Source organism: Acidithiobacillus ferriphilus (assembly GCF_018854775.1).
GTDB classification, from domain to species: domain Bacteria; phylum Pseudomonadota; class Gammaproteobacteria; order Acidithiobacillales; family Acidithiobacillaceae; genus Acidithiobacillus; species Acidithiobacillus ferriphilus.
The window spans coordinates 1-46,300 of the sequence record NZ_JAAZTY010000004.1 but is presented as its reverse complement, the minus strand read 5'-3'; the positions used below and the strand labels follow the sequence as shown (position 1 = coordinate 46,300).

Below are 46,300 nucleotides of genomic sequence, written 5' to 3'. Positions count from 1 at the left end.
CAGTCAGGTGATCCTCACCACTACGGCCAATGGCTACGGTAAATTGACGGAAGTGGATGAATACCGCCGCACCAATCGGGGCGGGAAGGGCGTTATTGCCATCCAGACCAACGCGCGTAATGGCGATGTGGTCGGCGCGCTGGCGGTAACGGAGCGGGACGAATTGATGCTGGTCTCTGATCATGGCACCCTGATTCGTATAGCGATTAACAGTATTCGTCGTACCGGCCGGAATGCGCAGGGGGTGCGCCTGATTAACCTGGGCGAGGGCGAGCAATTGGCGGGACTGGCATTGATTGCCGATACGGAAGAAGAGGAGGGGGAGCAGACCGATCTGCCCCAGTAACACACCATGAACTATCCCGTTTATAATTTTGGTGCGGGCCCGGCGATGCTTCCCCGTGTGGTGCTGGAGCAGGTGCAGGCGGAGTTGCTCGACTGGCATGGCCGCGGTATTTCGGTCATGGAAATGAGCCATCGCGGTGCAGATTATATGCAGATTATCGCCGAGGCCGAGCAGAACCTCCGCGACCTCCTGCAGGTTCCCGCTCATTATAAGGTGCTATTTTTGCAGGGCGGTGCGACCCTGCAGTTTGCCATGGTTCCTCTCAACCTGCTGCGCGGTCATGCGCGGGCGAGCTATGTGCAGACCGGTATCTGGTCTGCGAAAGCCATAGCAGAGGCCAAGCGTTTTGCGACCGTGGAAGTGGCGGCCAGCAATGCGGATCGTCAGGCCCGTGTGGTGCCTCTACAATCGGAGTGGCGGGTTAGCGCTGATACGGCCTATGTGCATATTGCCGGAAATGAAACCATCGGTGGTCTGGAGTTCGATTTTGTCCCGGAACTGGGCGATATTCCGCTGGTGAGTGATGCCTCTTCCCACATCCTCTCGAAGCCGATGGATGTCAGCCGGTTTGGCCTTATTTATGCCGGTGCCCAAAAAAACATCGGGCCGGCCGGTCTGACCCTGGCCATCATCCGCGACGACCTCATCGGTCATGCGCCGGCCGGTACTGCAACCATGCTGGACTATGCCGTGCATGCTAAAGAGGGTTCCATGCACAATACGCCCCCGACCTTTGCCATTTACGTGGCCGGTCTGGTGTTCAAATGGTTGCAACAATTGGGTGGCTTGGACGCCATGGCGGAGATCAATGCGCGTAAGGCGGCTTTGCTTTACGCGGGTATCGATAATTCCGGCGGTTTCTATACCAATGCCATAGAGCACCGCAACCGCTCGCGGATGAATGTGCCGTTCACCTTGCATGACGCAGCGCTGGACAAGGTATTCCTGAAAGAAGCGGATGCGCAGGGACTCCTTCAACTCAAGGGGCACCGCCTGCTGGGTGGTATGCGTGCGTCTATCTACAATGCAATGCCGGAGGCTGGGGTACTGGCACTGGTTGACTTCATGCGGGATTTCGCCCGCCGCCAGGGTTAGGGAGGCACCTTATCCGTGAGTGTACGAACGCTTCCCGAATTGCGCGGGGTCATTGATCAGGTGGATGCACAAATCCTCCAGTTGCTGGCGGAGCGGGGCCGCCTGGCCGCTGAGGTCGGTGCAGTGAAGCGTGCCGCTGACGAGACGAATTTTTATTATCCCGACCGGGAGTCGGAGATTCTTCGCCGGGTGATGGCGGAGAATCCGGGACCCTTTTCTGCGGAGCAAATTGCCACTATCTTCCGCGAAATCATTTCTGCTGGTCTGGCCCTGGAAGAGCCGTTACAGGTGGCTTACCTCGGCCCGGCAGGTACCTTCTCGCAAATGGCGGCGCAAAAGCATTTCGGGCGGGCTGCGGTATTTCAGCCGACGGCAGGCATTGCCGAGATTTTCCGTCTGGTAGACAGTGATCAGGTCCGCTTCGGCGTGGTGCCGGTGGAAAACAGCACTGAGGGCTCCGTCAACCTCAGCCTCGATCTGCTGTTGGATTATCCGCTGCATATTTGCGGTGAGGTGCAGTTACGTATCGTCCATAATCTGGTGGCTAAATGCTCTATGGATACGATCCAGCGCGTCTATGTGCACTACCAGACCCGTGCCCAGTGTCGCCAGTGGCTTGCGGCACATCTGCCGCGGGTGCAATTGGTGGATGTCTCCAGCAATGCTGTGGCGGCTGAACGAGCAGCGGCGGATGCCGAAGGTGGTGCTATTTCCACTACGGTGGCTGCGGAAGCTTACGGCCTTGATATTCTGGCTGCGGGTATTGAAGACAATCCCGAGAACACCACGCGCTTTTGGGTGATCGGTAAGATCAGTACCCGTTCCACCGGGAACGACAAGACCAGTCTGGTGGTCGCCGCGGCCAATCGTCCGGGGAGCCTGCATGCGCTGCTGTCACCATTGGCCAGTGCGGGGATCAGCCTCACGCGCATTGAGTCGCGACCGGCGCGCTCGGCCATCTGGGAATACATCTTTTATCTCGATCTGCTCGGTCATTGTCAGGATGCCGCCATTGCACCGGTGCTGGATGCCCTCGCGCAACAGGCGTCTTTCTATCGCTGCCTCGGCAGTTATCCCAGGGCGGTATTTTAATGTGCAATAAATATCTGGAATATGCGGCAGCGGGGGTGTCCGATTTGCGTCCTTATCAGCCGGGTAAGCCCTTGGCGGAACTGGAACGGGAACAGGGCATCCGTGATGCCATCAAGCTGGCTTCCAATGAAAATCCGTTGGGGCCGGGTCCCATGGCGCTGGCGGCTATTCGTGCGGCGCTGCCTACCCTGGCCTTGTATCCCGAGGGATCAGCGCCGGAGTTACGCGCGTTGCTGGCGCGTCAGTTGGATCTGGACCCCAGGCAATTTATCTTCGGCAACGGTTCCGATCAGGTGGTGGAGTTTGCCGTGCGCGCCTTTGCCGGGCCGGGTACCGAGGTAATTGTTTCACAGTACGCCTTTGCTGCTTATGCCATTGCTGCGCAAGCGAGTGGAGCGACCGTGCGGATTGCCCCGGCGCGGAACTACGGTCATGACCTGGAGGCCATGGCCGGTCTGCTCAACGCACAAACCCGGCTGGTTTTTATCGCCAATCCCAATAATCCCACGGGTACGTACCTTACCGCGGCGGCGCTGGAGACCTTCATCGACAGTGTACCCTCGCATGCCCTGGTGGTGCTGGATGAGGCTTATCTGGAACTGATGGATGCCGCGGATTATCCCGACGGTAAGCACTGGCTGCGACGCTTCGGTAATTTGATGCTTACCCGGACCTTTTCTAAGGCCTATGGGCTGGCAGGCCTGCGTTGCGGTTACGGCATTGGCCACCCCGACCTGATAGCAGTGCTGGAGCGGGTTCGTCAGCCATTCAATGTCAATACCTTGGCGCAGGTGGCAGCGCACGCTGCGCTCACGGACCTCGCTCATCTGCGGGCTACCTTGGCCAACAATCACCAGGGGATGGTGACCCTCCGCGACGGATTACATAATCTTGGATTGACAATCTTGCCGCCTGCAGGCAACTTTACGGCCTTTGCCGTACCAGGGGGTGGACAGCGCGTCTATGACGCGCTGTTGCAGCGGGGTGTGATCATCCGGCCGTTGACCCCTTACGGCATGCCGGATCATCTGCGAGTCAGTGTTGGCCTGCCGGTGGAAAATCAACGCTTTCTAAAAATGCTGGGCGAGGTCCTGTAATCCCATGATCGTCATTGTTAAACCACAAGCTACCGCAGAGCAGATGGAGCACTTGCTGGAGCGTATCCGCCAGTTTGGCCTGCAGCCCATGGTCAGTACCGGTTCCGAGCGCACCGTGGTCGGTTTGTTAGGAGATGAGCGGTTGTTGCCTGAGGGAGCGCTGGAATCCTTGCCCGCCGTGGAACAGGTCATGCCTATTCTAAAGCCCTACAAGCTCGTGAGCCGCGAGTTCAAATCCACCGATACGGTGATCGAGGTGCGTGGTATCCCCATCGGTGGCAAGCAGATTCAAGTGATCGCTGGCCCCTGTTCGGTCGAAACACCGGAGCAGATGCGTAGCTCTGCGGAGGCCGTCAAGGCGGCAGGCTGCCGTCTGATGCGCGGCGGAGCTTTCAAACCCCGCACCAGTCCCTACACCTTCCAAGGCGTGGGCGATGAAGGTCTGGATTATTTTCGGTCCGCCGCCGATGCGGTCGGTCTGCCCATCGTCACCGAACTGATGGATGTCCGCAAGATTGATCTTTTCCTAGAAAAAGGAGTGGACATCATTCAGATCGGCACGCGCAACATGCAGAACTTCGATCTCCTCAAAGAGGTCGGGCGTCTGGATGTGCCGATCATACTCAAGCGCGGCCTGAGCGCCACCATTAAGGAATGGCTCATGGCGGCTGAATATATCGCTGCTCACGGTAATCACCGGATTATCTTCGCCGAGCGCGGTATTCGCACCTTTGAGACGGCCTATCGTAATGTCCTTGACGTCACCGCTATTCCGGTTCTTAAGCGGGAGACGCACTTGCCGGTTATCGTCGATCCCAGTCACGCTGGCGGCAAGGCCTGGCTCGTACCGCAATTGTCCAAGGCCGCCATCGCCGCCGGTGCGGATGGCTTGCTGGTGGAGTCGCATCCCTGTCCCGAAGAAGCCTGGTGCGATGCCGATCAGGCCTTGAGTCCGCAGCAACTCATGACGTTGATGGGTGATTTGCGTAGAATCGCCGAGGCCATCGGTCGCGAACTCTAGCATGTCAGACACGCCTTTCCAGCGCATCATTATTGTCGGCCTTGGCCTCATGGGCGGGAGCGTCGCTAAAGCTCTGCGCAGCAGGGGGTTCGCTGGATCGCTGGTGGGGGTGGTCGCAGATGCGGCGGCGGTTCAGCGCATGGAACCTGCGGCGAAGCAATGGCGGATCAGTCTGACCCATCAGTTGAAATCGGCGCTGCGAGATACCGACCTGGTCCTGCTGGCTACCCCTCCGCAAATCATCTTGCAGCAGTTGCCGGAATTGGCGCGTCATATATCTGCAGAGGTGTTGGTCAGCGACGTCGCCAGCATCAAAGCTCCGATAGCGCAATTGGGTCATCAGTTGCTGGGAGATCGCTTCATCGCCGGGCATCCCGTGGTTGGCGGAGAAAAAGCCGGATTTGCAGCGGCGCGGGAGAGCCTTTATCAAGGGACGCGTGTCATCCTGACGCCGTTGCCGGGACAGGCGCCTAATGCGGTAGACGCTTTAAGCGGCTTTTGGCAGGGCCTCGGTGCGACTGTTTCGCAAATGACGCCGGAGGCCCATGATCAAGCGCTGGCTGCGACCAGTCATTTGCCCCACTTACTCGCCTTTGCCTACATGGCTGGCCTGGATGATCAGGCCCCTGCGCTGCGTGATCTTGCTGGCGGAGGGCTCCGCGACTTTACCCGAATAGCGGCCTCTGACCCCGATCTCTGGGCAGCCATCCTTTGGGAGAATCGCGCAATCATCGGACAGCATCTGCAAGCTTTGCAAAAAACCCTCGGCAATGTCGAGCAGATACTCGCAGGGGGTGACAGGAGCGCCCTGCGAGCCCTGCTGGAGCGCGGTCGCGATTGTCGTCAACAATTTCAATTTCCTCCGGTGCATCCCTGAATCATGACCCGATATCTCGTCCATCCCGGCAGTCAACTCAAAGGTCGTTTCCCGGTCCCCGGCGACAAATCCATTTCCCATCGCGCTGTTATTCTTGGTGCGCTTGCTGAAGGGGTGACGGAAGTAGAGGGACTGCTGGAAGGTGCCGATGTGCTCGCTACTATCGCCGCCTTTCGCACCATGGGTGTAGAGATGCAAGGACCGGATCGCGGGCACTTGCGTATACAAGGTGTCGGTCTATATGGATTACGGGCACCCGGTGTACCATTGGATTGCGGGAACTCCGGTACGGCAATGCGTCTCCTGGCAGGTGTGTTGGCCGGTCAAAATTTCCCGAGTACTCTGATAGGTGATGCCAGTCTGCAGCAGCGGCCTATGGGTCGGGTGTTAAGGCCATTGGCCACCATGGGCGCGGAAATTGCCGCCCAGGACGGTAAGGCGCCCTTGCAGATTCACGGGCGACCCCTGCACGGCATCGACTATGCCCTGCCGATGGCCAGTGCCCAAGTCAAATCCGCCATCCTGCTGGCGGGGTTGTATGCCGAAGGTCAGACCTGCGTGACGGAACCCGCGCCCACCCGTGATCACAGCGAGCGGATGCTGCAAGGTTTCGGCTACCCGGTGGAGCGTCAGGGTCCACGCGCCTGTCTGCGCAGCGGTGGCCAGTTGCACGGGCAGTCGCTGCAGGTGCCGGGCGATATTTCTTCGGCAGCGTTCTTCCTGCTCGGCGCCACCATCGCGCCGGGTTCCGATCTCACCCTGGAAGGTGTAGGTATCAATCCGACGCGCACCGGCATCATTGAAATCCTCACCCGTATGGGCGCCCGGATTGATCTCACCGCGCTGCGCGTAGTGGGCGGTGAGCCGGTTGCCGATATCCGCGTTCGCTATGCGCAGTTGCAGGGCATTGCCATTCCTGCCCATTTGGTACCGCTGGCTATTGATGAATTTCCTGCGCTGTTCATCGCCGCGGCGTGTGCTAAGGGGCAGACCGTGATTACCGGCGCTGAAGAGCTCCGTGTGAAGGAAAGCGATCGTATTGCGGTGATGGCTAGTGGCCTGCGTGCAATGGGTGTTATTGTAGAGGAGCGCGCGGATGGGGCCATTATCAACGGATCGCTTCTACAGGGTGGTCGTATAAACAGTCAGGGGGATCATCGTATCGCGATGGCCTTTGCCATGGCGGCACTGGTGGCGCAAGGTGATATCGAAATCCTCGACTGTGCCAATGTGGCTACGTCTTTTCCAAACTTTCCCGCTCTGGCGCATCAAGCCGGGCTGTTGCTGGAGGTGGTGGGCGCATGAGTGGCATTCCCGTCATCACATTGGATGGTCCCGGCGGGGTTGGTAAGGGCACGCTGAGCCGTCTTTTGGCCCGTGATCTGGGTTGGCATCTTTTGGACAGTGGTGCTATTTATCGGACGTTGGCGCTGGCGGCACAGCGTGCCGGGCTGTCTGCGGACAAGGCCGTGGCTTTATCCGAACTGGCGCGCACGTTGCCCCTGAGCTTTCGGGGGGGCGCCGACGAAACACATGTTCTGCTCGCGGGAGAACTGGTCGATGCGGAAATCCGCAGCCCAGAAATCAGTGCCCTGACTTCTCAGATTGCCGCCATTCCTGCGGTGCGAGCGGCCTTATTGCAGCGTCAGCGGGATTTTCGCCAGGCGCCGGGATTGGTAGCCGATGGTCGAGATATGGGGACCGTGGTTTTCCCGAACGCACCGCTCAAGGTGTTTCTGACCGCCAGGGCCGAAGAACGGGGCAAACGGCGTCTGAATCAGTTGATGGAACAGGGTATTAGTGCTAGTCTCGCCACAGTTGTGGCGGAAATTGCGGAACGCGATGCCCGGGATCAGCAGCGTAGCGTGGCACCGCTCCGGCCCGCGCCCGATGCGCGCCTCCTGGATACCAGTGAACAAAGTGTTTCCGACACATACAGGGTCCTGCAAAGCTGGGTTCAATCGGCTTTGCAGGAAAATTGAAACCGCCATTTATGGCATCGAGCAGTGATTCAAGGGGCGCCCATGGCGTACCCGGTATAATGAGGCCTACTGAAATTTATGACCACCCCTAACGCTGAAATGCTTGTTGAACCCAGTTTTGCCGAGATGTTTGAAGAAAGCCAGAGCACCCAGGGCCTCAAACCTGGCGAGTTGCTTACCGGCATCGTGACGCGCGTCGATAACGACTTTGTCATCGTCGATGTGGGTCTCAAGTCTGAAGGACCGATCCCCGCCGAACAGTTCCGCAATGCGGAAGGGGAGATAGAGGTGAAGGTCGGCGACTCGGTAGAGGTTTGTCTGGAGTTGGTGGAAGACGGCATGGGCGAGACCCGCCTTTCCCGTGAAAAGGCTCGCCGCGCCAAGACTTGGGTCGATCTGGAAAAATCCTTCAACGACAACGCGGTGGTGCATGGCTTCCTTACCGGCAAGGTAAAGGGTGGTTTTACGGTCAGCGTCGACGGTGTGCGTGCCTTCCTGCCTGGCTCCCTGGTTGATGTGCGTCCGGTACGGGATGTCGCCTATCTCGAAGGCAAAGACCTGGAGATGAAGATCATCAAGCTGGACCGTAAGCGCAACAATGTGGTGGTTTCCCGCCGCGCGGTGGTCGAGCAGGAACAAAGTGTGGAACGTGGCGCACTGTTGGAAAGCATTCAGGAAGGCGCCATCCTGGAGGGCGTGGTCAAAAATCTTACCGATTACGGTGCGTTCATCGACCTCGGTGGTATCGACGGCCTGCTGCATATCACCGATATGGGCTGGCGCCGGGTCAAACATCCCAGCGAGGTGGTTACCGTGGGCGGCGAGGTGCGTGTCCTGGTCCTCAAGTTCGATCGCGAGCGCGGTCGTATCTCTCTTGGTATGAAGCAGTTGGGCGAAGATCCTTGGCGCGATATCGCCCGCCGTTATCCGGAGGCCACCCGTATTTTCGGTAAGGTCACCAACGTTACGGATTATGGCGCGTTCGTCGAAATCGAAGAAGGTGTCGAAGGCCTGGTGCATGTTTCCGAAATCGATTGGACCAACAAAAACATAAATCCGGCCAAAGCGTTGCACGTAGGTCAGGAAGTTGAAGTGATGATCCTCGATATCGACGAAGAGCGTCGCCGTATTTCGCTGGGCATCAAGCAGTGTCTGCCCAACCCCTGGGACGACTTCGCGCAGAACTTCCAGAAGGGCGATCGTGTTTCCGGTCAGATCAAGAGCATTACCGATTTCGGTGTGTTTGTCGGTCTGGATGGCGGTATCGACGGACTGATCCACTTGTCCGATCTGGCCTGGGACCGTACCGGCGAGGAAGCCGTGCGGGATTTCAAAAAGGGGGATACGTTGGATGCGGTTGTCCTGAGTATCGACCCGGAGCGGGAGCGTATCAGCCTTGGTATCAAGCAGATGGAAACCGATCCGTTCATCCAGTTTGTGGTGGCCAATGAAAAGGGCGCCCTGGTCGAAGGTGAAGTCATCTCGGTGGATGGCCGCGGCGCCGAAATCCGTCTTGGTGAAGGCGTCGAAGGATTCCTCCCCCAGCGCGAGTTGGGTCGTGGTCAGACCTTGGCCGCCGGGGATAAAATCGAGGTCGCCATTGCGATGGTCGATCGCAAGAACCGCACCTTGACCCTCAGCACCAAGGCGCATGATACGGCTGTTTCTCAGGAAGACCAGGCGGCCGCGGTGCAGCAATATGCGCGTAGTGCAGCGACGGGCACCACCAGTCTGGGCGATCTGATTAAAGAACAGCTCAAGCGTAAGCAGGAAGAAGATAGTTAAGAGCGACCCTCTCCCCCTCCCGGTCTTGATGTTGGTCGGGAGGGGAGGGTGAATGAGGTGGCGTCAGGTGAGGGCGTTTTCTGGAGCGTCAACCTGCCGCTTGCTTGTTTAATCTTGCAATACCCTGTCAGTTCACCATTTCTTTGTTAAGAAGCTAATAAACTATGACTAAATCAGAATTGATCAAAAACATCAGTGCACAATATCCGCATCTGAGTGTGCGTGATATTGAAATGGCTACCCGCCAGATGCTCGATTATCTGAGCGATGCGTTGGCTGAGGGTGAACGCATTGAAATTCGTGGTTTTGGAAGTTTTTCCATGCATGTGCGTCCTACCAAGCAGGGGCGTAATCCGAAAACGGGAGAGCCTGTGCTGGTGCCCGAAAAACGGGTTCCGCATTTCAAACCGGGTAAGGAACTTCGTGAGCAGGTTGATTATCCTGAAGTGGTCGTGGGTGGCAAGGTCTAATTGACGGCCTCTGGCGTGTATATGCTTGTCGCCCTCGTTTTGCTTGTGGCGATTGCTCTGGGTGTATGGGTTGGTCGGATTACCTCTTACAGAAAATCTGCGTTGGGTACCTCTGACACGATTCCCGAAATTTATATTCAGGGACTCAACCATCTTCTCAGTGAGCGCAATGATGAAGCGGTAGAAGTTTTTTTGGATGCGTTACGGCAACACCCGGAGAGTGTTGATATTTTGCTCGCCCTAGGGCGCCTCTTTCGGCGGCGCGGAGAACTGGAACGTGCCTTGCGGGTACATCAGCACCTTCTTGAGCAGCCAGCACTGGCGCCCGATTTGCGGCAAAGCGTGCTTTTCGAGATCGCCCAGGATTACCTCAAGGCGGGGATCCTTGATCGAGCGGAATCCATCCTTAAAGAGTTACTGGATCGTCAACCTGATCATCTAGAGGGCCTTGCCACGCTTGCCGAACTGTACGAACTGGGCAGTGAATGGATGCAGTCTATCGCGGTTCGTCAGCGCTTATCTAAAGCAGGGGCGCGTGGCCAGCGTCCCGTGATCGCCATGCTCTATGGTGAACTGGCCGAGCAATCGCTGCTCGCAGGAGAGGCAAAGCAGGCAAAGGTTTTTTTGGAATCGGCCCGCAAGGAAGACCCAGAAAATCCGCGGGCCTTGGTGATTGGCGGACGCATCGCCTTCGATCGGCAGGACTGGGGTGCTGCGCTAAGCCTTTGGGAAAAACTCCTTGATTCCCCGGTAGAGTCTGTGGTTCTGCTTATTTTGCAACCCTTTCTGAGCGTTTTACGATATGCTGCGAACGACACGGATGTGCAGGTAACGCGAGAGCGCCTGTTGAAGATGTGCAATTCGCCGCTGGCCGTAAAGCTTCTGGCGCATGCCTTGCAGGTGGTTGAAGGAACCCCTGCGGCGACGGCATATTTAAGACATGTTCTGTTGCGGCAGCCAGATATGCGAGTGATGCAGGTTTTGCTGGAATTGGATCCCGATGCGCCAGAGCCTGCGTTGTACCCAGTTATGGCAGTAGCGGTGAGAAGACTGGCGGTGGAGCCGGCAGTTTTTTATTGCCAGTCCTGTGGTTATCAAAGTCCTCAGTACTATTGGCGCTGCCCTAGCTGCCGTCAGTGGGGAACCTTTTCTGGAGGGTATGCTTTGTGATTTCACCGCTCATTGTCGCGCTGGATTACGCGAACGAACGCGACGCCTTGATTTTGGTGGATCGGCTTGATCCTGCCGCATGTCGGGTCAAGGTTGGTAAGGAACTCTTTACCGCCTGCGGCCCCGCCATTGTGGGGCGTCTGCAGGAGCGAGGATTTGACGTATTTCTTGACCTCAAATTTCACGATATTCCGCAAACCGTCGCCAAGGCTTGCAGGACGGCGGCGAGTCTCGGTGTGTGGATGCTCAACGTACATGCGAGTGGTGGTAGTAGCATGCTGCGCGCTGCACGGGAAGCAGTGAACGCCGCCGCTGGTGGGACACAGCGGACTCTCTTGGTTGCGGTGACGGTGCTCACGAGCATGAACGACGCCACTTTACGCGAAGTTGGCGTCAACAGCTCGGTGGAGGATCAAGTTGAGCGTTTGGCAACACTTGCGGCAGAATGTGCCTTGGATGGCATCGTCTGCTCCGCGTTGGAGGCAGGTCGTCTACGGGTGGCCGTGCCTGAGCTTCTGCGTGTGACTCCTGGGATTCGTCCCGCACAGGATGCGGGGGATGACCAGAGACGTATTATGGCGCCCGCGGCGGCAGTGGCGGCGGGAGCGGACTTCCTCGTGGTGGGCAGACCTATCACCGCTGCCGAAGATCCGGCCCGGGCCCTTAGCCGGATATTGAGTGAGTTGGCAGGGGATCCCGTCGACCCGCGGAAATCAGAGTAACATGCTGAATGAAAAAGGTGGTAAAGGCTGTGCCCGCATAACATCGATCATGGAGAAGAAATCACTGTGACTGCAGACGAAGTGGTGGCGTTGTACAAAGAAGACGGGGCGCTGCTCCAGGGACACTTCCTGCTATCCTCCGGGCTGCATAGTGATACCTATCTGCAGTCGGCCAAGGTGCTGCAACATTCTGGGCACGCGGCGCGACTGTGCGCGGCGATGGTGGCGGGTATTCCTGATGATCTGCGGCAGCGCATTTCCTGTGTCGTAGGGCCGGCCATGGGAGCGGTTCTGGTGTCCTACGAATGTGCTCGTGCGCTGGGGGTCCGCAGCCTGTTTACCGAGCGGGAAGCCGGACAGATGGTGCTGCGTCGGGGCTTTGCGCTGGCGCCGGGTGAAGGCGTGTTGGTGGTTGAAGATATTACGACGACTGGTGGCTCGACGCGGGAATGTTTGGCGGCCATTAGCGCAGCAGGTGGGCAAGTGTTGGCGGCATCGGCAATTATTGACCGCAGTCCAGGATTCAGTGATTTTTCCGGGGTACCATTTTTTCCGCTATTACGGCTCCCGGTACGTACCTGGGAAGCCGCTGATTGTCCCATCTGCGCCGCTGGCGGGACGCCCGTTAAACCGGGGAGCCGCGGTCTGCGCTGACCTTGAGGGGTAGGTGGCTTGTGTTTATCATTAACGTTTAGGCTTAGACAAAATGCAAAAGAAGGATCAGTTCATGAAAATCTTGACGCCAGAGGCCGCGCCTTTGGAAAGACACATCCGTGTGACTATTCCAGCCAGTGAGGTGGAGAGTGGGGTATCCCAGCGTCTGCGTAATAAGGCGCGTTCTGCGCGTCTCCCCGGATTCCGGCCTGGTAAGGCGCCCATGGCCCTCATCGAACGTCATTATGGTTCGGATGCCCTCATGGAGACCTTCGATCATCTTATCAATGACCGCTATTCTCAGGCAGTGCGCGACGAGTCCTTACGTCCGGTTGGAAGACCGGAAGTGCAGGTCGAGAAAGGCGGGCGCGGTGAGGACCTCGTGTTTACGGCCGTGGTGGAGGTGTATCCCGAATTTGATCCGCAGGTGCCGGACGCCACCGTTATCCGCAAGACGGCTGAAGTGACGGATGCGGACGTGGATGCCACCATAGATATTATGCGTCAGCAGCGGCGTTTTTATGTGCCTGCCGAGCGTGCCGCCCAGAACGAAGACCGGGTCACCGTGGATTTTCAGGGGACCATCGATGGTGTCCCCATGGCGGGCGGCGATGTGACCGACTACCCCGTGGTGCTGGGCTCCGGTCGCCTGCTGCGGGACATTGAGCAGGGATTGTTGGGCATGTCTGCGGGAGAAGATCGGATCGTCGCGGTACAGTTTCCAGCAGAATATCATGTTCCGGAATTCGCCGGTCAGGCTGCCCAGTTCCATCTTCAGGTCAAGGAAGTTGCGGCGCCTCAATTGCCCGAAGTGGATGCGGCTTTTGCCTTGGCACTAGGTATCGAGGACGGGGATGTCGCCGTATTACGGCAGGAAGTACGGGAAAATCTGGAACGTGAAGCGCAACGGATAAGCCGGAGTCAGGTGAAGTCGCAGATTCTGGAGCTGATTGTGGAGAGCAATCATCCCGATTTGCCCAAGCAAATGGTCGAACAGGAATTGGAGCGTTTGCAAAAAGACGCCAATGCGGTGGCTGGCGGCGATGATCTGGACGCGTTGGCTAAGCGGCGTGTAGTACTCGGCCTGGTTTTGTCGGAAATTGTCCGGCGCGAAAAGCTGAGGGCATCCACGACCGAAATCACCCAGCTTATTCGGGAGATGTCTGAGCAATATGAGGATGCTGAGCAGTTCATGAGTTGGTATCGCAGCAAGCCCGAGCAGATGGAGCAGGCCGAGGCTATAATTCTGGAAGACAAAGTTGTGGCATGGCTTCTGGAGCGTGTTAAAGTGGCTGACGAGTCTGTCAGCTTTAACCAGCTTATCGGTCGGGCGCCGGCAGCCGAAGTACACACAGAATAACCGATGTCCGTCGCGGGACAATAGACAGGAGCATGGATTATGTGGAAACAGACAGGAGACCGGTTGGCTCCCGCTGTACAGGGCCTGGGGTATGTGCCCATCGTGGTCGAGCAGAGCGGACGCGGCGAGCGATCCTATGATATCTACTCCCGTCTGCTCAAAGAGCGGGTGATTTTCATGGTGGGGCAGGTGGAAGATATGATGGCCAACCTGGTCGTCGCACAGCTGCTTTTTCTGGAAGCGGAAAATCCGGACAAAGATATCGCGCTGTATATCAACAGTCCAGGTGGTTCTGTCACTGCCGGCATGGCGATTTATGACACGATGCAGTTTGTTCGCCCGCAGGTCAGCACCGTCTGTATCGGTCAGGCGGCGAGTATGGGCGCGGTATTGCTGGCCGCTGGTGCCGAAGGCAAGCGTTATGCGCTGCCTAACGCGCGAATCATGTTGCATCAGCCCTCTGGTGGTTTTCAGGGGCAGGCGCACGATATCGAAATCCATACCAAGGAGATTCTGCGTATCCGTGAACGGCTCAATGATATTCTGGTCCATCATACCGGGCAGGGCCGTGAACGTATTGAGCAGGATCTCGACAGAGACTTTTTCATGTCGGCCGAAGAGGCCAAAATCTACCATCTTGTGGACGCTGTGATTAGCCATCGCGGCGAAAACGAGACCGCCTGAACAGGCAGGAGAGCAGCTATGGCTGGGAAGCATGAGGGAAGCGGTGAAAAGACGCTCTATTGTTCATTCTGTGGCAAAAGCCAGCATGAAGTCCGCAAGCTGATTGCCGGTCCTTCGGTATTTATCTGTGATGAATGCATCGAGTTGTGCAACGACATCGTCAAGGACGAGATACTGGATGACCACAGCGAGAGTCAGGACAAATTGCCCAAACCCATGGAAATCCGCAAGACGCTGGATGATTACGTCATTGGGCAGGACGTTGCCAAAAAGGTCTTGTCCGTGGCCGTTTACAATCATTACAAACGTCTTGAACACGGTGGCAAGGACAATGAGGTGGAATTGGACAAGAGTAATATTTTGCTCATCGGCCCCACCGGTTCGGGCAAGACCCTGCTGGCGCAGACCCTGGCGCGTCTCCTGAACGTGCCCTTTGCCATGGCCGATGCCACGACGCTCACGGAAGCGGGTTATGTGGGTGAGGATGTCGAAAACATCATCCAGAAGCTGTTGCAGAAATGCGATTACGATGTAGAAAAGGCGCAGACCGGCATCGTCTACATTGATGAGATCGACAAAATCACGCGCAAGTCAGAGAATCCCTCCATCACCCGCGATGTTTCCGGTGAAGGTGTGCAGCAGGCATTGCTCAAACTGATTGAAGGGACCGTGGCCTCTGTTCCGCCGCAAGGCGGTCGCAAGCACCCTCAGCAGGAGTTCCTGCAAGTGGATACGCGGCATATCCTCTTCATCTGTGGTGGGGCCTTTGCGGGGCTGGAAAAATCGGTTTCCGCGCGTCTGGAAAAGGGAGGTATGGGCTTCAATGCGCCACTTAAGCTGCGCGATAAAGGAGCGACCGCCGCATTACTGATGCAGAATCTGGAGCCTGAGGATCTGGTGCGCTACGGGTTGATTCCCGAGTTTGTCGGGCGTTTACCTATTCTGGCGCTGCTGGAGGAACTGGATGAAGAAGCACTGATTTCCATCCTCACCGATCCGAAGAATGCTTTGGTGAAGCAGTACCAGAAGCTCTTCGCCCTGGAAGGCGTGACCCTGGAGTTCCGCACTGAGGCTGTGCGGGCTATTGCCAAAAAGGCACTGACCCGCAAGACCGGGGCACGTGGTTTGCGCTCCATTCTTGAACAGATTCTGTTGGATACAATGTACGAGTTACCATCTATGAGTGGTGTGAAGAAGGTGGTAGTGGATGCCGCCGTTGTGGAAAGCGGCACCAAGCCGCTTCTGGTTTACGATGATGCTGCCAAGGTGGATATATCTCATCCGGCCTGAAGTAGAGCAGGGTTGTCATTGAAAAGCGCTATTGACGACCCCATCTGCATCGTTATTGGTAGTAATCACCTACTGTTGGAGTAGACTGTGACCCAAATCGATAAAAGTCTCCTCGTGGAAGATGAAGCCCAGATGGTACCGGTGTTGCCTCTGCGCGATGTTGTGGTATTTCCGTTTATGGTTATCCCTCTTTTTGTGGGGCGGATGAAGTCGATTCGCGCCCTGGAAGAGGCGATGTCCGGTGAAAAACAGATTCTGCTGGTATCACAAAAAAATGCCGCGGATGATGATCCCCAGCCGGAAAACATTTATCGGATCGGCACGCTGGCTACGATCCTACAGTTGCTCAAACTTCCCGATGGTACGGTTAAGGTGCTGGTCGAAGGTACGGACCGGGCTAAAATTGTTTCTTTTCTGCCGGCTGAAGAATTCTTGCGCGCTCAGGTGCAGATCGTTGCCAGTGGTGCGGCAAACGATCGTGAGTTGGAAGCGCTTATGCGTTCGGTCAGCGCTCAGTTTGAGTCCTACGTCAAGCTGAACAAAAAAATTCCCCCGGAGATTTTGTCTACCTTGGCGAGCATGGATGATCCGGCACGGCTGGCCGACACTGTGGCGGCACATCTCGGCCTCAAACTCGAAGAAAAGCAAGAAATTCTGGAGAAGGCAGATACTCGTGCCCGGCTGGAGCATTTGCTGGGCATGATGGAGTCTGAAATTGATCTGCTGCAGGTGGAAAAACGCATCCGCGGCCGCGTCAAACGGCAGATGGAGAAGAGTCAGCGCGAGTATTATCTGAATGAGCAGATGAAGGCTATTCAGAAAGAGTTGGGTGATCTGTCGGAAGAGGGCGGTGGCGAGCTGGATGAGCTGACGCGTAAAATCGACAAGGCCGGAATGCCTAAAGATGTGCGAGCCAAGGCCGATGCCGAGCTGAAAAAGCTGCGGATGATGAGTCCTATGTCCGCAGAGGCGACGGTGGTACGTAACTATATCGACTGGTTGGTGGGGGTGCCGTGGCGCAAACGCAGCAAAATCACCAAGGACCTTAAGCGCGCTAAGGCCATTCTCGACGCCGATCATTACGGCTTGGAAGACGTCAAGGAACGTATTCTCGAATATCTTGCCGTACAGGAACGGGTCGGCAATAGCCGCGGTCCGATCTTGTGCTTGGTAGGCCCACCCGGCGTGGGTAAGACCAGTTTGGGGCGCTCTATCGCGGCAGCGACCGGACGTAAATTCGTGCGGATGTCCTTGGGTGGCGTGCGCGACGAAGCGGAAATTCGTGGGCATCGGCGTACCTATATTGGTGCTCTGCCAGGTAAGATTGTCCAGAGCCTAGCCAAGGTTGGTACGCGCAATCCGCTGATGCTGCTGGATGAAGTGGATAAGATGGCGATGGATTTCCGGGGTGATCCGGCGTCCGCTCTGCTGGAAGTGCTTGATCCCGAGCAGAATGCAACCTTCAACGACCATTACCTGGAAGTGGATTTCAATCTTTCTGAGGTGATGTTCGTCACGACGGCGAACACGCTCAATATCCCGGCAGCGTTGATGGATCGTATGGAGGTGATCCGGATCTCCGGATATACCGAAGACGAAAAGACTCACATCGCCACCAAGTATCTCCTGCCAAAACAGATAGAAAAAGCCGGGCTGCTAGATGGGGAGATGCAGCTTTCACAGGCAGTCATCCGGGATATCATTCGCTATTATACCCGGGAAGCCGGTGTACGTAATCTGGAGCGGGAACTCGCTCGTATCTGTCGTAAGGTGGTGAAAGAACTTCTGCTCGACAAAAAACGTACGCGGGTACAGGTCTCGGACCGCAATTTGGAGAAATATCTCGGGGTGCGTCGTTTCGATTTCGGCAAGGCGGAGAAGGAAAACCGTATTGGTGAGGTCACCGGTTTGGCTTGGACAGAGGTCGGTGGTGAGTTACTCAGTATCGAGGCGGTAGTCGTGCCTGGCCGCGGCAAGCTGCTCATTACCGGAAAACTGGGTGATGTGATGCAGGAGTCTATCCAGGCCGCCATGAGCGTGGTGCGTGCCCGGTCGCGGGCTCTGGGCATTCCTGCAGACTTTTACCAAAACCGTGACGTGCATATTCATGTGCCGGAAGGTGCCACGCCTAAAGACGGGCCAAGTGCCGGTATTGGCATGGCCACCGCCCTGGTGTCGGCGCTGACTAATATCCCGGTGCATGCCACGGTCGCTATGACCGGGGAAATTACCTTGCGTGGTGAGGTGTTGCCCATCGGTGGATTAAAGGAAAAGTTGCTGGCAGCGCATCGCGGTGGTATCAGCACGGTCCTGATCCCGGCAGAGAATGAAAAAGATTTGCAGGAAATCCCCAAAAATGTGCGTGATGCGTTGACTATTAAACCGGTTCGGTGGATTGACGAGGTTTTAGCCATTGCGCTGGAGTCTTCGCCGACACCGTTGCCACCACCTGACAATGGGGAACCGTTGGTTGGCGTAGTGGCTGTTCAAGAGTCTCCTGAGGACAAGGCAATGGCACATTAAGGATGCGGCGTGAAAGCCGCCTCAAAAAAGTTTGGTTACTTTGGAGAGGCATAGAATAGAGCGGTATTTATGTCGTGCATTCTCGACAAGGATGATTCATTGGCGAAGGTCGGTCTTGGGTTGCGGTTCCGGCTGTTTTATGTACTTTCTTGACAAGTCTTTTTTTACCCTGCTATAACGTTTTCTGGATAGAGTTGATGCGCAGTTATACCTAAGTAACCGAGTCCATAACAGGAGAAAGAAATATGAATAAGTCGGAGTTGATCGAGAAGATTGCAGAAGAAGCCGGCGTGACTCGTGCTGCCGCTGGCCATACGCTGGATGCGGCAGTCAAGGTAATTACAGAGGCGTTGAAGGCTGGTAATCAGGTGACTCTGGTCGGTTTCGGTTCCTTCCTTGTTTCCAGCCGTGAGGCACGCAAAGGTCGTAATCCCGCCACTGGTGCAGAAATCATGATCGCCGCAAGTCGCACGCCTAAATTTAAGGCTGGTAAAGCACTGCGTGATGCAGTAAACTAGCGCGTCTGGTTTGGGCGGTTAGCTCAGTTGGTAGAGCGTCGGCTTTACACGCCGAATGTCGGGGGTTCGAGCCCCTCACCGCCCACCACAATTTTATTGGGGTGGTAGTTCAGTTGGTTAGAATGCCGGCCTGTCACGCCGGAGGTCGCGGGTTCGAGCCCCGTCCGCCCCGCCAATGCGAGTAAGGCGACCCTTGTGGGGCGCCTTTTTTTGTGTCTGTTTTTTGTATTGACGTGCGACACTGGGGTGGCCATTTATGGGTTTTAGAGAAGTTTCTTGATGGTGGAGCGCTAAATACAGGCAGCTTTACCTTGGTACTATAGCTTTGTGGAGATGTGCTTATGATGGATACATTTCGGAATTTCGGTCAGTCTTGGGTAGCCAAAATACTCATGATCTTAATCGCATTATCTTTTGTGCTCTGGGGCGTAAGCGGTTATTTATTCTCGGGGAACTCAAGTTCATCGACCGTAGCGACGGTGGACGGCCAGAAGATCAGCGATACCGTATTTCAGAAACGTATGAAGGATGTTCAGGCACGTTATAATCATGTTTTTGGTGCAGCAACCGCAGCGAAGATGATGGAGGATAAAAGCTTTGGGTTGGATGTGCTTGATGGTTTGATCAACAATATGCTTTTAGGTGCGGAGGCGCGGCGCCTGGGGTTGCGGGTGCCCGATACCGCGTTGGCGAAAAAAATTGAATCCATTCCGGCCTTTCAAGAAAAGGGTGTCTTTTCTAAAAGTCATTATCAGAAATTACTGGCGGCTAACGGAATGACACCAGCACAGTTTGAAGGCATGCTGCGCGCGAGTATGCGTATGGAGCAGTTGCAAGTTATCCCCCAGGCCATTGCTACGGCCTCGAATGCTGAGGCAACCAGGGTTTGGGCCTGGTCTCAGGAGTACCGCGATGTTAGTGCGGTAGATATCCGGGACGCTGACTTCGCGGCGGCAGCCAAGCCAACCAGTGCCGAGGTGGCCGCTTACTATCATGCCAACGTCGATCAGTTCCAGTTACCCGCGCAGTTGCAAGTACAATATGTCGTGCTGGGGCCTAAAGATTTTGTCGGCAAGCGATTGTCGCCGACGAACCCCGCCAGCAATGTTTCCGCGGTGGCGGCCGAGCAGAGTGCGGCATCTTTTAATAGCCAGGCGGAAAACGCCTTCCAGGCTCAAGTGGAAAATTTTAAGGATCTCCTGTTTAGTAGCCCTGACGGTTTGGCTGCGGTTGCCAAGGCCTATAATCTGAAGATTCAAGAGAGTGGTATGCTCACGGCTGGAAGGGTGCTCGCTCAGGGGCCTTTTGCGGACGCCAGAGCACTCGACCTTGCCTTCAGTAAGGCTGTGCTTGCCGGTAAAAATAGCACAGCGCTCAGATTGGCGAATGGTGATTTACTGGCTGTGCATTTGCTCCATTATACGCCGGGTAGCACGCAACCCTTGAGCGCTGTTGTGAGAAGCATTACTGCGAAGCTAAGCTCTGCGAAGGCGAAAAAGCTTGCTAAAAACAAGGCGCAAGCGCTATTGGCGGCAGCGCGGCAAGCAAAAGACATGAATGTGCTGACAGATGGCGGTGCCCATCCGCTGCACACTTATCTCGATATAACTCGGCGTAATGGACAGGGGCTGGATAATGCAGCGCTAGCGGCTGCTTTCACAACACCCGCACCAGTGGACGGAATCCCTTCTATGGATATGGTGAAGACGCCGTCAGGCTACCAGATTCTTGCGATCACCCATGTGACTGCCCCCTCGGCAGCGGCGATAAACCCCAAAGTGGCGGCGCAAATTCGCACGTCTCTGGAGGAACAAAGAAGTCGTTTACTGTCGATAGCTTATCTGAAGGACTTGCGGGAGCATGCTAAAGTGGAAATCAATGACGCGCAGTTGGCCCAGATCGCTCACTGATCAATGACCGCCTGGAAATTTGCTATAAGTGCGAATCTCCATGTTGATGATTCAACTTGGTCGAAACCCGGGTCCAGATAGTGTTACCACCGAGCCATGAAAAACCGATATAGCCGTATACCTTAAGTTCATGGGGATCTAGGGCCGTCAGCGTGCCATGAAAATAAGTGTTGCTGTTCGGATCGTAAATGCGACCATGTGACCATTCCCCCGGACGCTTTGGTACGAAGTCGGCCAGAATTTGCGGCTGGCCCTTGGCGCGGGCCTGCTGCACAGTGTCTTGCAAGTGCCCGACGCTTTGTCCGAATAGCGCACCATTTTTCTCATAAATACGGATATAAGCGTTGCCACCCGCGGTTCGCCACAGGCCAACAATACCCCGACCGTGCGTGCTTGCGAAAGCGATGCTGGTGCTCCCCAGAAATAGTCCGATGATGTAGTAAGCAGTTAAAAGAGATTTCATTTTGTCAATCTTTCAGCCTTATATATTCCGCTGCACATGGTTGTTGCAAAATTTTAACAAAGTGGGGGCTGTCAAGCAAACGGATTGGATGGAGAGATATAACTTATTCATTATACTCTGTGCTATTTATAAGTTCTGTCCGATTCATAAAACGTGGACAGTCCACTTTTTGCGGATGGCTATGAACGCGCTTAACGGCCAAGCCGCAGACAAAACTGAGGGGGGGCACGGTCCTGAATCACCCTACTTGCATTCCGTAGCGAAACTGTATAAAAATATAGCCGTTATATGGTTTACTATTCGCCGGTCCTCAGGAGATGCTGCATGGACGAACTCACCCTCCGACAGGCCGAGATTCTCGCCTGGATTCGTGCCCGCATGGCAGAAGACAATCTGCCGCCCACCCGTGCTGAGTTGATGCGCGCTTTTGCCTTCCGTTCGCCCAATGCCGCCGAGAGTCATCTGCGGGTGCTGGCGCGCAAGGGCTATATTTTGCTGCAGGGTGGTACCGCCAGGGGTATCCGCCTCTGTGCGAGCGCGGAAGAGGAGATCGGCTTACCATTGATCGGGCGAGTGGCGGCCGGACAACCCATGCTGGCTGAAGAGTTCCGGGAGGGGGCGTTGCCCGTCGACCCCCGGCTTTTTTCGCCAGGGGCTGATTATCTGTTGCGGGTGCAGGGGATGAGTATGCGTGACGCGGGTGTTCTCGATGGCGATATTCTCGCCGTTCGTCACGAGGCGGCACTTACGCTTCAGGATGGCCAGATGGTGGTCGCGCGGGTCAATGGTGAGGTGACGGTCAAACGCTGGAAGCGGGATGGTGATCAGGTCTGGCTGCTGCCGGAAAACCCCGAATTTTTGCCCATTTCGGTAGATTTGCAGCGTGACAACCTGAGGATCGAGGGTATTGTGGTCGGACTCTTGCGCATCGGAGGTAAGCTATGAATTCATCTGCGCATGGTAGTCGGCAAGCATGCTCTGGTGGCATGTTTTCTGATGGGAACCAATGTCTGGGTATGGGGCCCCTAGTGATTCAGGGCGACTTTAATGGATGGTGGTCGTCTGGCTTTTACTATGGGCACAGGTTTAGAATCTCAGCATATCGTCATTCGTCATTACACCTCACCAAAATATAAGGACGTATCCATTCATGGAGAAAAAATCCATTGCGTTGGCCGTGGCCCTTTTTATCATCGGCGGCCTTACCGGCGCTGTCGTGGACCGTTTTGCAATGCCCCACATGGGAACGGAAGTCAGCCTTGGCGCCGCGGAAAGCTTGCTGGAATCCGTGACCCATGGGCAGGCCAAGGCTGAGAAGGTGTTCCCCGGCCCCGGGGGATTAACCGGGATCGAAGTGACTCTGGAAGGACGTCCGACTATTGCCTTTGCCACTGCGGATGGCAAATATCTGGTTGCCGGCCCAGTCCTGAATACGCAAGGTACGGACGAAGCGCATGCGGCGATGCTGAAGCTTGGTCTGATTCCCAAGCCGACAAGCCCTGCGACCATGGCCGCGAAGGCTGCTCATACCGACAGCTTTGTGCTGGGCACCAGTGGACCTGAGGTGATCGCTTTTGTTGATCCTGATTGCATTTTCTGCCACAAGTTTTATGAAGAGGCTAAGCCACTGATTGACGCCGGCAAGCTCAGAGTGCGTTATGTGGTGGTGGCGTTCCTCAAAAAGAGCAGTGGCCCTAAAGCCGCTGCTATTCTCGGTGCCAAGGACCCCGCTATCGCTATGGCGGAAAACGAAAATAGCTTTAATGAGGGAACGGAAGAGGGAGGTATCGAGCCTGCTCGAAATCCCGGCATAGCCACCGTTAGCGCCGTAAAAAATAATACCAGGCTGCTCGGTGAGAGCGGTGAAATGGCTACCCCCACCCTGATCTACTGCGATCAAAAAGGTGCGGCCACCCTGATACATGGCTTGAACAAAGAAAGTCTCAAAGATTTTGTTGCACACCTTGGTAACCTGCAAAATGGAGCATGCCAGAAGTGACCATATCCGGGACAAACGCAGTCGTGGTTCAGCGCGGCGATTACAAAGTACCTAGTTATCAGATCTCTGAAATCGCCCTTGATCTGCGTTTGGACCCGGAAAATACGGAGGTGTCTGCCTGTCTTCATTTTCAATGCACCGCTACGGCGCCGGTTACCGAATTGCATCTGGACGGCGAGTCCCTGGAACTGTTGAGTCTCCAGCGGGATGGCCGGACTCTGGCAGAGCATGAATATCGACTGACCGACGCGGGATTGGTGCTGTTGAACCCCCCGGAATCTTTCGTTCTGGAAAGCAGGGTACGCATACATCCTGCGGCCAACTCCACGCTTTCCGGCCTCTATCATGCGGGCGGGCAATTCTTGACCCAATGTGAAGCGGAGGGTTTCCGGCGCATTACCTACACCCTGGATCGTCCTGATTGCCTCGCCCGCTTCACGGTCACCCTGCACGCCCCACAAAAAAATTGCCCGGTGCTGCTCGCCAACGGCAACTGTATGGCCACGGGTGATGAGGAAGACGGCTGGCACTGGGCCCGCTGGGAAGATCCTTATCCCAAACCGGCATACCTCTTCGCCATGGTGGCTGGTGATCTGGCGGTGGTTCGCGATCAGTACCGTACCGCTTCCGGACGGGACGTGGTGCTGGAAATCTATGTGGCTGAACGTGACACCGGCGCCTGCGTCCAGGCCATGGACAGCCTCAAGCGCGCCATGCACTGGGATGAGGAGGTCTATGGTCGGGAATACGACCTGGACCGCTACATGATTGTTGCTACCGACAGCTTCAATATGGGCGCGATGGAGAATAAAGGCCTCAACATTTTTAATGCTAAATATGTGCTTGCCAGCCCGGAGACCGCTACGGACAACGACTATCAGGGCATTGAGTCAGTTATTGCCCACGAATATTTCCACAACTGGACCGGCAATCGAGTGACTTTGCGTGACTGGTTTCAGTTGAGTCTCAAGGAGGGCCTGACCGTGTTTCGCGATCAGGAGTTCAGTGCCGATCAGAATTCCCGTGGTGTTCAGCGCATCGATGATGTGCGCCGTTTGCGCGCTGCCCAGTTCCCGGAGGATGCCGGCCCCCTTGCGCACCCGGTGCGGCCCGATGCCTATTCCGAAATCAATAATTTCTACACGGCGACGGTCTACGAAAAAGGCGCCGAACTGGTGCGGATGATCCACACCCTGTTGGGTAACGCACAGTTTCGCCAGGGCATGGATCTCTATTTTCAGCGACACGATGGTCAGGCGGTTACCATTGAAGACTTTGTCGCCGCCATGGAAGATGCCAACCAGCGCGATCTCTCCGGTTTTCGTCGCTGGTATGGCCAGGCGGGAACACCGATCCTGCGCGCGACCGGTAGCTATGATCCGGCCCGGCATAGCTATACCCTCACCCTGCGTCAGGAAACCCCGGCAACGCCTGGGCAGTCCGTTAAAGAGCCGGTACCGATCCCCGTGCGTATGGCGCTGCTCAACACCCAGGGGCAACGGGTCCCGCTGAATGGAACTGACCGTGAAAGCATACTTTTACTGGAGCAGACTGAACAGTCATGGACTTTTGACAACCTGCCTGATCCAGTGATTCCCTCCCTTCTGCGCGGCTTCTCTGCACCGGTGCGCCTCGAAAGTCCGTTGGATGACGATGCCCGTAGTTTTTTGGCCAGCCACGATGATGACCCCTTCAATCGCTGGGAGAGTATCCAGGATCTTGCGGTAAAAGCCTTACTCGCCACCGTGGCTGATGCATCGCTTGCTTCACTGCCAAGCGCCCTGCGGCATGCTGTCGCGGCGACCTTAGGTGATGCACAGATAGACCCGGCCTTCCGTGCCGAACTGCTTTCACTCCCCAGCGAGGATTATATCGGCGAGCAGATGCCGGTGATTGCCGTCGAAGCCGTTCATCACGCGCGCGACAGCTTGATGCGCACCATCGGTATGCAGTTCGTGCCCGAGTGGATGGGGTTGTATCACGATCTTGCTGCGACCTATCAGCGCGACGGTTTGTCTATCGGTCGTCGGCGCCTGCGTAACCTGGCCCTGAGTTATCTGATCGCCGGCGACCACGAAGGTCACGAGGGAATGGCCCTGTACGCCCGTCAGCAATATGCCCAGGCCGATAACATGACGGACCGCTTGGCCGCTTTTCAGTTGCTGGTACAGCATCGCCACCATGATGCCGAGGATATCCTGCTCGACTTTTACCGAAGGTGGCATGAATATCCGCTGCTGATCGACAAATGGTTTGCGATACAGGCAGCCACGCCACGCCCGGAAACCCTGCGTCAGGTAGAGCATTTGCTCGTGCATCCTGCCTTTGATTGGCGGGTACCCAATCGGGTACGTGCAGTGCTTGGTGGTTTTGCCGCCAATCCCACGGTTTTCCATGCCGCAGATGGTTCGGGCTATGCCTTTTACGCGGAACAACTCCGTCGTCTTGACGATCTTAATCCACAGACGGCGGCGCGTCTGGCAACACCCCTGAGCCGTTGGCAGCGTTATGACGCCCCACGTCAGCAGGCTATGGGCGAAGCCTTGAAAATGCTCGCGGGCAAGCCTAAGCTTTCCCGCGACTTGGCAGAAGTCATACAGCGTTCTCATCCCAATAAACATTAAATGTATTCAAATAGATAAGGAGACATAAAAGATGTCTATAGATCGTCAACTTGCCCTCTCCAGAGCATTCCTGCTGAAGGACGAAAATAGCCTGGATGCAGCAACAATGGCGGTTGCGGAGCAGTTAAGTGGCAAGATGAATCTCACGCTCGGCGAGGCGGTCAGTGTTCTGGGCAATAACCAGATCGCCGAGGTGGCGGGTTTCTTAAGCGAGAGTCTGAACTGTCAGCAACTGGAGCAGGTCTGCGACACTGACACTTATGATCTGGAGCAGGCGCGCGAGTGGGGAGTAACAGAACCGCAATATTGTCTGGCCCACGAAATTGCCTTGATTGCGCATATGACCGAACACAAGCGCGAGGGGTTGGATTAAATATTGACGGAATCAGCCCCACGGCCGTGGGGCGTTCTCCAGCCGCTCCCAATACCTGGAGAATTTTTTGCGTTGTCGGTTCTCCCGTGCATGGAGATAGCCCATCAGCATCCCCGCACTGAAAGCGAGCCCGTGCTTGCGGCTGGTAGCCAGCCCCGCCAGATGCTGTCTTGCCATATCGGCGTCATGGACAGCACCAGAGATTTCTTGTAGGGATGACAGCAGTTTGAGCAGTGTTTTACTGTCTTTGCTGGGCCATATATCGCCAAGGGCGATGATCACATAGCGCCAGTTCTTGATGCGTATGCGCAAGGCATGAAAACTGGTGGCGGTCTTGGCTGCGGCTCCCGCCGCCATTAATTGGCGATCCTGACGCCGCAGATGCATTTCTGCGTAGTGTTGTAGATCCTGATCACTGTATAGCGCTGCACGCAGCAGCCGTGCCCAAAGCTTCAGAATTGCGGCGACGCACTGGCCGAGATGGGCAGGTGTTGCTTCGGCTTGCTCTATCAACCAACTATGCAGCGGGATCACTTCGCTGCCCGTAGCCGTGGCCAACGCTTCCCAATACATGGCGAGCACTTCATGGTCACGTCGTATATTTTGTTGATGAAACCAGGCAGCCAATTCCTGAGCGGTGCTGGCGAGATGGCTGTCAGCATCCAGAGCCCGGCAGAAACGCAGCAGCGCGCGCAGGCTACGGACGGTTTTGCGCAACTGATGTAAGGTCTTCGTACTATTATCGGCTGAATGTCGCCGGGCTTCGCTAATCGCTTGTTGACTTTGTTGGATCAGCAGGCGGCTGAATGCTTTTCCGGCATTTTCGTGGCGGCGTAGCGGTGGTGTCTGGTAGCGCATCGCACCGACCTCGGCCGGTATCAGCCCGGCGAGACGCAAGCCCCGAAGCATCTTGCTTTCCCCATCGGGCAACAGCGGCAGATCGAGGCACAGTTCCGCGCCCATCTCTAATACCGCGGCAGCCTCTCCTGCTGCCAATTCCAACTCTACTTCGAGAATAGGTTCACGTAAGCCGCCGTTGGCAACGATTTCTCCGCGATCCAGTGCGACCAGAATCTGGCTGCCGTCCACGCGATCCACCCGACTCTCCAACCGTTCAAAACGGGTTTCGAGGATGACTTGCAAGACCAAACCCAAAAAGGGCGTGAGTAACGCCACAGCATCCGGGTCGGTAAACACCCGGAGATCAGCTTCGGAGGAGAATACGGTGACGTTCCATTCGGGACGCTGATGCAGTCCGCCAGTGGATTGGCCTTCGGCCTTGAGGGTGGCCACCCACTCTTTCTCTTCCCGACGTACACGGTAGGCTAGCCGGGCGCGCTGCAAGGCGCCATCACGGCTATCATAATAGAAAGCGTGGAGTTGCAAAGGGGAGGTTGTACCCAGTGCCAGCAGAGGATGCTGGCTGATTTTTGTCCAGGCGGCAGGGGACGGATCGAGTATCTGTAGTTTAAGCTCCTGTTCCATGCTTCCCCTCCGTTACAAAGCGCAGGAGCTGCGCCCATTGCGGTAATTCAGCGCGAGTTTCCGCCATCCGCAAATCCGCTATGCCCGCGCCCAGTTGCGCGGCTCGCACATAGAGTTGATTATCACGCAGGGTGGCCACCACCGGTAAGTGCAAATCTGACAGAAATAGTTGCAGACGCTGTCCGCCCTTGGTACGCGCATTCACGCGGTTGGCAATAACGCCCATGCGCACCTTACCTTTGCGAAAGCGTTTAATCTCATTCAGTTTTTCCAGGAAAAGACGGCTGGCGTCCATATCAAAAGAAGAGGGACCGATAGGTACCAACAGCACCTCCACCTCATCAAGCATATCTTCCAGACGTCCTTTTTTCAGGCCAGCAGGGGCATCAAAGACGACGAAATCGCTCGTTGGATAACCACGGAAATCCCGATCAGCATCGGCAATGATGGACAGCTTTGGCAGCCGCTCCGACCGTCGTTCGGCCCAGGTGCTGGACGAGCGCTGCGGATCCAGGTCAGCGAGCAGTACCGAACCGCGCAGTGCCAGCAAACTGGCGAGGTTGGTGGCAACTGTCGTCTTTCCGGCACCTCCTTTGCTGTTGAGCACCAGTACCCGGATCACGACGAAACCTTGTCACGCATGCTGGCTACTCCTGTCGTAGTGTTCCAGTAAACGGTCCTGAGCTGATTTACAGGTGGCATCGGGGGGTTTACGCAGAAAATCATACGTACCATCGGCACGCATGACCCAAGCGTTACAGTCATCCTCCAGGTAGAGCTGAAGGGTTTCTTTGAGTATGCGTGCGCGCAAGTCGGGATCGAGAATGGGTACCGCGACTTCCAGACGGCGAAAGAGATTGCGTCCCATCCAGTCGGCACTCGACATCCAAAGCTTGGGATGTCCGTCATTCCCGAAGTAGTAGACACGGCTGTGTTCGAGAAAGCGACCGACAATGGAACGCACCCGGATACATTCAGAGACACCGGGTATGCCGGGACGTAGGGCACAGGCACCGCGTACCACCAGGTCGATTTCCACTCCGGCCTGGGAGGCCCGGTACAGGGCGCGAATCAGGTCTGATTCGACCAGCGCATTCACTCGCGCGATGATGCGGCCTTTCACGCCGAGTCGGGTTTCTGCCTCGATGGCATCACATATCCCGCTGAACATGGTAAAGGGACTTTGCAGCAGGCAACGCAGTTGCGGTGCCTTACCCATGCCGGTGATGTGCATGAACAGATCGTTCATGTCGGCCGTGATGTCAGCATGTGTGGTGAGCAGGCTAAGATCGGTATAAATCCGCGCATTACGAGGATGATAATTGCCAGTACCCAGATGCCCATAGAGGCGAACCCCATCCTCCTCACGGCGTAGGACCAGGATCATCTTGGCATGTACCTTATGGTTGACCACGCCGTACACCACCTGTATACCCACCTCTTCCAGGCGTTCTGCCATGCGAATGTTATTGGCTTCGTCAAAGCGGGCCTTGAGTTCGACCACGGCAGTGACCTGCTTACCCGCCATTGCCGCTTCTATCAGTGCATCAATGATGGGAGAATCCGGGGTGGTGCGGTATAAGGTCTGTTTGATACCGATGACTTGCGGATCATTGGCCGCTTGGCGGAGAAAATCCAGTACCGGATTGAAGCTCTGGTAAGGGTGATGGAGGAGAATGGGTGCCTCGCGGAGTTGGGCAAATATATTCTCCGGGCGCATACAGACTGAGGGCAGGCCGGGTACAAAGGGTGGGAAGAGCAGATCGTGGCGAGGAACCATGTCGATGATGGCGGCCAGCCGTGATAGATTCACGGGACCCGGCAGCGAATACAGATTATCCTCAGCAAGTTCAAAATGCTTCAAGAGGTAATCGATGACCTCGCGCGGACAGTTGCTGGCGACTTCCAGCCGTACCGCCTCACCAAAAGGACGCATCGGTAATTCATCAGCGATCGCATCGAGGAGGTTGTCCACCTCCTCTTCGTCCACGAAGAGTTCACTATTGCGGGTTACCCGAAATTGATAAAAACCCTGTATCGTCAGGCCCGGAAAAAGGGTTTGCACATGTTCGTGAATGATGGAGGAGAGAAACACGAAATCATGCGGACCGGCCAGGTGCGTTGGAATCTGGATGATACGCGACAGTATCCGCGGTGCCTGCACGATGGCGATGGGGCTATGCCGCCCATAAGCATCCTGGCCCTCCAGGGCGATGGCAAAATTTAGTCCTTTGTTCTGTACCTTGGGAAAGGGGTGGGCTGGGTCAAGGCTCAAGGGGGTGAGCAGAGGTAGGACTTCACTCTGAAAATAGCTGCTGATCCAGCGTTTTTGCGCGGCCTGCCATTCGCGTCGACGCAACAGACGGATACCCTCTTTGGCCAGGGCAGGTATCAGTCGTTGGTTCAGGCAGCGATATTGCGCAGAGATAATCTCATGGGCCATTTCGGATACGGCTTCAATTTCGATATTTGGTCCGAGCATATCCGGCCCCGAAGGACCCGCACCAAATTTGCGCCGCTGCAGAAGCCCTGCCATGCGTACTTCAAAAAATTCGTCCAGATTGTTGGAAACGATGGTCAGATAACGTAAACGTTCCAGCAGGGGTACATGTGGATCATCAGCCAACGCGAGTACCCGGCGGTTAAATTCGAGGATGCTGAGGTCGCGGTTGAAGTAGAGATCGGGATTGTCCAGCGAGGGCGCCGCAGCAGATTTTTGCTGGGCAGGTGCTTCATTCATGTGCGTGTCCCATGCGTCGCTCTGCCGCAAACAGGGTATTCTGCAAGAGTGTGGCTACCGTCATTGGGCCGACCCCGCCAGGGACTGGAGTGATCCATGCCGCACGTTGCTCCGCACCGGCAAAGTCTACATCACCGGTCAAACGCCCATCTGGAAGACGATTGATGCCTACATCAATGACCACGGCTCCTTCACGAACCCACTCACCAGGTATCAGTCCCGGTTTGCCTGCCGCCGCGACGAGTAGTTCGGCGCGTCCCACATGGGCCGCAAGATCGCGGGTGAAACGGTGGCAGACGGTCACCGTCGCCCCGGCCAGGAGAAGCTCCAGTGCCATAGGCCGCCCGACAATATTGGATGCGCCGACAATCACCGCTTCTTTCCCTCCGAGCTCTATGCCGGTTTTATGAAGCAATGTCATGATTCCGGCGGGCGTACAGGAGCGCAGCAGTGGCGCGCGCAGCGCAAGGCGGCCGACATTGTAGGGGTGAAAGCCATCGACATCCTTGTCGACAGCAATGGCTTCAATGACTTCTTCAGGATCAAAATGCGGGGGCAGGGGCAACTGCACCAGGATGCCATCCACGGCATTATTGGCGTTTAATTCGGCAATATGGGCCAGGAGATGTTGTGGCGTGCTGTCTGCGGGAAGATTGGCGGAAAAAGAGTTGATGCCTACTGAAGCACAGGTATTCCGTTTTTTTTGCACATAAACCTGAGACGCCGGATCGGTTCCGACCAGCACTACCGCAAGGCCAGGGGAGCGTCCATGACGCTGGAGAAAGGCTTGACTGCGATGGGTGACCTCCGCCTGTATTTTTTTGGCTATAGATTTGCCATCGATGCGTTGCGCAGTCACCAGGACCTCTTTGCTAAGGTCTGAATGCTCAGGAAGAATTTGTGACCCATGAAAAAATTTACCTGTGTGCGAATGGCGAACCAGTCAACCCGGCAGGGAGCGGAAAATCGGATGTCCCCCAACAAGACTAGCGAGAATATTTATTCAGTATTCTTCTGGCCACCTTCCGTCTTGTCAAGTGAAAAAACCGGGATCCCAATCAGCACCCCGGTCAGCTCCATTGCGCCAAACAGCCTGCTTCCGTCAGACTTCCTGGGTGTTCCTGGGCGCGTGTAAATCCTTGGCGACCAGCATATACATGGCTGGCACCACGAAGAGCGAGAAGAAAGCGCCAATACCCAAGCCCGTAAAGATCACCAGGCCCATCTGGAAGCGACTGACCGAGCCGGGTCCGCCCGTTAGCAGCAAGGGTAGAACGCCCAGCACCATCGCCCCTGTAGTCATGAGGATGGGACGCAAACGAATGCTGGAGGCCTTCTGCACGGCTTCACGCTTGTTGAGTCCTTCTTTCTTCTGAATTTCATTGGCGAACTGCACGATAAGAATACCTTGCTTGGCGATCAGACCAATCAGTGTAATCAGCCCCAATTCTGTATAGATGTTGATGGAAGCCAGCCCCAGGCTGATGAAAATCAACGCACCACTGATGGACATGGGTACCGTGATCAGCACGATCAGCGGGTCGCGGAAACTCTCGAACTGTGCGGCCAGCAACAAATAAATCAAGATGATGGCCAGTGCAAAGGTGGTTAGCAATGCACCCGACTCTTGCATGTATTCACGAGATTGACTCGCATAGTTCAGAGAAAAATCCTTGGGCATGATTTTTTCTGCCGCAACCTTGAAGAACCGTAAGGACTCGCCCAAGGTAACGCCAGGCTTGGGCACCGCCTGTATGGTTGCCGAGTTGAGTTGCTGGAACTGTGGCAAGTATTGCGGTTCGACCTTGGTTTCAATGGAGACTACGGTAGATAAGGGCACCATCTGACCGCTACCGGTGGCGATGTAATATTGCTTCAAGGCGGCTGGATCGAGGCGGAAATGGTCCGGGACCTGGGGAATGACCTTGTAGCTGCGGCCTTCCATATCGAAACGATTAACATAGTTGCCGCCCAGCAGGGGCTGTAGATCCTGGGCGATGTTCGCCATGGTCAGCCCAAGGGTGGCGGCCATATTCCGATTGATCTTCAACACGATTTCAGGATTGTCGATACGCAAGTCCTTGGTGACATAGAAAAACAAACCGCTTTTGTAAGCTTTTGCGATCAATTGGCTAGCCACCTGATCGATTTTGCCGTAGCTGCCTGGGCTCTGCAGCACAAATTGCACCGGCAGACCGCCTGCCGAACCGGGCAGAGACGGTGGTAAAAATGAGGCTACCTGGAGTCCCGGGACACTTTGCAGGGCGCGCTGGGTCTGTGGCTGCAATTGCATCGCCGTCGTGGAGCGTTTGTCCCAATTCGTCAGGTTCATGCCGGCGAACAGGCTGTTGGAGCCGCCGCCGCTGCCCACCGATATGCCGGTGACCATGAAGGTTGCCCTGGTTTCAGGATATTTATTCAACACCTTTAGAACCTGTTGTCCATCATTGGCCAGCCGATCCGGCGTAATGGTTGGGCCACCCGTGCCGGCATTAAAAATGATGCCCTGATCTTCGGCTGGGGCCAATTCGGATTTCGAGGTGTTAAACAAAAAGTAGATACTTCCGAATACTACCGCGGCAAAGAGCATGGTGACCGGCACATAATTCAGTGTACTGCCTAAGATACGGTCGTAGAAATTGCGCAGACCAGTGAAGCGTTGCTCGATAAAGTGTTCAAAGCCATGTTCCCTGGTTGGGTGTAATATCTTACTGGAGAGCATCGGCGATAACGTGAGCGCTACGATCATGGACACTAAAACCGTAGCCACCAGCGTAAACGCGAATTCACTAAACAGACTGCCCGTCAGTCCTCCCATAAATCCGATGGGGGCGAATACGGCGATGAGCGTGGTGGACATGACGATGATCGGCCCTCCCAGCTCCCGTCCGGTCATTAAAGCCGCTGTAAAAGGGGTTTTCCCTTCATCAATATGTCGATGTACGTTCTCTACGATGATGATGGCGTCGTCCACCACCAGTCCGATGGCCAAAACCACTGCCAATAGGGTCAGCAGGTTGATGGTGAAGCCCATGAACCAGGTGATCAGGCCGGCGCCCACAATAGACAGGGGGATGGCGATCGCGGGTATGAGTACCGCACGGAAAGAACCCAGGAAGAGGAAAATGACCAGCACCACCACGGCAAGGGTGATTCCAATGGTCATGACGACTTCATCGATGGAAGCCTTGATGAAAGTGCTGGCGTCATAAGGAATGGCCATATGCACTCCGGGTGGCAGGCTTTTTGACAGTTGTGCCAACGATGCTTTCACCCCGGAAGCCACATTCAGAGAGTTGGCCGAGGGCGCCTCCTGAATACCGATAAATGCCGCTGGTTTGCCATCAAAAAAGGCCTGAGAGGTGTAATCCTGTGCACCGAGTTCCACTGTGGCCACATCTTTGAGCCGGATCAGGGTGTTGCCAGATTGGCGCAGAACCAGATTGCGGAATTCACCCACATTATGCAGATTGGTGGTCGCGACGATGGTGTTTTGTACCGTCTTTCCCCGCGTTTGTCCGACAGCGGAAATGAAATCGTTCGCGGCCAATGCTTGTGAAACCTGCGCGGCGGTAATGCCCAGCGCCGCCATTTTCTGCGGATTCAACCACACCCGCATCGCGTAGGTATTCCCGTTACCGGCGCCTGGTGGCAGGATCTGCGCTTCGCCTACGCCCGGTACCGAGGCCAGTCGCGGTTGGGCCACCCGCAGCAGATAGTCGGTAATTTGCTGCTGACTGAGTTCCTGGCTGTAGAAGGCGACATAGAGCAGATCTGTCAGGTGACCATTCGTTACGCTGATGACCGGTAGTTGACTGCCGGCAGGTAACTGATCCGTTACCTGCTGCACTTTCGATTGGATGTTGGCGAGCGCTGCGTTGGGGCTGTAATTCAACCGCATGTACACGGTGATGGTCGAGGAACCGTCCGAGCTGTCGGCGGTCATGTAGTCTATATCTGGTGCGCTGGCGATCACTTTTTCCAGACGTGCGGTGATGAAGCCTTGTACGGTATTTGGGCTGGCGCCGGGGTATGCGGTCTTTATGCTGATGACCGTGTTGACGAGGGCCGGATATTCACGGACTGGCATCATCGAATAGGCGTGCAAACCCAGCAGAAAAATGACGAGGCTCAGGGCGGTAGACAGTACCGGGCGGCGAACAAAAATATCGGTAAAAGTCATGTTCTGCGCCTCATGCATCTTTCTCGTTGCTGATCTTGACGAGACTGCCATCCACCAGTTTTACCTGTCCCGCAGTGACGACCATATCACCGGCCTTAAGGCCAGAGACGATATTCACCTGTCCATTACGCTCCTTGCCGCTCTTGATGACTTGTTGATGAGCAACTTCCACGGTCTTGCCATCCTGCGTCACCTTTTTAACCACATACACATAGTTGCCGAAGGTGTTATAAGAAAGAGCGGAGACGGGCACCGTCAACACTTTTTCTTCGATATTGCGGATTACGGTGATCTCGCCAAAAAGTCCGGGGCGCAATACACCTTGCGGATTGGCAATGGTGGCCTGCACCGCAATTTGCCGTGTCGCGCTGTTCACCGATGCTCCCAATGCGGTCACTTTTCCGTCGAAAATCTGACCCGGGCGTGCATTGGTTTCGACTTGCACCCGCGTGCCCACATGAATATCCCGTAGCTTACTTTGCGGTAAGGTGAAATTCGCATGGAGCGGATCCCAAGATTGCAGGTCGACAATCTTGGTGCCGGGTGTGAGATATTGCCCGATATTCACCTGGCGGATGCCCAGATAACCGCTGAAGGGCGCGCGGATGGCCAACTTGTTCAGTGTTGCACGAATATTTTTGAGCGTAGCCACGCTGCTTTGGTACGTAGCCACAGCGGAATCCAGTTGTGATTGGCTGGCGGCTTTGGTGGCAATCAGTTCGTGGGTGCGGTGTAGATTGATCTGTGCCAGACGAAGTTGTGCCTCATCGCTCGCCAGTTGTGCCAGCTGGTTGCTGTCGTCAATTTGCACCAGCACCGTACCTGCCTGGACATGATGACCAGAATGAAAATGAATGGCGGTCACATTGCCGGCTATCTGCGGGGTGATTTCCACCCCTTGCACCGCCGCCAGAGAAGCTATGGCCTGCAGGCGAGGATGCCAAAGTTCTGTTTTGGCCGCGGTAGCGCTGACCGTCATGACGGGTTTTGGCATGTGCGCCATGGCCTCGGAAATCTTCTCGTTAACGAAGATCTTGAAGCCAAAAATACCTCCAAAAACAATGAGTAGGACGATAATGACAATAATGAATGCTTTTTTCATGACCAGTCTCCGCGGCGGATGGCTGTGCTGAATGCATGATTGCTCATGGGTTAGCCTGCGTTACCGGCAATGTACCGGCATCTGAATGGGAATTTTGTGGGACGCCGGCGGTGCGGGGGGCTCGGTGCCCCGGTTTGTTCCACCAGCCACCACCCAGAGCGACGAGCAGCGCCGCGGTATCCTGATAGCGCTGCGACTCAGCCTTGATTTCAGCAATCCGGGCATGATCATACTGTACTTCGGAGGTCAGCAGGGTGAGATAATCAGAGGCTCCCGCCCGATAGCTCGCCTGGGCCAGTTGCAACGCCTGGGTGGCTGCCAGAAACGCTTCTCGCTGCGCCGCGAGAGTCTGTGCATCATGCTCCACCGCACGCAAGGCATTCGCTACCTGATCAAAGGCGCTGAGCACCGTACTTCTGTAAGAGGCGTATACTACGTCATAAGCGGCGTGCGCTTCGGCTTTCTGCGCCTCCAATTTTCCGCCCTCAAAAATCGGTTGCGACAGGGCACCCACCAGGCTCCAGATGCTGCTCACCGGGTTGAAAAACAGCCCCGGGTGCGTTGCTGTGGCGCCGAATGCGGCGCTGAGTTGGACGGTAGGATAAAACTGCGCACGCGCCTCTCCGATCATCGCATTCGCCGCCCGCATCTGCGCGAGTGCGGCGCGGATATCCGGACGCTGCTTCAACAATTGCGAGGGGAGGCTTATCGGCAGTTTTTCCGGCAGTTGCAACTCTTCGAGGGTAAAGCTTTTGCGTCTGGCGTTCGCAGGAAAGTTTCCCACCAGAATGGCAAGCTCATGACGATAGATGGCAAGTTGCTGCTTCAGCGGTGGCAGCGTCGCCATTTCAGTGGCCAGTTGACTGCGTTGATTCACCACGCTGACATAGCCGATGGCTCCCGCCCGGTACTGGCTCTCGGTCAGTTGCAGAAGTTTCTTTTCCTGGGCAATGATGGCCACGGTGGCACGAAGCTGACCTTCCGTCGCCGCCTCATCGATGGCGGTGGTGACAATGTTGCCGGTCAGAGTCAGCCGTGCCGCTTCCAGTTCCCACTGTTGATACTTCACCAAGGCTTCACTGTTGCGATACACCAGGCGGTTGACGCCGAAAATATCCGGGTAGTAGGTAACGCCGACGCTGCCGGTGATCAGGGAGTAGTGAAAACCGCCGCTCCTGCCAAAGGCTGCGGCGCTGGCCTTGCTGCGATTCGCCTGAAGATTGCCGGTTATCTGCGGGTAAAAAATGCTGCCATTCACTTTCGCGGTGGCCTGCGCTTCGCGCAGTTGCGCCTGTGCCTGGGCGATGGTCGGGCTGTTTTTCAGCCCGACGGCGATCAATTCGTCCAGCGCTTTGGCGTGAAAGAGCTTCCACCATTCTTCGTGGAGTTCTTTGCCATATTCCATCTCCTGAGCCTGGCCAGCAGGACCACCCCCGGGCGCTACCGTTTGTTTGATGCGCGCAGCAGCGGTATAGGGTGTTTTATCCAGTGGCGCCTGGGGAACACGCAGTGGCGGCTCGAAGCTGCAGGCCGCCAGATTCCCTGCCAGCACGGTAGCCAGTGCCGCGGCAATGGGTCTTGGCAATGGTTTTTGCACAGCAACACCTCTCACAGGCCTATACCGACCGGTCAGTATAATGGCGATAATTCCATCTGCTGTCAAACTTACCCGGCATTTTTCTCGTAGTAAACGCAGGGAGCCGGTTGCTGAGCGATGCGGGCAAAAATGCCTGCTGATCCCGCGTGTGTGATGCTCTTGATTTAGACAGGGTTTCACCGCATATTCAGATCACGACATTTTGGTTGGAGGAGCGTATGCAATTAAAACTTTTTGGACTCATTGCCATTGCCTTGATGCTGGTCGCACCGGCAGCGTGGGCTGAGCCGAGTGTAGCACAAGTCACGCAGGCTGTGCAGGCGGGTCGTTTGGATCAAGCGCAGAGCATGATGCGGAAAGTATTGGTGGCACATCCGCAATCTGCAGAAGCGCAATATCTGGAAGCGCGTATTTTGGCGCGTCAGGGTAACTGGGCCGGGGCGGCAGCGGCCTTGCAGAAATCGGAGCAACTTGCACCCGACATGCCCTTTGTGAAACCGCAGGTGCTGACCTCTTTTAAGAAATCATTGCAGAGTCATGTGAATAAACCGATTGGTAAGGTCGGCAAAAAAAGTCACTGGGGTACAGTGCTGGCGTTTTTCCTGGGGCTCGTCGCGTTCATTGCGCTGATATCCATGTTCTTGCGCCGCCGCCAGCAGGCGAGCATGATTTACCGTGGACAGCCTTCCGCGCCTTTCGGGGGCATGAACGGTTATGGTCCCGTGAACCCGGGTGGGGCCATGGGCGGCATGCCGCAGCAGGGGGGTGGGCTGGGGTCCAGTCTGGCTTCCGGGATTGCCACTGGTGTTGGTGTGGGCGCCGGACTGGCAGCCGGGCAGGCACTGGCAGGCAGTCTGTTTGGACACGACAACGAATCGGGTAATGCAGTCGGTGATGGCAGCGACAATGACCTGGGCTTGACGGACGATTCTTGGGGCAATGACCAGTTGGCGTCCAATGACGACTTCGGACTGGATGACGGCGGAGACAACTGGGGTTAAGCCAGTTGCTTTGCGCAATCGGAGGGGCATCATAGTGATGCCCCTTTTTAATGTCCTTTCAGGGGGTTATGGTAGCGGGTAACCGAGTTTGCGCAGCCCTCGACAGAGGGTGATCAGCGGCAAACCCATCAATGCGTGGGGGTCTTCTCCTTCCATGCGCTTCACCAGACTGATGCCCAGCCCCTCGGAGCGGAAACTTCCGGCGCAGTCCAGTGGCTGGTCTCGCGCTACATAACGCTCAATCTCTATGCTCGTTAGAGTGCGCAGGACGATCCGATAGGGCACCAGAAATATTTCTGTGCCGGATGCGGCGGCAATGGCAATGCCGTTGAGAAATTCGACGGCCTGACCCTGCATCCAGCCCAGTTGTTCCACGGCCCGTTCGGCATTCCCCGGTTTGCCGAGCATGCGGGTACCACAGACCGCCATCTGATCGGCGCCGATAACCACTGCCTGGGGATTGCGGTGCGCCACGGCCTGCGCCTTGGCCTCTGCCAGCCGACAGACGAGGGCCTCTGGCGCCTCGTCCGGTAATGGGGTTTCATCGATCGCCGAAGCTTCCACGCGGAATGGAATTTGCAGACGTTGCAACAATTCCTGGCGGTAAGGGCTGGCGGACGCGAGGATTAATTCTGGCAGAGACACGCATCTCCTCCTTATCCGGTGTTGCGCTGTCCGGCAGAAATGGCATTGATGGTGCGCAACAGGGGGTCCAGCCATATCTCGCGGAACTCGGGCGGTGCGTCATCGTTGCGATAACGGTGCAGCAAGGCGAGTTGAATATGGTTGAGTGGCTCCATGTAGACATTGCGTCGCTGTAGGGAAAACGCCAAGGTCGGATTGTCGGCGAGTAGTTGCTTTGATTCGGTCATGACGAGTACCTCGGCCAAGCTGCGCTCGAATTCGGCACGAATCTTCTGATATATGCCGGCGGCAACCTCCTGATCTCTGGGTAAACCGGCATATTCGCCGGCGATAGCCATATCCGTTTTGGCCATGGCCATGATGATATTGCTCATGAGTGCCCGAAAGAATGGCCACTGTTGGTACATATCCTGTAAAACTTGCAAGCGCTCCGGCTTGTCCTCCCGCCACTGGGCGAGTGCCGAACCCAGTCCATACCAGGCCGGCAGAATATGCCGCGATTGGGCCCAGGCGAAAATCCATGGGATAGCCCGGATAGAAGACATGGAACGATCCCCTCGCTGGCGATGGGAGGGACGCGACCCGATGTTCATGTGGGCGATCTCGTTAAGCGGGGTGGCCTCGTAGAAATAATCCATAAAGCCCGGCGTGTTTTCAGTCAGGTCACGGTAAACCGCCTCTCCGGTGCGGGTTAGCTCCGTCATAATCCGCAGGTGGTCCGGGTTGTCACTGGATACGGACCGAACCAAACCAATGCTCGCCTTGATGAGACCGGCCGCACCCACGGTCAATTCATAAATCGCCGTCTCCAGATTGGCATATTTAAAGGAGAGCACCTCTCCCTGCTCGGTGATTTTGATCTGTCCGCGTACGGTATCCGGCGGTTGGGCCAGAATGGCCTCGTAGGTGGGGCCGCCACCGCGCCCCACGCTGCCGCCGCGGCCGTGGAAGATACGCACCTGAATCCGGCGTTTGTCTGCCAGGGCAGCCAGCCGCATTTGCGCCTGATACAGGAACCAACTGGAAGAGAGAATGCCGCCATCCTTGCAGGAGTCCGAATATCCCAACATGACCTCCTGGGTATCGTCCTGACTGCGGAGGATCTCGGTATAAACCGGGTTGTCCAGCAAGGTGGACATCACCGTGTCCATGCGTTCGAGATCGTGGATGGTCTCAAAGAGTGGCGTGACGGCAATCTCACTGTAGAGCCCTTGTCGTGACCAACCGGCCAGGCCGAACTCTTTGGCGAGGACCAGCACTTCCATGATGTGGCTGGCCTCGTGTGTCATGGAGATCACATAATTGCCGAAACCGGCTGCGCTGACTTCACGACGCAACTGGGCGATGCAACGGAACATGGCGCAGGTCTCGGCCGCCATTGGCGACAGATCGGGCTGTTTTTCTACCAGCGGACCGGGTCGGCGCAGCGCTTCCGAGAGTACCAGCAGGCGAGTCTCTTCCGGTAGTTCCAGGTAGTTGACGAAGCTGGGCACGGCTGCGAAAAGTTCAGCGATGGTGCGGGAATGTACGGTGGATTCCTGACGAATATCCAGGTTGGCCAGATGAAAACCGAAGGTTTGAACCAGCCAGATGATGTCTTGCACCTCGTGATCGGCGATGTAGTCATCATTGTGGCCCCGCAAGGAGTCGCGCACGAGCAGAAGATCGTCGAGGAAATCTTCCGCGGCCGCATAAGCCGGACCAGAGGATTCGTTGAGGACCTGACCATTTTCCAACTGCCGGAGCCGCAGATCAAGGCGCGTCATCACGTAGCGCAGTTTGCGCCGATAAGGCTCGCTGGGAAAGCGTTGATCCACCCATTCGGCGAGTTCCGGGAAGTCATCGGCATCACGTTCCAGGGAGGCCAGCAGGATGGGAGAAATGGCGCAGAAACGGCTGGAATGCCCGAGCAGTTGGTAGAGATCGTTTAAGCGTCGCTGATATTCACGCAACACTTCGATGCTTTGGGTACGCAAGGCCCAACCGGTAATGGCCGCCGTCACATTGGGATTGCCATCGCGGTCACCACCGATCCAGGAGCCGAAGCGGATGAAAGCCGGGATGTCGATATCGTCATTGCCAAAGACCCGTCGCGCCGCACGCCGCGCCGCCTGATAGGTGCGCGGCACCGCTTCAAAGAGGCTGTCGCGGAAGTAGAAAAGGCCGTTCTCGACCTCATCTTGCACCTGTGGTCGGTTGGCACGCACCTCCTCGGTTTCCCAGAGAATCTGGATTTGCGCCTTTAAATTGTCGAGAACATCCTGTTCTTCCTCATCATTGAGCGATGGATCGTCGAGCATTTTGCTGGCTACAAAGATGCGGCGCAAACCATGAAGTACCGTCCGTCGCTTGGATTCGGTGGGATGTGCCGTGAATACCGGCAGGTAGCGCGTTTGATCCAAGAGAAATTGTATTTGCCCGGAGTTGATACCTTGATTTTGCAGTTCGCGGAAGGTTTCTTCGAAAGAACCGACCCACAGCCCATCCTTCTTTTGTAGCAAGCGGCGGCGATGCAGGTGCTGGAACTCTTCTTCCGCAATGTTGACCAAGCTAAAGTAGGTATTGAATGCGCGTATCACCAGCACGAGATCATCTTGGGGCAGCGCATCCGTGAAGCGCGCGAGACGACTACGCAGGCGGAGATCCTCTTTTTTGTGCAAACGGATGTATCCCTGGCGAAGCTGTTCTACGGCGTTGAATACCCGGGCTCCGGCTTGCTCGCGCAGGACTTCGCCCAGCAAATTGCCGAGCAGTTTGACGCGGGCGCGGAGCGCCTTGTCATTGATGGTCGTTTTTTCCACGGTTCCGTCTCCTTATTGGGTGCCACATCAGGGGCGATGACCACCGGGTCGTCCACTGACAACTAGGGGTGCCTGGGGCTGTCTGATTTTGCATCTAACGTAATGGGAAGCGTGCGACAGGTCAATTCATGACAAAAGCTGATTGCCGCTTCGCCCTGGGCAGATGTACTGTATCGCGGCTGCACAAGCATGGCATTTGCTTTGTTTTTGAGTTAGTCTAATTGCCCTGCAGTGCAAGGAGTCCCACAGGCTTTTTCACTACCCTAGAAGCGCCATGAAGCTATAGTTCAAGGAGATAAAAAATGGCCGGACAACAAAAAGGACAAGTTCTTCAGGACCCTTTTCTCAACCTGTTGCGTAAAGAGCACGTTCCTGTCGCCATCTATCTGGTGAATGGTATCAAGCTGCAAGGCTTTGTGGAGTCCTTTGACCAGTTCGTTGTATTGCTGCGCAACAATGTGAGTCAGATGATTTACAAACACGCCATTTCTACGGTGGTTCCCGGTCGCGATGTGCGTTTGCCCTTGCCAGAAGGTGAAGGCGAGAGCAGTACGGAAGAAGAGGCCTGATTCTGGCGAATACCGCAGTTGCTGTAGCCGCGCCTCAGGAGCGGATTTTGCTCGTCCATGTGGTATTACAGGGTGAGACTGATCCCGACGATGGGGCAGAGTTTTCACATTTGGCCACAGACAGCGGCGCGGAGGTGTTGGCATTCCTTTCCGTGCAGCGCGATCGTCTCGATCCGGCGACTTTTCTGGGGCGTGGCAAGGTAGCCGAACTGGCGGAGCAGGTTTCCGATTTGTCTGTAGACCTCGTGCTCTTCGATCGGGTCCTGAGTCCTGTGCAGGAGCGCAATCTGGAGCGCGCCCTCCAGTGCCGGGTCGTCGACCGGGTGGGTCTCATCCTCGATATTTTCGCGCGACGAGCGCATACTCACGAAGGCAAATTGCAAGTGGAATTGGCGCAGTTGACACGCTTGCGGACACGCCTCATCCGCGGTTGGACCCATCTGGAACGCCAGCGCGGCGGCATCGGATTGAGAGGTCCGGGTGAGACACAATTGGAAACGGATCGTCGTCTCATCGGCGAGCGTATTCGCTCCCTGCGCGAACGTCTGGTCAAGGTGGCTGCGCATCGGGCAACTCAGCGGCGGGCGCGTCAGCGGGCACCACTACCAACGGTCGCTTTGGTCGGCTATACGAATGCCGGTAAGTCCTCCCTCTTCAATGCCCTCACGGAAAGTTCCAGTTACGCCGCTGATCGCCTGTTTGCGACCCTCGATCCCGCCATACGGCGTTTGCAAATTGCGGGGCACGAAGCCATTCTTCTGGCCGATACCGTCGGTTTTTTGCGTGATTTGCCGACGGATTTGATCGCCGCTTTTCGTGCGACTTTGGAAGAGGTGAACCAAGCGCAGTTACTTCTCCATGTGGTAGACGGGAGCGCTCCCGACCGTGATGCTCAAATTGCCGCGGTGGATGCGGTTTTGACAGAAATCGGCGCAGATGAGATCCCTCGTCTGTTGGTGCTCAACAAGGTGGATTTGACAGGAGATGCACCAGGAAATGTATATGAAGGCTCTGGCAACCTGATGGCGGTGCGTGTCAGCGCCCGCTCTGGTGCCGGTATACCCGAGTTGCTGCGGGCGATGACGCAGCGTGTAGGGCGATCCATGCTACGTGCAGAACTGACGTTGACGCCTGAAGAGGGTGCCTTGCGTGCCCGCTTACACCGCGTGGCCAGTATTGTTGAGGAAAGCTTTGATGATCAGGGCATGGCACATCTGATTTTTGATATTGATGACCTCACTTGGCGGCGCATGCGTGCGCAAATGCACAGTAGCGGTTGTCAGGCGATGGATGCGCCCCCTACAATACCGGCCGATGGCTGAGGAAGGAGAGTGGTATGCCGTGGAGTGATCCGGGCGGAAACGGAAACAAGAACGATAATAACCCATGGGGACGACGTCCCAATGCGCAAAAGCCGGTTTTTGACATCCAGAAAATCACCCAAGAGTTGAAAAAACTGGGTGGTATTTTTGGTTCTGGTGGTGGCCGTGGCGGCGGTTCGAAGATGGATCGCAAGTGGCTGCAATTGCTACCTTTTCTGGCAGTTGCGATACTGATTCTGTTCTGGGTTGCCTCGGGTATTTACGTCGTGGGACCCGATGAAGAGGGGGTGGTGCTACGTTTTGGCAAAGAGGTTGGCATCAGCCAGCCCGGTTTACACTATCGGCTCCCATTCCCTTTTGAGCGTGTGTATCTGCCTAAAGTAGCGCAAAGCCATCGTCTGATTCTGGGCTATGGTGGTGCCGCTGATTCACTGAACCCCGGCATGATGCTGACTGCGGATGGAAGCGTGGTCGATGTCCGTTTTGCCGTGCAGTATCGAATTACCAATGTCAGTCATTATCTGTTTGCCACCACGAATCCGGATCAATTGATTTCGTATGGTGCGGAGTCCGCCATGCGTGAGTTGGTGGGGCGTAGCAAGATTGACGATTTGCTGACATCCGCTAGAGGCGCGATTGAACAGCAGGCCCAGCAGATCACCCAAAATCTGCTGGATCGCTACCATGCGGGGGTTACCGTCAACTCTGTTCAACTACTGCAGGTGGCCCCCCCCAAGGCGGTCCAGCCAGCGTTTACGGAGGTGACGACCGCACGTGAGGATATGGAGCGGGTGCGTAACGAGGCGCAAGCTTATGCGAGTTCGGTGATTCCCGATGCTCAAGGAGATGCTAACGCCATGGTGACGAATGCCGAGGGCTATAAGCAGCGGGTAGTGGATCGTGCCAAGGGGGATAGCGCACGTTTCACGGACATCCTCCAGGCCTATCAGAAAAATCCAAAGGTGGTGAGTGAACGGATGTACTTACACACCATGCAGGATATTCTGAGTCATACCCAGAAAGTGATTATTGAGAGCAAGGGGCAGCCCGTGATTTATCTCCACATGCCCGTCAAGGCCCCCATGGCGGTCAAGAGTCCGACGAACTCTGCAGCAGTCACGGCGCCAGTTGTGTCCATCCCCTCGCCGGTAGCACTAACGAGCAGCCCGGCGCCTTTGCGAATTCCGATCTCGGGAGCCAGATCATGAAGAACTGGGCCTGGAGTTTGATTGTTGTGGTGCTCGCCTTGTTGTTACTGGCCTCCGCGAGCTTTTATTCGGTGCGCATGACCCAGACCGCGGTAGTATTGCAGTTTGGTAAAGTGGTACGGGTGACGGAAGCTTCTGGGCTCCATATGAAATGGCCGCTGGTGCAAAATGTGGAGTTCATCGATAATCGTTTAGCAAGCTACAGTACGCAGCCGGAATCATTTTTGACGGCCGAAAAAAAGCCGGTGCTCATCAGTTTTTTTGCCGAATGGCAAGTAGTCAATCCACTGGCTTTTTATACCCGCCTGCATAACGATGCGAGCGCACAAAGCCAGATTGGTGACATTGTGCGCTCTTCTTTGCGGGGCGAGATCGGTACAATGACCTTGGCGTCGGTGATACAGGGTAACCAGAAGAAGATAACGGAGCCGGTGCTGGTGGCGGCCAATCGGCGCCTTCGATCCCTTGGCGTGCATCTGGTCGATGTGCGCATTATGCAGGTGGGTTTGCCCCCGGCGGTGCTGCAGGCCGTCTACAAACGGATGGAGGCTGAACGTACGCAGGAGGCCAATGCTTATCGCTCGCGGGGAGCCGCGGATGCCGCCGAAATTCGCGCCAGCGCGGACAAGGAAAAAACCCAGATTATGGCGGATGCCTATCGGCAACAGGAAGAGTTAAAGGGGCAGGGGGATGCTGAGGCGGCTTCTATCTACGGTGCGGCATATGGCAAAGATCCAGCATTCTTCTCTTTTTATCGCAGCCTGGAAACATATCGTCACAGCCTGGGGGACAAGGATATTCTTGTGCTTAGCCCGGATTCGCCATTTTTTAAATATTTTCGCCATTCGCTGGAGCCGGCAGGCAAATGACGCGTCCTGAATCTCCCCCAACCTGGTTGTTGCCGAGTGGTTTTGAAGACGTCCTCCCTGCACGTACGGAGGCGCTGGAGTACTGTCGCCGGGCTTTGCTTGATCTCTACGCACAGTGGGGCTATCACCAGGTTATCCCACCCCTGGTGGAGCATCTGGAGAGTTTGCTGACTGGAAGTGCCGCAGATCTCGACTTGCAGACCTGGAAACTGTTGGATCAGGACAGTGGTCGGCTGGTGGGCCTGCGTTCGGATATGACGCCGCAGATGGCCCGTATAGACGCCCAGACCTCCTCCGCGAAGGAGCTTCGACGTCTGGCTTATGCTGGCACAGTGCTGCGCGCCAGGCCCGATTTGCTCGGTGGGAGCCGTGCCCCGTTTCAGATAGGGGCCGAGCTTTTCGGGGTGGATGGTCCGGAGGGAGATCTGGAGGTCCTTTCTCTGATGGTGGAGAGCCTCATCCACTGTGCAGTACCGAATTTGTTGCTGGATATCGGGCATGTGGGTATTTCCCAGGCGCTGGCGGACGCGGCGGGTCTGGAAGGTGCGCTACGTGCGGACTTGCTGCAGCATGTCGAACGCAAGGCTTGGCCGGATGTGCGGGCATGGCTGCGGGAGCACCATTGCGGTACGGAGCTCAGCGCAGATTTTGATGTTCTGTCGCGCTTACACGGTGAATTCGACGTATTGGAGCAGGCCCGCCAGCGTCTCGGGCATCACCCGG

39 protein-coding genes and 2 tRNA genes are annotated in these 46,300 nt (G+C 56.1%); 31 read left to right on the top strand and 10 right to left on the bottom strand.

The window, feature by feature from the left end:
• The 21 genes from HF921_RS00355 to HF921_RS00255 form a co-directional block, all read left to right on the top strand.
• The coding region (locus tag HF921_RS00355) for a DNA gyrase C-terminal beta-propeller domain-containing protein (protein WP_319025462.1) at window positions 1-346 on the top strand (346 nt) is incomplete at its 5' end.
• 6 nt (window positions 347-352) lie between these two features.
• Window positions 353-1,441, top strand: coding sequence for a 3-phosphoserine/phosphohydroxythreonine transaminase (gene serC, locus HF921_RS00350; RefSeq protein ID WP_215893085.1), 1,089 nt, complete (start codon window positions 353-355; stop codon window positions 1,439-1,441).
• Window positions 1,442-1,456: 15 nt separating this feature from the next.
• Window positions 1,457-2,533 (top strand): prephenate dehydratase, encoded by a 1,077-nt coding sequence (gene pheA, locus HF921_RS00345; RefSeq protein ID WP_215892494.1) that lies wholly within the window; start codon window positions 1,457-1,459, stop codon window positions 2,531-2,533.
• Window positions 2,533-3,630, top strand: a complete 1,098-nt coding sequence (gene hisC / locus HF921_RS00340) for a histidinol-phosphate transaminase (protein ID WP_215892495.1) — start codon at window positions 2,533-2,535, stop codon at window positions 3,628-3,630. Before pheA ends, hisC begins: the two co-directional genes overlap by 1 nt.
• A 4-nt stretch (window positions 3,631-3,634) precedes the next feature.
• Window positions 3,635-4,651 carry a 3-deoxy-7-phosphoheptulonate synthase gene (aroF, locus tag HF921_RS00335; RefSeq protein WP_064220347.1) on the top strand — a complete coding sequence of 339 codons (1,017 nt, stop codon included), beginning with the start codon at window positions 3,635-3,637 and terminating at the stop codon, window positions 4,649-4,651.
• 1 nt (window position 4,652) lies between these two features.
• On the top strand, window positions 4,653-5,528 hold the full coding sequence (locus HF921_RS00330; protein ID WP_215893084.1) for a prephenate dehydrogenase: 876 nt from the start codon (window positions 4,653-4,655) through the stop codon (window positions 5,526-5,528).
• A gap of 3 nt (window positions 5,529-5,531) precedes the next feature.
• A complete protein-coding gene (aroA, locus tag HF921_RS00325; RefSeq protein ID WP_215893083.1) occupies window positions 5,532-6,833 on the top strand; it encodes a 3-phosphoshikimate 1-carboxyvinyltransferase in 1,302 nt (433 codons plus the stop codon).
• Window positions 6,830-7,510, top strand: coding sequence for a (d)CMP kinase (gene cmk / locus HF921_RS00320; protein WP_064220349.1), 681 nt, complete (start codon window positions 6,830-6,832; stop codon window positions 7,508-7,510). Before aroA ends, cmk begins: the two co-directional genes overlap by 4 nt.
• A gap of 78 nt (window positions 7,511-7,588) precedes the next feature.
• Window positions 7,589-9,295: a 30S ribosomal protein S1 gene (rpsA, locus tag HF921_RS00315; RefSeq protein WP_064220350.1), complete on the top strand. Its 1,707-nt coding sequence runs from the start codon at window positions 7,589-7,591 to the stop codon at window positions 9,293-9,295.
• 164 nt (window positions 9,296-9,459) lie between these two features.
• A complete protein-coding gene (locus tag HF921_RS00310) occupies window positions 9,460-9,765 on the top strand; it encodes an integration host factor subunit beta (protein WP_064220351.1) in 306 nt (101 codons plus the stop codon).
• A 21-nt stretch (window positions 9,766-9,786) separates the two neighbouring features.
• Window positions 9,787-10,935 carry a tetratricopeptide repeat protein gene (locus HF921_RS00305; RefSeq protein ID WP_064220352.1) on the top strand — a complete coding sequence of 383 codons (1,149 nt, stop codon included), beginning with the start codon at window positions 9,787-9,789 and terminating at the stop codon, window positions 10,933-10,935.
• Complete coding sequence (gene pyrF, locus HF921_RS00300) at window positions 10,932-11,657, top strand: orotidine-5'-phosphate decarboxylase (RefSeq protein WP_196763008.1); 726 nt, start codon at window positions 10,932-10,934, stop codon at window positions 11,655-11,657. Before HF921_RS00305 ends, pyrF begins: the two co-directional genes overlap by 4 nt.
• A gap of 66 nt (window positions 11,658-11,723) precedes the next feature.
• Complete coding sequence (gene pyrE, locus HF921_RS00295) at window positions 11,724-12,311, top strand: orotate phosphoribosyltransferase (RefSeq protein ID WP_215893082.1); 588 nt, start codon at window positions 11,724-11,726, stop codon at window positions 12,309-12,311.
• Window positions 12,312-12,384: 73 nt separating this feature from the next.
• Window positions 12,385-13,671, top strand: coding sequence for a trigger factor (tig, locus tag HF921_RS00290; RefSeq protein WP_226834231.1), 1,287 nt, complete (start codon window positions 12,385-12,387; stop codon window positions 13,669-13,671).
• Between the two features lie 39 nt (window positions 13,672-13,710).
• A complete protein-coding gene (gene clpP, locus HF921_RS00285) occupies window positions 13,711-14,355 on the top strand; it encodes an ATP-dependent Clp endopeptidase proteolytic subunit ClpP (RefSeq protein ID WP_064220355.1) in 645 nt (214 codons plus the stop codon).
• Window positions 14,356-14,373: 18 nt separating this feature from the next.
• On the top strand, window positions 14,374-15,645 hold the full coding sequence (clpX, locus tag HF921_RS00280; RefSeq protein WP_215879435.1) for an ATP-dependent Clp protease ATP-binding subunit ClpX: 1,272 nt from the start codon (window positions 14,374-14,376) through the stop codon (window positions 15,643-15,645).
• Between the two features lie 87 nt (window positions 15,646-15,732).
• A complete protein-coding gene (gene lon / locus HF921_RS00275) occupies window positions 15,733-18,168 on the top strand; it encodes an endopeptidase La (RefSeq protein WP_231104572.1) in 2,436 nt (811 codons plus the stop codon).
• Between the two features lie 245 nt (window positions 18,169-18,413).
• On the top strand, window positions 18,414-18,686 hold the full coding sequence (locus HF921_RS00270) for an HU family DNA-binding protein (protein ID WP_215850162.1): 273 nt from the start codon (window positions 18,414-18,416) through the stop codon (window positions 18,684-18,686).
• A 12-nt stretch (window positions 18,687-18,698) separates the two neighbouring features.
• A tRNA-Val gene (locus tag HF921_RS00265) sits at window positions 18,699-18,774 on the top strand.
• A gap of 10 nt (window positions 18,775-18,784) precedes the next feature.
• Window positions 18,785-18,861: transfer RNA gene (locus HF921_RS00260), tRNA-Asp, on the top strand.
• Between the two features lie 166 nt (window positions 18,862-19,027).
• Window positions 19,028-20,596, top strand: coding sequence for a SurA N-terminal domain-containing protein (locus HF921_RS00255; RefSeq protein WP_215893081.1), 1,569 nt, complete (start codon window positions 19,028-19,030; stop codon window positions 20,594-20,596).
• A 22-nt stretch (window positions 20,597-20,618) separates the two neighbouring features.
• Here HF921_RS00255 and HF921_RS00250 read toward each other — a convergent pair whose 3' ends face one another.
• The gene (locus HF921_RS00250; RefSeq protein ID WP_064219440.1) at window positions 20,619-21,059 is read right to left on the bottom strand and encodes a DUF2147 domain-containing protein; all 441 of its coding nucleotides are present in this window, start codon (window positions 21,057-21,059) and stop codon (window positions 20,619-20,621) included.
• A gap of 324 nt (window positions 21,060-21,383) precedes the next feature.
• Here HF921_RS00250 and lexA point away from each other — a divergent pair, with 324 nt between their 5' ends.
• From lexA to HF921_RS00230, 4 genes are all read left to right on the top strand, one after another.
• A complete protein-coding gene (lexA, locus tag HF921_RS00245) occupies window positions 21,384-22,004 on the top strand; it encodes a transcriptional repressor LexA (RefSeq protein WP_064219441.1) in 621 nt (206 codons plus the stop codon).
• Between the two features lie 205 nt (window positions 22,005-22,209).
• Window positions 22,210-23,058 carry a thiol:disulfide interchange protein DsbG gene (gene dsbG, locus HF921_RS00240; RefSeq protein ID WP_064219442.1) on the top strand — a complete coding sequence of 283 codons (849 nt, stop codon included), beginning with the start codon at window positions 22,210-22,212 and terminating at the stop codon, window positions 23,056-23,058.
• Window positions 23,046-25,682, top strand: a complete 2,637-nt coding sequence (gene pepN, locus HF921_RS00235) for an aminopeptidase N (RefSeq protein ID WP_226834230.1) — start codon at window positions 23,046-23,048, stop codon at window positions 25,680-25,682. The genes dsbG and pepN overlap by 13 nt, the downstream gene beginning before the upstream one ends.
• 31 nt (window positions 25,683-25,713) lie before the next feature.
• The gene (locus HF921_RS00230; RefSeq protein WP_064219443.1) at window positions 25,714-26,055 is read left to right on the top strand and encodes a hypothetical protein; all 342 of its coding nucleotides are present in this window, start codon (window positions 25,714-25,716) and stop codon (window positions 26,053-26,055) included.
• 12 nt (window positions 26,056-26,067) lie between these two features.
• On the opposite strand, the gene HF921_RS00225 is transcribed toward HF921_RS00230, so the two are convergent.
• From HF921_RS00225 to HF921_RS00195, 7 genes are all read right to left on the bottom strand, one after another.
• Entirely contained in the window at window positions 26,068-27,540 is a 1,473-nt protein-coding gene (locus tag HF921_RS00225; protein ID WP_215892499.1) for a CYTH and CHAD domain-containing protein, read from the bottom strand.
• Window positions 27,524-28,162 carry a ParA family protein gene (locus tag HF921_RS00220; protein ID WP_215892500.1) on the bottom strand — a complete coding sequence of 213 codons (639 nt, stop codon included), beginning with the start codon at window positions 28,160-28,162 and terminating at the stop codon, window positions 27,524-27,526. The genes HF921_RS00225 and HF921_RS00220 overlap by 17 nt, the downstream gene beginning before the upstream one ends.
• A 12-nt stretch (window positions 28,163-28,174) precedes the next feature.
• The gene (gene ppk1, locus HF921_RS00215; RefSeq protein WP_064219446.1) at window positions 28,175-30,280 is read right to left on the bottom strand and encodes a polyphosphate kinase 1; all 2,106 of its coding nucleotides are present in this window, start codon (window positions 30,278-30,280) and stop codon (window positions 28,175-28,177) included.
• Window positions 30,273-31,139 carry a bifunctional methylenetetrahydrofolate dehydrogenase/methenyltetrahydrofolate cyclohydrolase FolD gene (folD, locus tag HF921_RS00210; RefSeq protein ID WP_064219447.1) on the bottom strand — a complete coding sequence of 289 codons (867 nt, stop codon included), beginning with the start codon at window positions 31,137-31,139 and terminating at the stop codon, window positions 30,273-30,275. Before folD ends, ppk1 begins: the two co-directional genes overlap by 8 nt.
• 243 nt (window positions 31,140-31,382) lie before the next feature.
• Window positions 31,383-34,463: an efflux RND transporter permease subunit gene (locus HF921_RS00205; RefSeq protein ID WP_064219451.1), complete on the bottom strand. Its 3,081-nt coding sequence runs from the start codon at window positions 34,461-34,463 to the stop codon at window positions 31,383-31,385.
• Between the two features lie 10 nt (window positions 34,464-34,473).
• Entirely contained in the window at window positions 34,474-35,565 is a 1,092-nt protein-coding gene (locus HF921_RS00200; protein WP_064219448.1) for an efflux RND transporter periplasmic adaptor subunit, read from the bottom strand.
• Between the two features lie 43 nt (window positions 35,566-35,608).
• A complete protein-coding gene (locus HF921_RS00195) occupies window positions 35,609-37,162 on the bottom strand; it encodes an efflux transporter outer membrane subunit (RefSeq protein WP_215893080.1) in 1,554 nt (517 codons plus the stop codon).
• 218 nt (window positions 37,163-37,380) lie between these two features.
• Between HF921_RS00195 and HF921_RS00190 the strand changes: the two genes are divergently transcribed.
• Window positions 37,381-38,163, top strand: a complete 783-nt coding sequence (locus HF921_RS00190; protein ID WP_215893079.1) for a tetratricopeptide repeat protein — start codon at window positions 37,381-37,383, stop codon at window positions 38,161-38,163.
• Window positions 38,164-38,229: 66 nt separating this feature from the next.
• Here the strand turns inward: HF921_RS00190 and HF921_RS00185 are convergent, their stop codons facing one another.
• Window positions 38,230-38,808, bottom strand: coding sequence for a Maf family protein (locus HF921_RS00185; RefSeq protein WP_064219826.1), 579 nt, complete (start codon window positions 38,806-38,808; stop codon window positions 38,230-38,232).
• 11 nt (window positions 38,809-38,819) lie between these two features.
• Window positions 38,820-41,609 carry a phosphoenolpyruvate carboxylase gene (gene ppc, locus HF921_RS00180; protein WP_064219825.1) on the bottom strand — a complete coding sequence of 930 codons (2,790 nt, stop codon included), beginning with the start codon at window positions 41,607-41,609 and terminating at the stop codon, window positions 38,820-38,822.
• A gap of 302 nt (window positions 41,610-41,911) precedes the next feature.
• Between ppc and hfq the strand changes: the two genes are divergently transcribed.
• From hfq to HF921_RS00155, 5 genes are all read left to right on the top strand, one after another.
• The gene (hfq, locus tag HF921_RS00175; protein WP_064219824.1) at window positions 41,912-42,178 is read left to right on the top strand and encodes an RNA chaperone Hfq; all 267 of its coding nucleotides are present in this window, start codon (window positions 41,912-41,914) and stop codon (window positions 42,176-42,178) included.
• A gap of 47 nt (window positions 42,179-42,225) precedes the next feature.
• Window positions 42,226-43,500, top strand: a complete 1,275-nt coding sequence (gene hflX / locus HF921_RS00170; protein ID WP_226834229.1) for a ribosome rescue GTPase HflX — start codon at window positions 42,226-42,228, stop codon at window positions 43,498-43,500.
• A gap of 14 nt (window positions 43,501-43,514) precedes the next feature.
• Window positions 43,515-44,708 carry an FtsH protease activity modulator HflK gene (gene hflK / locus HF921_RS00165; RefSeq protein ID WP_064219822.1) on the top strand — a complete coding sequence of 398 codons (1,194 nt, stop codon included), beginning with the start codon at window positions 43,515-43,517 and terminating at the stop codon, window positions 44,706-44,708.
• Complete coding sequence (gene hflC / locus HF921_RS00160; protein ID WP_064219821.1) at window positions 44,705-45,577, top strand: protease modulator HflC; 873 nt, start codon at window positions 44,705-44,707, stop codon at window positions 45,575-45,577. The genes hflK and hflC overlap by 4 nt, the downstream gene beginning before the upstream one ends.
• The coding region (locus HF921_RS00155) for an ATP phosphoribosyltransferase regulatory subunit (RefSeq protein ID WP_215893078.1) at window positions 45,574-46,300 on the top strand (727 nt) is incomplete at its 3' end. The genes hflC and HF921_RS00155, both read left to right, overlap by 4 nt.

Excerpts from the sequence above, each read along its gene's own strand:
- HF921_RS00190 (WP_215893079.1), top strand. The coding sequence starts at position 37,381 with ATGCAATTAAAACTTTTTGGACTCATTGCCATTGCCTTGATGCTGGTC.
- ppk1 (WP_064219446.1), bottom strand. The coding sequence starts at position 30,280 with ATGAATGAAGCACCTGCCCAGCAAAAATCTGCTGCGGCGCCCTCGCTG.
- HF921_RS00250 (WP_064219440.1), bottom strand. The coding sequence starts at position 21,059 with ATGAAATCTCTTTTAACTGCTTACTACATCATCGGACTATTTCTGGGG.
- dsbG (WP_064219442.1), top strand. The coding sequence starts at position 22,210 with ATGGAGAAAAAATCCATTGCGTTGGCCGTGGCCCTTTTTATCATCGGC.
- HF921_RS00225 (WP_215892499.1), bottom strand. The coding sequence starts at position 27,540 with ATGGAACAGGAGCTTAAACTACAGATACTCGATCCGTCCCCTGCCGCC.
- pepN (WP_226834230.1), top strand. The coding sequence starts at position 23,046 with ATGCCAGAAGTGACCATATCCGGGACAAACGCAGTCGTGGTTCAGCGC.
- serC (WP_215893085.1), top strand. The coding sequence starts at position 353 with ATGAACTATCCCGTTTATAATTTTGGTGCGGGCCCGGCGATGCTTCCC.
- hfq (WP_064219824.1), top strand. The coding sequence starts at position 41,912 with ATGGCCGGACAACAAAAAGGACAAGTTCTTCAGGACCCTTTTCTCAAC.
- hflC (WP_064219821.1), top strand. The coding sequence starts at position 44,705 with ATGAAGAACTGGGCCTGGAGTTTGATTGTTGTGGTGCTCGCCTTGTTG.
- HF921_RS00305 (WP_064220352.1), top strand. The coding sequence starts at position 9,787 with ATGCTTGTCGCCCTCGTTTTGCTTGTGGCGATTGCTCTGGGTGTATGG.
- HF921_RS00200 (WP_064219448.1), bottom strand. The coding sequence starts at position 35,565 with ATGAAAAAAGCATTCATTATTGTCATTATCGTCCTACTCATTGTTTTT.
- HF921_RS00330 (WP_215893084.1), top strand. The coding sequence starts at position 4,653 with ATGTCAGACACGCCTTTCCAGCGCATCATTATTGTCGGCCTTGGCCTC.
- hisC (WP_215892495.1), top strand. The coding sequence starts at position 2,533 with ATGTGCAATAAATATCTGGAATATGCGGCAGCGGGGGTGTCCGATTTG.
- clpP (WP_064220355.1), top strand. The coding sequence starts at position 13,711 with ATGTGGAAACAGACAGGAGACCGGTTGGCTCCCGCTGTACAGGGCCTG.
- HF921_RS00310 (WP_064220351.1), top strand. The coding sequence starts at position 9,460 with ATGACTAAATCAGAATTGATCAAAAACATCAGTGCACAATATCCGCAT.
- tig (WP_226834231.1), top strand. The coding sequence starts at position 12,385 with ATGAAAATCTTGACGCCAGAGGCCGCGCCTTTGGAAAGACACATCCGT.
- hflK (WP_064219822.1), top strand. The coding sequence starts at position 43,515 with ATGCCGTGGAGTGATCCGGGCGGAAACGGAAACAAGAACGATAATAAC.
- HF921_RS00230 (WP_064219443.1), top strand. The coding sequence starts at position 25,714 with ATGTCTATAGATCGTCAACTTGCCCTCTCCAGAGCATTCCTGCTGAAG.
- aroA (WP_215893083.1), top strand. The coding sequence starts at position 5,532 with ATGACCCGATATCTCGTCCATCCCGGCAGTCAACTCAAAGGTCGTTTC.
- cmk (WP_064220349.1), top strand. The coding sequence starts at position 6,830 with ATGAGTGGCATTCCCGTCATCACATTGGATGGTCCCGGCGGGGTTGGT.
- HF921_RS00255 (WP_215893081.1), top strand. The coding sequence starts at position 19,028 with ATGATGGATACATTTCGGAATTTCGGTCAGTCTTGGGTAGCCAAAATA.
- clpX (WP_215879435.1), top strand. The coding sequence starts at position 14,374 with ATGGCTGGGAAGCATGAGGGAAGCGGTGAAAAGACGCTCTATTGTTCA.
- HF921_RS00205 (WP_064219451.1), bottom strand. The coding sequence starts at position 34,463 with ATGACTTTTACCGATATTTTTGTTCGCCGCCCGGTACTGTCTACCGCC.
- rpsA (WP_064220350.1), top strand. The coding sequence starts at position 7,589 with ATGACCACCCCTAACGCTGAAATGCTTGTTGAACCCAGTTTTGCCGAG.
- aroF (WP_064220347.1), top strand. The coding sequence starts at position 3,635 with ATGATCGTCATTGTTAAACCACAAGCTACCGCAGAGCAGATGGAGCAC.
- HF921_RS00270 (WP_215850162.1), top strand. The coding sequence starts at position 18,414 with ATGAATAAGTCGGAGTTGATCGAGAAGATTGCAGAAGAAGCCGGCGTG.
- lexA (WP_064219441.1), top strand. The coding sequence starts at position 21,384 with ATGGACGAACTCACCCTCCGACAGGCCGAGATTCTCGCCTGGATTCGT.